Origin of the sequence: Chryseobacterium tongliaonense, assembly GCF_041224435.1 — a bacterium.
Taxonomy (GTDB): Bacteria; Bacteroidota; Bacteroidia; order Flavobacteriales; family Weeksellaceae; genus Chryseobacterium; species Chryseobacterium tongliaoense.
In genome coordinates, this window is sequence record NZ_JBGFFD010000002.1 from 57672 (window position 1) to 115342 (window position 57671).

51 protein-coding genes (1 of these 51 only partly in view) are annotated in these 57671 nt (G+C 35.2%); 26 read left to right on the forward strand and 25 right to left on the reverse strand.

Annotated features, from left to right (window positions below):
- The 8 genes from rsgA to AB8P06_RS04655 form a co-directional block, all read right to left on the reverse strand.
- Positions 1–516 carry the 5' portion of a ribosome small subunit-dependent GTPase A gene (rsgA, locus tag AB8P06_RS04620; protein ID WP_369838535.1) on the reverse strand. Its footprint begins 411 nt before the window's first position, so 516 of the gene's 927 nt are visible here — the first part of the coding sequence; its start codon is at positions 514–516; its stop codon lies beyond the left edge, outside the window.
- A gap of 154 nt (positions 517–670) precedes the next feature.
- Positions 671–1753, reverse strand: coding sequence for a chorismate mutase (locus AB8P06_RS04625; protein ID WP_369838537.1), 1083 nt, complete (start codon positions 1751–1753; stop codon positions 671–673).
- Between the two features lie 399 nt (positions 1754–2152).
- Positions 2153–2488, reverse strand: a complete 336-nt coding sequence (locus AB8P06_RS04630) for a DUF8439 domain-containing protein (RefSeq protein WP_369838539.1) — start codon at positions 2486–2488, stop codon at positions 2153–2155.
- Positions 2489–2772: 284 nt separating this feature from the next.
- Positions 2773–3858 carry a DNA polymerase III subunit gamma/tau gene (dnaX, locus tag AB8P06_RS04635; protein WP_369838542.1) on the reverse strand — a complete coding sequence of 362 codons (1086 nt, stop codon included), beginning with the start codon at positions 3856–3858 and terminating at the stop codon, positions 2773–2775.
- 76 nt (positions 3859–3934) lie between these two features.
- Complete coding sequence (locus AB8P06_RS04640) at positions 3935–4585, reverse strand: TetR/AcrR family transcriptional regulator (RefSeq protein ID WP_369838544.1); 651 nt, start codon at positions 4583–4585, stop codon at positions 3935–3937.
- Positions 4586–4591: 6 nt separating this feature from the next.
- Positions 4592–5848, reverse strand: a complete 1257-nt coding sequence (locus tag AB8P06_RS04645) for an aminotransferase class I/II-fold pyridoxal phosphate-dependent enzyme (RefSeq protein WP_369838547.1) — start codon at positions 5846–5848, stop codon at positions 4592–4594.
- A 264-nt stretch (positions 5849–6112) separates the two neighbouring features.
- Positions 6113–6490: a helix-turn-helix domain-containing protein gene (locus tag AB8P06_RS04650; RefSeq protein WP_369838549.1), complete on the reverse strand. Its 378-nt coding sequence runs from the start codon at positions 6488–6490 to the stop codon at positions 6113–6115.
- Positions 6491–6582: 92 nt separating this feature from the next.
- Complete coding sequence (locus AB8P06_RS04655; protein WP_369838552.1) at positions 6583–7335, reverse strand: response regulator transcription factor; 753 nt, start codon at positions 7333–7335, stop codon at positions 6583–6585.
- 94 nt (positions 7336–7429) lie between these two features.
- Between AB8P06_RS04655 and AB8P06_RS04660 the strand changes: the two genes are divergently transcribed.
- A complete protein-coding gene (locus AB8P06_RS04660) occupies positions 7430–8077 on the forward strand; it encodes a DUF1349 domain-containing protein (RefSeq protein ID WP_369838555.1) in 648 nt (215 codons plus the stop codon).
- A gap of 142 nt (positions 8078–8219) precedes the next feature.
- On the opposite strand, the gene AB8P06_RS04665 is transcribed toward AB8P06_RS04660, so the two are convergent.
- From AB8P06_RS04665 to AB8P06_RS04675, 3 genes are all read right to left on the reverse strand, one after another.
- A complete protein-coding gene (locus AB8P06_RS04665) occupies positions 8220–8429 on the reverse strand; it encodes a hypothetical protein (protein ID WP_369838558.1) in 210 nt (69 codons plus the stop codon).
- A gap of 414 nt (positions 8430–8843) precedes the next feature.
- Positions 8844–9053 (reverse strand): hypothetical protein, encoded by a 210-nt coding sequence (locus AB8P06_RS04670; RefSeq protein WP_369838561.1) that lies wholly within the window; start codon positions 9051–9053, stop codon positions 8844–8846.
- A gap of 474 nt (positions 9054–9527) precedes the next feature.
- On the reverse strand, positions 9528–9737 hold the full coding sequence (locus AB8P06_RS04675) for a hypothetical protein (RefSeq protein ID WP_369838563.1): 210 nt from the start codon (positions 9735–9737) through the stop codon (positions 9528–9530).
- Positions 9738–10226: 489 nt separating this feature from the next.
- On the opposite strand from AB8P06_RS04675, the gene AB8P06_RS04680 reads away from it, so the two are divergent.
- Positions 10227–10562, forward strand: a complete 336-nt coding sequence (locus tag AB8P06_RS04680) for a hypothetical protein (RefSeq protein ID WP_369838565.1) — start codon at positions 10227–10229, stop codon at positions 10560–10562.
- On the opposite strand, the gene AB8P06_RS04685 is transcribed toward AB8P06_RS04680, so the two are convergent.
- Positions 10563–12143: a Na+/H+ antiporter gene (locus tag AB8P06_RS04685; RefSeq protein ID WP_369838568.1), complete on the reverse strand. Its 1581-nt coding sequence runs from the start codon at positions 12141–12143 to the stop codon at positions 10563–10565.
- Positions 12144–12325: 182 nt separating this feature from the next.
- On the opposite strand from AB8P06_RS04685, the gene AB8P06_RS04690 reads away from it, so the two are divergent.
- The 4 genes from AB8P06_RS04690 (at position 12326) to AB8P06_RS04705 (ending at position 18534) form a co-directional block, all read left to right on the forward strand.
- Positions 12326–13555 carry an MFS transporter gene (locus AB8P06_RS04690; RefSeq protein ID WP_369838571.1) on the forward strand — a complete coding sequence of 410 codons (1230 nt, stop codon included), beginning with the start codon at positions 12326–12328 and terminating at the stop codon, positions 13553–13555.
- A gap of 205 nt (positions 13556–13760) precedes the next feature.
- The gene (locus AB8P06_RS04695) at positions 13761–14105 is read left to right on the forward strand and encodes a hypothetical protein (protein WP_369838573.1); all 345 of its coding nucleotides are present in this window, start codon (positions 13761–13763) and stop codon (positions 14103–14105) included.
- 586 nt (positions 14106–14691) lie between these two features.
- Positions 14692–17499, forward strand: coding sequence for a TonB-dependent receptor (locus tag AB8P06_RS04700; protein ID WP_369838576.1), 2808 nt, complete (start codon positions 14692–14694; stop codon positions 17497–17499).
- 12 nt (positions 17500–17511) lie between these two features.
- A complete protein-coding gene (locus tag AB8P06_RS04705) occupies positions 17512–18534 on the forward strand; it encodes a phytase (RefSeq protein ID WP_369838579.1) in 1023 nt (340 codons plus the stop codon).
- Positions 18535–18609: 75 nt separating this feature from the next.
- Here the strand turns inward: AB8P06_RS04705 and AB8P06_RS04710 are convergent, their stop codons facing one another.
- Positions 18610–20418: a hypothetical protein gene (locus AB8P06_RS04710; protein WP_369838582.1), complete on the reverse strand. Its 1809-nt coding sequence runs from the start codon at positions 20416–20418 to the stop codon at positions 18610–18612.
- Between the two features lie 316 nt (positions 20419–20734).
- Between AB8P06_RS04710 and AB8P06_RS04715 the strand changes: the two genes are divergently transcribed.
- The 3 genes from AB8P06_RS04715 (at position 20735) to AB8P06_RS04725 (ending at position 25946) form a co-directional block, all read left to right on the forward strand.
- Positions 20735–23758 (forward strand): sensor histidine kinase, encoded by a 3024-nt coding sequence (locus AB8P06_RS04715; RefSeq protein ID WP_369838584.1) that lies wholly within the window; start codon positions 20735–20737, stop codon positions 23756–23758.
- Positions 23751–24365, forward strand: coding sequence for a response regulator transcription factor (locus tag AB8P06_RS04720; RefSeq protein WP_369838587.1), 615 nt, complete (start codon positions 23751–23753; stop codon positions 24363–24365). The genes AB8P06_RS04715 and AB8P06_RS04720 overlap by 8 nt, the downstream gene beginning before the upstream one ends.
- A gap of 453 nt (positions 24366–24818) precedes the next feature.
- Entirely contained in the window at positions 24819–25946 is a 1128-nt protein-coding gene (locus AB8P06_RS04725) for a hypothetical protein (RefSeq protein ID WP_369838589.1), read from the forward strand.
- Between the two features lie 509 nt (positions 25947–26455).
- On the opposite strand, the gene AB8P06_RS04730 is transcribed toward AB8P06_RS04725, so the two are convergent.
- A complete protein-coding gene (locus AB8P06_RS04730) occupies positions 26456–26830 on the reverse strand; it encodes a VOC family protein (protein ID WP_369838590.1) in 375 nt (124 codons plus the stop codon).
- Between the two features lie 472 nt (positions 26831–27302).
- Between AB8P06_RS04730 and AB8P06_RS04735 the strand changes: the two genes are divergently transcribed.
- Positions 27303–28703, forward strand: a complete 1401-nt coding sequence (locus AB8P06_RS04735; RefSeq protein WP_369838593.1) for an aminotransferase-like domain-containing protein — start codon at positions 27303–27305, stop codon at positions 28701–28703.
- A gap of 78 nt (positions 28704–28781) precedes the next feature.
- On the opposite strand, the gene AB8P06_RS04740 is transcribed toward AB8P06_RS04735, so the two are convergent.
- The gene (locus tag AB8P06_RS04740; protein WP_369838595.1) at positions 28782–29219 is read right to left on the reverse strand and encodes a transposase; all 438 of its coding nucleotides are present in this window, start codon (positions 29217–29219) and stop codon (positions 28782–28784) included.
- Positions 29220–29865: 646 nt separating this feature from the next.
- Between AB8P06_RS04740 and AB8P06_RS04745 the strand changes: the two genes are divergently transcribed.
- The 14 genes from AB8P06_RS04745 (at position 29866) to AB8P06_RS04810 (ending at position 46800) form a co-directional block, all read left to right on the forward strand.
- Complete coding sequence (locus AB8P06_RS04745) at positions 29866–30327, forward strand: MarR family winged helix-turn-helix transcriptional regulator (protein WP_369838597.1); 462 nt, start codon at positions 29866–29868, stop codon at positions 30325–30327.
- 1 nt (position 30328) lies between these two features.
- On the forward strand, positions 30329–30832 hold the full coding sequence (locus AB8P06_RS04750; protein WP_369838598.1) for a transposase: 504 nt from the start codon (positions 30329–30331) through the stop codon (positions 30830–30832).
- Between the two features lie 185 nt (positions 30833–31017).
- Positions 31018–32040, forward strand: coding sequence for a phage tail-like protein (locus AB8P06_RS04755; protein ID WP_369838601.1), 1023 nt, complete (start codon positions 31018–31020; stop codon positions 32038–32040).
- A 91-nt stretch (positions 32041–32131) separates the two neighbouring features.
- Positions 32132–32902, forward strand: a complete 771-nt coding sequence (locus AB8P06_RS04760; RefSeq protein WP_369838604.1) for a phage tail-like protein — start codon at positions 32132–32134, stop codon at positions 32900–32902.
- Between the two features lie 540 nt (positions 32903–33442).
- On the forward strand, positions 33443–34063 hold the full coding sequence (locus AB8P06_RS04765; RefSeq protein WP_369838606.1) for a response regulator transcription factor: 621 nt from the start codon (positions 33443–33445) through the stop codon (positions 34061–34063).
- Between the two features lie 179 nt (positions 34064–34242).
- Positions 34243–37239 carry a sensor histidine kinase gene (locus AB8P06_RS04770; RefSeq protein ID WP_369838609.1) on the forward strand — a complete coding sequence of 999 codons (2997 nt, stop codon included), beginning with the start codon at positions 34243–34245 and terminating at the stop codon, positions 37237–37239.
- A 465-nt stretch (positions 37240–37704) separates the two neighbouring features.
- On the forward strand, positions 37705–39156 hold the full coding sequence (locus tag AB8P06_RS04775; RefSeq protein ID WP_369838611.1) for an alpha-L-fucosidase: 1452 nt from the start codon (positions 37705–37707) through the stop codon (positions 39154–39156).
- Positions 39157–39675: 519 nt separating this feature from the next.
- The gene (locus AB8P06_RS04780; RefSeq protein WP_369838614.1) at positions 39676–41256 is read left to right on the forward strand and encodes a helix-turn-helix domain-containing protein; all 1581 of its coding nucleotides are present in this window, start codon (positions 39676–39678) and stop codon (positions 41254–41256) included.
- A gap of 201 nt (positions 41257–41457) precedes the next feature.
- A complete protein-coding gene (locus tag AB8P06_RS04785) occupies positions 41458–42510 on the forward strand; it encodes a phage tail-like protein (protein WP_369838616.1) in 1053 nt (350 codons plus the stop codon).
- Positions 42511–42838: 328 nt separating this feature from the next.
- Positions 42839–43864 carry a phage tail-like protein gene (locus AB8P06_RS04790; protein WP_369838619.1) on the forward strand — a complete coding sequence of 342 codons (1026 nt, stop codon included), beginning with the start codon at positions 42839–42841 and terminating at the stop codon, positions 43862–43864.
- 343 nt (positions 43865–44207) lie between these two features.
- Positions 44208–45002 (forward strand): GLPGLI family protein, encoded by a 795-nt coding sequence (locus AB8P06_RS04795; protein WP_369838621.1) that lies wholly within the window; start codon positions 44208–44210, stop codon positions 45000–45002.
- A 41-nt stretch (positions 45003–45043) separates the two neighbouring features.
- Positions 45044–45352, forward strand: coding sequence for a hypothetical protein (locus AB8P06_RS04800; protein ID WP_369838623.1), 309 nt, complete (start codon positions 45044–45046; stop codon positions 45350–45352).
- A 202-nt stretch (positions 45353–45554) separates the two neighbouring features.
- Complete coding sequence (locus AB8P06_RS04805) at positions 45555–46388, forward strand: carboxylesterase family protein (protein WP_369838626.1); 834 nt, start codon at positions 45555–45557, stop codon at positions 46386–46388.
- A 64-nt stretch (positions 46389–46452) separates the two neighbouring features.
- On the forward strand, positions 46453–46800 hold the full coding sequence (locus tag AB8P06_RS04810; RefSeq protein WP_369838629.1) for a nuclear transport factor 2 family protein: 348 nt from the start codon (positions 46453–46455) through the stop codon (positions 46798–46800).
- 51 nt (positions 46801–46851) lie between these two features.
- Here the strand turns inward: AB8P06_RS04810 and AB8P06_RS04815 are convergent, their stop codons facing one another.
- The 6 genes from AB8P06_RS04815 to AB8P06_RS04840 all read right to left on the reverse strand — a co-directional run bounded on the left by AB8P06_RS04815 (position 46852) and on the right by AB8P06_RS04840 (position 53049).
- Entirely contained in the window at positions 46852–47358 is a 507-nt protein-coding gene (locus AB8P06_RS04815; RefSeq protein WP_369838632.1) for a hypothetical protein, read from the reverse strand.
- Between the two features lie 223 nt (positions 47359–47581).
- Positions 47582–48436 (reverse strand): helix-turn-helix domain-containing protein, encoded by an 855-nt coding sequence (locus AB8P06_RS04820; RefSeq protein WP_369838635.1) that lies wholly within the window; start codon positions 48434–48436, stop codon positions 47582–47584.
- A 10-nt stretch (positions 48437–48446) separates the two neighbouring features.
- A complete protein-coding gene (arr, locus tag AB8P06_RS04825) occupies positions 48447–48854 on the reverse strand; it encodes an NAD(+)--rifampin ADP-ribosyltransferase (protein ID WP_369840028.1) in 408 nt (135 codons plus the stop codon).
- Positions 48855–49326: 472 nt separating this feature from the next.
- Positions 49327–49920, reverse strand: coding sequence for a dihydrofolate reductase family protein (locus AB8P06_RS04830; RefSeq protein WP_369838638.1), 594 nt, complete (start codon positions 49918–49920; stop codon positions 49327–49329).
- 309 nt (positions 49921–50229) lie between these two features.
- A complete protein-coding gene (locus AB8P06_RS04835) occupies positions 50230–51102 on the reverse strand; it encodes an alpha/beta fold hydrolase (RefSeq protein ID WP_369838641.1) in 873 nt (290 codons plus the stop codon).
- Between the two features lie 528 nt (positions 51103–51630).
- Positions 51631–53049 (reverse strand): tail fiber domain-containing protein, encoded by a 1419-nt coding sequence (locus tag AB8P06_RS04840; protein WP_369838643.1) that lies wholly within the window; start codon positions 53047–53049, stop codon positions 51631–51633.
- 700 nt (positions 53050–53749) lie between these two features.
- On the opposite strand from AB8P06_RS04840, the gene AB8P06_RS04845 reads away from it, so the two are divergent.
- A complete protein-coding gene (locus AB8P06_RS04845; RefSeq protein ID WP_369838646.1) occupies positions 53750–54298 on the forward strand; it encodes an alpha/beta hydrolase in 549 nt (182 codons plus the stop codon).
- Between the two features lie 86 nt (positions 54299–54384).
- Here the strand turns inward: AB8P06_RS04845 and AB8P06_RS04850 are convergent, their stop codons facing one another.
- Positions 54385–54603: a hypothetical protein gene (locus AB8P06_RS04850; RefSeq protein ID WP_369838648.1), complete on the reverse strand. Its 219-nt coding sequence runs from the start codon at positions 54601–54603 to the stop codon at positions 54385–54387.
- A gap of 144 nt (positions 54604–54747) precedes the next feature.
- On the opposite strand from AB8P06_RS04850, the gene AB8P06_RS04855 reads away from it, so the two are divergent.
- A complete protein-coding gene (locus AB8P06_RS04855) occupies positions 54748–55602 on the forward strand; it encodes a GLPGLI family protein (RefSeq protein ID WP_369838650.1) in 855 nt (284 codons plus the stop codon).
- A 31-nt stretch (positions 55603–55633) separates the two neighbouring features.
- Here AB8P06_RS04855 and AB8P06_RS04860 read toward each other — a convergent pair whose 3' ends face one another.
- Genes AB8P06_RS04860 through AB8P06_RS04870 form a run of 3 tightly spaced genes read right to left on the reverse strand, consistent with a single transcriptional unit; the run spans position 55634 to position 57141 of the window.
- Complete coding sequence (locus AB8P06_RS04860) at positions 55634–56155, reverse strand: AAA family ATPase (RefSeq protein WP_369838653.1); 522 nt, start codon at positions 56153–56155, stop codon at positions 55634–55636.
- Positions 56156–56195: 40 nt separating this feature from the next.
- Positions 56196–56561: a bleomycin resistance protein gene (locus tag AB8P06_RS04865; RefSeq protein ID WP_369838656.1), complete on the reverse strand. Its 366-nt coding sequence runs from the start codon at positions 56559–56561 to the stop codon at positions 56196–56198.
- Positions 56562–56613: 52 nt separating this feature from the next.
- Positions 56614–57141, reverse strand: coding sequence for a Crp/Fnr family transcriptional regulator (locus tag AB8P06_RS04870; protein ID WP_369838659.1), 528 nt, complete (start codon positions 57139–57141; stop codon positions 56614–56616).
- Positions 57142–57671: the final 530 nt, after the last annotated feature.

Sequence of the window (57671 nt, forward strand, 5' to 3'; positions counted from 1 at the left end):
CAGCAAATCCTTCAATTCTTCTAAATTAAGCCGGGAATATGATGAAATATCCAGAGTATCATATCCTATTTCCTGATAAAGAAATTCGATGTCTTTTACAAGCTCTACTTCTTCATCATTTAAAACATCCATTTTATTGAAAAGGATTAATGGGGTAATATTGTAAGCTTCACAGCATGCCAAAAACCTGTCAAGAAAACCGAGTGATGTCTCGGGATGTTTAAGTGTGAAGATAAAACAGGCCAGGTCTATATTGGATGCAATAATATGAGCCTCTTTTGAAAGGTTTACGGATTTTCTGATCAGGTAATTTTTACGGGATTCTATTTTCGTAATCCATGCAATATCATCCTGCTCCAACTGAAATTCCACAAAATCTCCTACGGCAAGCGGATTGGTGAGCCTGGTTTTAATGAGCTTGAATTTACCTCGTATCCGGGCTTCGTAAATTGTATTGGTTTCGAGTTCCAAAACCTGATACCAGCTTCCTGTAGATTTAATGATTTTTCCTTTCATACTTATTTAAGGTACAAATATAAGGAATTAGCCGATAGAAATCAGGGCTTAAGATTCAGGATACTGTTTAAATTTTACGTTAAACCTTACCCTGAATCTTAAGCCCTGAATATTTTACTACGGTCTGCAATCTGTTATCTGCAGACTCCTTCTTCTAAATCCTGTCAATCATAATACTATTCTGCACTTCGATAGATTCCTCGTGAATCGCCTTGAAAACTTTTTCAATAAAATCCTGAGACATTCCTGTTTCCTTGGCTTTTTGAATGGCATATTCAGTGATTACTTTCCAACGTTCAGGCTGGAAGATCGCAATATCATTTTCTTTCTTAAGCTTACCGATTTTCTCTGAAACTTTCATTCTCTGGGAAAGAAGCTCGATCAGCTGGAAATCGATATCAGAAATTAAAGTCCTGTGTCTTCCCATTTCCCCATCGAAACCGGCCAATCCCGAATTTCTGATTTTTAAATTCCCTATTAATTCAGCCAGAACTTCCGGTGTAATCTGCTGGGAAGCGTCACTCCATGCTTCATCGGGGTTAGAGTGTGATTCTATGATTGCTCCCTGGTAACCAACGTTCATTGCTTCCTGGGTAACATCTGCCAATCCGGTTCTGTTTCCGCAAATATGAGAAGGGTCGATTAACATTGGGATATTCGGAAACTGGCTTTTGAAATCCAATGCAATTTGCCAGTTCGGATTGTTTCTGTATTTCGTTTTCTGGTAAGTAGAAAATCCTCTGTGGATCACTCCCAAGTTTTTAATATCCTGTCCTAAAAGTCTTTCTAAAGCACCAATCCATAGAGCTAAGTCAGGATTTACAGGGTTTTTTACAAAAACCGGTTTATCAGTTCCTCTTAAAGCCATTGCAATTTCCTGAACGGTAAAAGGGTTTACGGTAGAACGAGCCCCGATCCAAAGAACATCAACATCAGCTTCTAATGCTGCGAAAACATGATGAGCATTGGCAACTTCTGTAGCGGTTTTAAAGCCATATTCTTCTTTTACTTTTTTTAACCAGTTTAAGCCGATCACACCTACTCCTTCAAATCCGTTCGGCTTTGTACGCGGTTTCCAGATTCCTGCACGGAAGATAGGTACCTGCGCATTGGTTTCTTTTATTCTTTTCGCTGTTTCAAGCATCTGAGCTTCACTTTCGGCACTGCATGGTCCCGCAATCATTAATGGCTGTGAAAACTCATTAATCCACTCGTTCTTTAATTCTTTTAAATTCATTTTTGTTAATTTATTTTATATTTTGGGTTATTTTAAAATGATATACAAACAGCTCTTTCCTTATAAAGTTACTTTATAATTCTTTTCAAAAAATGCCGTTTAAAATTTTTAATGGGATCAGGAATCCGGAGAGAGCATCTGTTTATTCCTGTATTTTTTGAGAAAGAAATTTAATTAGCAATACCAATAAAATCGGTAATAGCTTCTAAAATTTCTGTAATAGGTAGCAGAAAAACTAAAATAACCGCTAAAGTAATCAGCGGGTGTGAAATAAGACAGATATGTAATCAATAATTTTTCCACTTTAGGGTGTCAATTGTCTATTTTCAGCTTTTCAATTAATAATTTGTATTGGTCAGAAACTTATTTTCTGTACAAATGTTTGACAAATATATAAAATTATGTCAAATCAAACTTCATTAAATCATCAAGATCTTTCAGTAAAGGATTTTTCTCCATGAACTTTTCGAATATCTTTCTCTTGGTAACCACCTCTATTTTAAGGCTTTGCAGGTCTTTTTCGTACTCAATTTCAATGGCATAATTATGCACTTTTCTTTTGAAATGATTGAAAAATTCACCACTTATTTTATCAAATTCCACTTTTGCAGAGTCTGAAGGATATGAAATTCTGATGAGATTTTCATCTGCTTTGGCCATTTTAAACACCTTAATGGCGTTATAGATAATAGCATCTCTGGATTGGGTTTGTTTCAGGAACAAATTCCATTCCATCTGTAAATCGGTATCGGTAAAATGATGCTGCGGAAGGTTTTCTGTTTTTGTAACAACAGTTTCAGCTACTTCTTCTTTTTCTTCTTTATTCAGGAAGGAATTGATACTGAAACCCGAAGATGCTCCCTGTCTGGATAATGGTTTAGAAGTTTTTTTTATTACAATTTCCTCCGGAATGTCGGCTGGCGTTACCGTCTGTGGTTCCGGCTTTTCTTCCTTGGATTGTTGTTTGGGAGCTTCGGGGAGTTTTACTTCCTGCTTTTCATGAATGAACGGAGCTAATATTATGAACTTTTTTTTTTAGCAACGTCACCATTAGCCGTCAGTGAAGCCAGTTGCATCAACGCAATCTCTACTGTTAATCTGGGATTCTTTGAGTTTTTATAATTAATATCCGCGTGATTGCAAATTTCAATAGCGTCTATCAGCTGTTGGGCATTCCATTTCTGGCTTTGCTCTACAAATTTAATTTTTGTTTTTTCTCCAACTTCAATGAGATCTATGGTCGAAGTATTCTGTGCCATCATCAAATCCCTGAAGTGATTTCCCAGGCCTGCAATAAAAATATGGGGATCGAAGCCTCTTTTTACAATTTCGTTAAATGCAAAAAGTACTTCAGGAATTTTATTTTCCTTGGCCAGATCCACTACATTCAGATATTGGTCATAATCGAGAATATTAAGCACTTCAGCTGCTTTGGCTAATGTAATATTCTTTTGAGAGAATGTGGAAAGCCTGTCAAAAATGGAAAGTGCATCTCTAAGGGCACCATCCGCTTTCTGGGCAATAAGGTATAAAGCATCGTCTTCATATTGAATATTCTCCTTTTGAGCAATGTTTCTCAAATGCCCCTGGATATCTTCAATCACGATTCTTTTAAAATCATAAATCTGGCATCGCGATAAGATCGTCGGAATGATTTTATGCTTTTCTGTGGTTGCCAGAATGAAAATGGCATGCGCGGGTGGTTCTTCAAGTGTTTTAAGGAAAGCATTGAAGGCAGCAGAAGACAGCATATGTACCTCATCGATGATGTACACTTTGTACTGGCCGACCTGAGGGGCAAAACGAACCTGATCAATCAGCTCCCGGATATCATCCACAGAGTTATTTGATGCAGCATCGAGTTCGTAAATGTTATAAGCAAAGCCGTCTTCTGAAACGGAACCATCCTTTTCATTGATCTTTCTTGCCAGAATCCTGGCACAAGTAGTTTTCCCGACACCACGGGGTCCGCAAAACAGTAAAGCCTGGGCTAACTGGTTTTCTTCAATTGCATGTTCTAAAGTATCCGTAATGTGGGATTGCCCAACAACAGTGTCAAACTCTTGCGGGCGGTACTTTCTTGCAGATACGATGAAATTTTCCATTGGTCAAAAATAAGAAATATAGTTTTAATCTGAAAGCCAAAAGCCTTCAAATTATCCACAAACTATTTTTCCGGAATTATGCAGGTTTTGATCCGCCTTTACTATCGTAGGCGAAATCAATAATATCAACGATAGCATTTTCAATTTCATTTCTTCCTTCATCACTTTTCATATCAAGACCACAAAAAGTACTTCCATTAGTAGCAGTATGAATATTTAAATAATAGGCTCCTGAAATGAGAAGGGCAATAATAGCTCTGAATTTCTTTGCTTTTTCTTCTCCAAAATAAGGATCTGTAATATTTTTAAACATTATATCTCCCATTTCTTCACGTTCATCTGCTAACTTTCTAAGAATAGGTTTGTTTTCGGAAAGTTCCCAAAGAATAATTTTTTGAAGTTCTTTATTTCTTTTAAGATTTTCAAACTGATTGATCAATGCTAATTTGGAAAGTGCATGTCCTCCATCCGAAATGTCAATTTCTATTTCACTTCCAGTTAACTTACTCCAATAATCCTGAGATTTGATATATTCGTCAATAAGTTTTTCTGTACTTCCAAAATATTCATAAATCAGTTTCTTATCAAAGCCGGCTACAGCAGCTATTTTACTCACTTTCAATCCCGAATAGCCTTTTACTCTTAAGATTTTTCCGACTGCAGCAAGCAGCTTTTGTTTGGTTTTTTCTTTATCCCTGATGGGACCTTGCACAACTTTTCTAGGCATTTTTTATTATTTTTTCGCAATATGCAATTTATTATTTATATCTTCAAATGCATTGAGTGTTTTGTCAAGATGTTCTCTTTCATGAGTTGCCATTACAGCCATTCTGATACGTGCATCTTTTCTTGCCACTGCCGGATATAATATCGGATTTGTATAAACTCCTCTTTCAATAAGTAGCTTTCCTACGTCGCCTGTTACATTTGGGTCTCCAATTTTTACAGGAACAATAGCAGAACATGTATTTCCGGTATCTAAACCTATATCATTAAGCCCCTTTTTGAAATAATTTATATTTTCCCATAGATTTGTACGCCAATATGGTTCTTCATCCATTAATTCGATAGCCTTGATAATACCCATAGTCGAAGGAGGTGCTGTAGCAGAAAAAATTTGCTGGCGTGATTGAAATCGTATGAATGCTGCCAATTTCTCATTAGTAATTACATAACCACCTACATTACCAAATGTCTTACTGAATGTTCCTGTAATAACATCCACTTTATCCAGCATATCTGCCTCTTCCAGTGCTCCTCTACCCGTCTCTCCTAAAATTCCTACTCCATGCGCATCATCCACCATTAAGAAAGCATTATATTTTTTTACTAAATTATAAATATCTTTTAAAGGTGACACATCTCCATCCTGAGAATATATCCCATCTATGATGACAAGTTTTGTCCGAAATTTATCTTCAGACGTTTTTAAAACATGTTCCAAAGCTACTAAATTATTATGAGGAAATGTCTTTGTATTCGTAAAAGCACATCCTTCATACATACTGGCATGCACCGCCATATCTATAATCGCAATATCTTCTTTTTGTAATAATATCTGTAATGTAGCACTGTTAGCCGTATATCCGGTAGTAAATATTACCGCCTCTTCATGTCTTCTTCCAAAAAATGAAGAAATTTTCTTTTCCAGATCATCATGAAAAATGAAATGCCCTCCGATAAGTGGAGAAGCCCCCGCCCCTGTTCCGTATTTTTGAATTCCTTCTATCGCAGCCTGCTTTACTTTTGGATGCTGAGTAAATCCCAAATAATCGTTAGATACGAAGCTTACATAATCTCTTTGTGTATTTTCAATTTCTACATTCATTACAGAGCTGCATCCGGAATTATTCTTTAGCCTGTAATTCATATGTCCATTAGATTTCATGTAACCTAAAAAATCATAAAAAACTTCTGCCCTCTCAACCATATCAAACTTTGGAATATTTTCAAAATCTTTGAAAGTTGCTGTGGTAAAATCGATATTCATCCTTAATTATTTTAGTTGTTTTGTAGAACAAATATAGGACTATTTAACATTTTTTAGATTTTATTTTATCTATTTTTATTATGCGTATAATATTGGAATATTAGCATTTGAAAATCAATTTATTTCACAATTGTTACTTATTTTTTTCACCAATTACGAATTGCAAATTGCATATTTTTTAACTTAAAAAAATCAATTATCGAGCTGTCATTTTTTCGCTTTCTTTTTCCGGGATTATTTTTCTCGCATATCATTTATGTCTTTTCATTCACACTTTTGGTCTTTCCTGAAGTTCCCGGGCGTCATTCCTGTCCATTTTTTAAAGAATTTAGAAAAGTTTGAAGGATCATAGGTGAAAATCCGGGCTATTTCTGCAACCGGCTTATCTGTTTCAGCCAGCATGATTTGTGCCTGTTCTATGATTTTAGCATCATAAAAATGACAGGGATGGTTTCCTTTTTCTTTTTTTACGGTATCTGTAAGGTGAGTATGGGAAATAGCAAGTTCGTTGGCAATTTCGTTAAGCTCCATAAATTCGGGAACCTTCCCGGAAATTACATCCTGAATATGCTGATCGATAAAAGCAAAATAACTGATTGTAATTTCGGCTCCTCTTTTTAATATCTTCTCATCATTTGGCATATAGATCTTACTAAGCTTTATTAAAAATATAAATTTAAAAAGATTAATCTAACGAACATGGTGAACTTTTCGGAAGGTTTCACATCATATTATTAATTAAAGCTATCATTAAATGCCTGAACAGAGTTTTTTACTTTCAGTTTTTCCAGGATATTCTGCCTGTGCCTGCTTACGGTATTGATGCTTATGGAAAGAAAGTCAGCAATTTCCTTACTGGTAAATCCTTCTCCTACAAACTTCAGGACTTCAAGTTCTCTTTTGGACAAAATATTTTTATAGTTTAATTTATCTTCCACTATAATATTTCCTTTCGTAGAATTGATGATTAAAAATTCTGAAGGCAGGTGTGCGGACTGCTCCGGGGAAATGCTGTACAGACAAAGTGCAAATCTCAATTTCCCGTTATAAGGGGAATACACATAGAACATTCGGTGCTGAACAAACCTGTATTCATCATCTTTATTTTTCATCTGCATTCTTGATACAACATGGTAATCGGCACGTTCTTCAGGCTGCAGGGAATCCAGAAATTTGAAAAACCTTAATTCATGGATGTATTTTTTGAGTTTATCATCAGGATGTATCTTTTTCAGAATATCCTCTTCCCAGATCGAATCTATTTCCAGAGGATTCTCATCCATATTCAAACCCAATTCCAAGGCGGCTTTAGATTTGTAAACATAGCTTTTATCCGCCTGCATATCACTGAGTACAGAAATCGTATTCTCTATTTTGGAATACATCAAAGCAATCTGTTTAGATGCTTCCGTATCCAACAGGCACTCACTGTTTCTGTCCGGATTTTTATTGAGCAATGCTTCATTAAGCGTTTCTACGATCTGCATAAATGGTTATTTATCAGTATTGACGATACAACAGTTAAATTTTACTTTTGCTAAATTAATAATTTACATTCAGTTATAGTTATAACTAAAAAATATGAAGAGAACCATTCTAAGTTTTTGCTTCTTTTTATCAGCCGGAAGCGCTTTCGCCCAGACATTAGAGAAAATGACCTGGTTTAATGAGCCCGAAAAATGGGAAATTAAAAACAACAGCTTATCTATGTTTGTCACTCCACAGAGTGATTATTGGAGGATTTCTCATTATGGTTTTACCGTAGATGATGCTCCTTTTTACTATACTACTTATGGTGGTGAATTTGAAGCTAAAGTAAAAATCACGGGAAATTATAAAGCCCGTTTTGACCAGATGGGACTAATGCTGCGGATTGATAAGGATCATTATATCAAAGCCGGAGTGGAATTTGTAGATGGCAAATACAATCTAAGTACTGTTGTTACTCATACAACAAGCGACTGGAGTGTTATCACTCTGGATAAAACACCTCCCGCCGTATGGATCAAAGCAGTACGAAGGCTTGATGCTGTTGAAGTATTTTATTCATTTGATGATAAAAACTACATTATGATGCGCAATGCCCATCTTCAGGACAATACACCGGTAATGGTAGGCTTAATGGCTGCATGCCCGGATGGAAATGGCTTTAATGCCGTTTTTGAAAATTTTAAAGTGAAACATCTCCCTGATGAACGCCGCTTGAAATGGCTGCAAAACAACAAATAAATTAATTAGTCCTACTGACCATAGCAGTTTAAAATAATTGAATTAAATTCAATATTACAGTCATTTTTTTTAATTAACCTCTCAATTTTTTCGGGAGGTTTTTATATGTTTACCGTTTGGTTATATTTTCCTAAAATAATGTTCAATATTTCCGAAATCTCTTAATAATATTAATTTCTGCTACTTCTTCGTTTTTAAAAACGACGGATAAAAAGATTCTTTTTCCCATCCAGTCTTTTCCTAGCTCATAGGTCCATAGATCACTTCCAAAATAATTAAGACCATAACCCAGCTTATCCTTAACTTCAATACGAGTCCTTCCCAGCAAATAAGTAAACTTTTTCTTTTTCATGATGTGCTTTTGACTTCAAAAGTATCAAAACACAACAGGCAACACAATAAAAACAACACATAATAATCTAAATATCAATCAATTAATGAAAATAATAGAATAAAATATTTCCACGCAACTGTAAAAGAATTTCAATTTTAAGTTTATGTTTTTTAAACAATCACGATCACATATATATTTTATTCATAATGTCGTCTTTAATTTAGTAAAAGCATAAGTTTACCTTGAAATAACAGGGTTTATTAGAAAAGAAAAAAATTCACAAAACAAACATAACAAACCGATCGAAAAAACAGTTTTAAATAAATAATTATTACTGTTATAAGACCTGCACGAAACTTGGATATTGTGAAATACTATCAGAAAGTATATTTTTAAAAATTATAAAAATCTATTATAATTGATTTGAAAGATTCAGTGCTTCCTGAAACTTTTAAACACATTGATTTCTGAAGCTATTCCATTTTTAAAGATAATGGATAAAATAATTCTCCTTCCTATCCAGGTTTTACCCAGTTCATAGGTCCAAATGTCATTTATAAAATAATTAAAACCATCTCCTATTTCATCTTTGATAACCATACGATCTTTACCCAATAAATGGGAGAAATTTTCTTTTTTCATAAAGTGTGTATTTTAATCTCAAAAGTATTAAAACACAACAAACAACACAATCAAAACAAAACATAAAAGACTACATATCAATAAATTAATACAAATAATAGAATAAAATATTTAAAAAAAATGATGAAAAATTTCAATTATAGGTTAATGTTTTTTTTAATATTTAATATTACTTATATATTTTAAACATAAAAAAAGCCTTAGTATAGAAAAAAAATACAATATTTCAACCTAAAACAACCAACATTAAACAAAGAAAAAAATTCACAAAACCTCATAAAATAATGGTTTAAAAATATTTTGAGACAGGTGATTCTTATCCTATACAGCCTTTTTCATCTTCTATAGGCAATATTTTCATGTTAAATAATTGATCTGTGAAAAAATTGTAATCAGTATAATGGGTAAAATAGGATCAGAAAGTATCCTTTTAGAGATTATAAAAGACGGTTACTATTGATAATGAAAAATTGCTCAGTGCTTTCTGAAACTCTTAAAGACATTAATTTCTGCAGCGATTCCGTTTTTAAAAGTAATTGATAGAATAATTCTCCTTCCCGTCCAGGTTTTACCCAGCTCATAGGTCCAGATGTCATCTATAAAATAATTAAAGCCGTCACCCATTTCATTCTTAACGACAATACGATTTTTGCCTAGTAAATGAGAGAAATTTTCTTTTTTCATAAGTGTGTATTTTCGCTTTTAACGTCAAAAAAGGCCAGAATATTGCAAACAATTTTCCAGCCCCACACAAAAACAGGTATTGATTTTTAAATAATTAAAGCTGAAACTTTCATGATGGGAACAAGTCAATTCAGCCTTTATACTTTAAAATACCATCACCATCTAACTTGTAACATCACAAAACTAAAAATATTCGGAGTGTTCGGGAAATATATTTTGTAGAAATAAAGTTACATTCCTGTAGAATTACTACTACAAAACCTACTGTATTACAGGAACAACGCTTAGAAATATAAAATAATTACGTAAAGCATACTATCTTTAAAAATATTCTAAGTTTAAAGATTTATAAAAAATAAATTTTCTAAAAAAATACCATTTTTGGAATTATTTAATTATTTTGGTTAAGTTTTTGAAGTGAAAAAATAAAACAGACCTCAAATTAACTGTTAAAAAATTGGATAAACAATTAAAAACTTATACCGGATTATGATTTTTGAAAATGAAGCCCATTCTGTTTTACAAGACAAACACAACCTGTCGTTTGTTACTCATATCATTAATTTTCACGGAGATAAATCATATATATTAAATTCTTTACAAAAGATAAAGAACAATTCCCTATGCAAGATCAAAAGAAAAAGAATCACTAAATGGATTAAGGAATATACACAGCATCTCAATCAATACATTGAGAATGATGATTTTAATTTAAAACCGGAAAATTATAAGCTCTCCCCGGCTTATGCCAGACAGTCTTACCAGAAAGTTTTAAAGGAAGATGAGTACCTGCAAAAGCTAATTTCCATTTTAGATCTTGAATAATTAACAAATCAAAAGAATTCTTTCTTCTTCAAGATCGATCTGCAGCAAATGTTTTCTGATCAGATCTTCATCAACCTGGTTATTGTTGTGATTCTGATCAATAAGCCACATCCTTTGCTGGTTTAAGATATCCAGATAAACCGATTTTACTTCAGGAGAGATTTTCACATCAACATCTTCATTTGTTTTGTCTTTCCACTTATCATGAATATATTTTAAAAACTGGCTCTCATTGAGCAGATCCCCGTAATTGCTCGTGATATGATCCACCGTATGTTTTGCCAATTGTCTTTTGATATATTCTTCGGCTTCCTCATCCGGAAGATAGTCATTGAATGAAGGCATATTAAGACTTCTGATCAGGGAAGGCAGCGTTAACCCCTGAATAAGCAATGTTGTCAGGATCACAATAAAAGTAATAAATAAAATCAGGTTTCTTTGAGGGAAATCAGCTCCGCCTTCATGGATCTGTGTAGGGATAGATAAAGCTGCAGCTAAAGAAACCACGCCACGCATTCCTGTCCATCCCATCAGAATCGGGGCTTTAAATCCCGGACTTCTTGTATCAGCTACACTGATATAATTCCGTGCAATTAAAGTAACCACTACAGCTCCATAAGCAGATAAAACTCTTACGACAATCAGCACAGCCGTGATCAGTAATCCATAACCGATCGCTGCGGAAAGGCTTACTCCTTCCAGCCCTGATGTGATTTCAGGTAAATCCAGACCAATCAGCAGGAATACTAACCCGTTTAAAACAAAAGAAAGGCTTTGCCATACATTGACACCCCGCAAACGGGATGATGCGCTCATAATACGGTGCCTGTGATTGGATAACAACAGACCACCGCTCACGACGGCCAGAACGCCGGAGCTATGAACTTCTTCAGCAGCAATGTACATCAGGTAAGGGGCAACAATAGTAAGAATGGTATCCATATTGGCATCTGTAGGAAGGTATTTATGCACTTTCATAAAGATCCAGCCGATCAGTACACCTATTCCTACTCCACCGATCAGCATCCATGAGAAGCTTAGTGCCGCTTCATGCCAGATAAACTGTCCTGTAGCCACCGCCACCATTGCAAAACGGAAAATAATCAATGAGGATGCATCATTCAGCAGGCTTTCCCCTTCTAGAATGGAAGACATCCTTTTGGGCACCTTCACAAATTTCAGAATGGCTCCGGCACTTACCGCATCGGGAGGAGAAACTATTCCGCCTAACAAAAACCCGAGGGCAAGAGAAAATCCGGGAATAAAATAATTAGCTACAAAGGCAACGGAAATTGCCGTAAGAAAAACAACCACAAATGCAAAGCTTCCTATAATCCGTCTCCATTTCCACAGTTCTTTCCATGAAATAGACCATGCCGCCTCATACAGTAAAGGGGGAAGAAATATAATAAAAATCAGCTCCGGATCAATCCTTATCATTGGAATCCCGGGAATGAAACTGATTAATAATCCTGCCACGACAAGTAATACAGGGTAAGCCACTTTGATCTTATTGGCCAGCATGACCAATAGAACAATAGCAACAATAAGTGATAAATAGAAAGGGAAATCTGCAATCATCCGGATACGATGTTTTTTATGGTTACAATGATAATAATTTAAAATTTCACATCAAAAAAAATCAATCAGCAGAAATTTTAAATTCAATTAACAGAAATTGGTTTACCGATCAATAAAATCGAAATTAACCATTTTACAAATCGGAAATTTATCCGGAAATTTACCTCATTAAAAAATATTCGGTGACCCACACCAACGGTGACCAAAAAATCATGAATACACCTGAAAAAGCGACTAAAGAAAGTAAACGTTTCGGATATATAAAATTATGCATTTTCTTGTCAGGATTATCTGTCTTTGCCCAGCTGTATCTTTTTCAGCCTTTGCTTCCGATGGTTGCTGAACATTTCCATACGACAGTCGGTGACAGCTCATTACTGGTTTCTTCCTCTACCAGAGGAATGGCAGCAGGATTGTTTTTCTTTGCTTTTAAAGCAGACAGCTACTCAAGAAAAGGATTGATGACATTTTCATTGCTATCTTCTGCAGCACTGACTATTATTTCAACATGGATTCCGAGCCTTACTCTACTTGTTGCAACAGGTATATTAAAAGGTTTTGTGATTTCCGGGGTTTCTGCCGTAGCACTTGCCTATCTTACGGAAGAGGTACAGGTTTCGGTGATTGGCCTGGCCATCAGCATGTATCTGAGCGGAAACACAATTGGTGGAATGAGCGGGAGAATTTTTGCGACCATTCTTTCCGGTGAATTGGGATGGAGAAATGCTGTTCTGATCATTGGCGTAGAAAGTCTCATTCTGGGATTGGTGTTCTGGAAACTGTTTCCCGAATCTAAATTCTTTAATCCTCAAAAGACTGATTATCATTTGAAAATGAAACAGATGAAAAGATTCCTTACCGATCCGTATATGCTTCGTCTGTATTTTATTGCCGCGCTTCTGATGGGCGCTTTTGTAAGTGTGTACAATTATCTTACCTTCCGTCTTGAAGCAGCACCTTTTTCCCTGAGCCATTTTTATATTGCTTTCATATTTCTGATGTATACTTTCGGAGTTTTCGGGACTATGATTACGGCCAGGTTATCAAAAAGATTCGAACAGAAATATATTCTGAAAGGATCTATTGTTTGTATGCTTGGAGGAATCAGTCTTTTGCTCTCCGAGAACCTTTATATTGTTATTTCCGGGTTAGGACTATTTACTCTTTCATTCTTTGCAGCCCATACCATGGCCAGCCAGATGACAGCATTGCGCGCCAGGATTGGTAAATCTTCGGCAACATCGATCTACTGGCTCTTTTATTATTTCGGTTCAAGTATTCTCGGCAGTGGCACGGGATACCTTCTTCATGATACTTCATGGAAGTTTTTTATCCTGTTTCTGATAGGCTCTATACTGATTGCATTTTTTCTAACTTATCAAAAAACTACGGTTCCCGATAAGACTTCTTAAGCCTGATATTATTTAAACTAAAAATTAATAATATCTATGAAAAAATTTTAAAACAGTTCATGTAATATTAAGAAAATCTGTTCTGTAAGGCATAATATTTGCACCCTTACACTTTACCAGATTATTAATAACCTTAACACAAAATACTATGAACGTTGAAGATCTTAAAATCAGAAATTTAGTCGAGTACAAAAATCAAATTTTTATGATTACTGAGATATTTCAGAATAATGAGAAAGATTATTTTGTAAGAATTGAGAATGATATTCACAGTGTTTCTGCTCCTGCAGATTCCATTAAACCTATTCAGATTACAGAGGAATGGCTTGAAAAATTCGGGTTTTCCAGAACCTATACATCTGATCAGACGATTCGTTATGAACGGCCTGAAGAATATATCAAATACGATATTGATTTAAGCCCGAAAAAAATTATTCAGGGTTTAAAAATATATGGCAACTCCATAAAGTGCAGATATATTCATGAGTTTCAAAATATATTCTCATGCTTATTCGGGAAAGAAGCATTAACGCTTGTTAAGATTCATTAAACAGAATTCAAAATATTATACCAAAAATCCACAACATTAAGCTGTGGATTTTTATTTAGGTAACTATATACTATTTTATACTTATTTTTTCTTGCTTCTTTGATCGGTTCTTATCGCAAAGAAAATGATGAATCAGACTTATTAAGATGAACAAAGTTTTTTAATCTTATTAAAATAGATTTTTAGAAGAATGCTTCATGGCAGCTTTACTGCTTTTCTTAAATATAGCAATCGGATTTAAAAAACTTGCATTAATAAAAAATGATGAGTGTAAAATAGTATATACTTACCTTAAATATCTTTTCTATTACACATTGTTTTATTATTCTGTCTTTTTAGTTTTCAATCACTTTTAGGAAATCTTAAATTGAATATTTCGTTTAATAAGACAACTATGACAGGCAGATTGTTACATTAGCTTTTGATATAAATTTAAAGCTGAAATATCACTCAACAGCCGTTTGCCTATGATATTTTTAAGTAAACCAGGAAGGCCGTTCATAATTTTTTAAACAAAGCTTAATTTTCATTTTATCCCTTTTCTTCCCATGAAATCTATATTTACCGTGAAATCAAATATAATAAAGTGAAGAAAATTTTTACAACCGTTTTATTTTGTGCATCAATTTATTTTTATGCCCAAACCGGTACTGTGTCAGGAAATATTAATGATGATTCTAAAATTGCATTACCCGGAGCCAAAATCTCCCTGACTCCCGGGAATATTTATACTACTTCAGACGAGCACGGGAATTTTGTTTTCCTGAATGTTCCTTCCGGAAGCTATACCATGAAAGTTGATTATCTGGGTTATGGAACAAGTGAATACAATGTACTTGTAGAATCTGATAAAAATACAAGACAGAATATTGTCTTCAACAGAAAGGAAACAAAAATAGAAGAAGTAATTGTTGCCGGAGCTACCTTAAAAAACCAGGCAAGAGCGTTGAATAAGCAAAAAAGCAATGCCAATATCACCAACGTGATCTCAGCCGATCAGATCGGGCGTTTTCCTGATGCTAATATCGGAGACGCTTTGAAACGTGTACCCGGTGTCACAATACAAAATGACCAGGGTGAAGCTAGAAATTTAATTATCAGGGGCCTTGCTCCCAACCTGAATTCCGTGACGTTAAACGGTGACAGGATTCCTTCTGCAGAAGGTGATAACCGGAATGTTCAGATGGATTTGATTCCATCCGATATGATCTCAACGATTGAAGTCAATAAAACATTAACCCCGGATATGGATGCCGATGCTATCGGTGGTTCCGTAAACCTGATCACGAGAGCTTCCCCTAACGGACAAAGAATTTCCGCAACTTTGGCCGGAGGCTACAGTCCGATCCGTGAAAAAGGAAATTATACTGCAGGATTTGTTTATGGAAACCGTTTCCTTGACAAAAAGCTCGGTGCGGTTTTCAGTTTTTCATATAACAATAATAATTTTGGTTCCGACAACATCGAACCTACGTGGAGCCTTGCCGATGATGCCGCTCAAACGGCTTATGTAAGCAAAATGGGAATCCGCTATTACAACGAACACCGCATCCGTCATAGTTTTGATTTGAACATGGATTATGAATTCAATTCTAAAAATAAAATCTATGCATCTGCAATGTACAACTTCAGAAATGATAAGGAAAACCGTTATGCTTTAGGTTATAAAATAGATCCGGTTTACAACGCCGACGAAACTGAAATTACCGGTTGGGAAGGCAGTATCACCCGTCAAAATAAAGGTGGGGATGCCAATAATGATAATACCCGGCTGGAAAAGCAGAAGGTACAGAACTATGCATTGAGAGGTGAACATCTTTTAGGTTCAAAAATAGATCTGGACTGGTCGATGAACTACGCTACAGCAAGCGAGAAAAAGCCTCACGAGCGTCATTTAGAATTTGAAAATGAAGACTTAACTTTTTCTTCCAATCTGAGTGATCCGAGAAGGCCGATGCTTACTCCCGTTTCTGATAACCTGGGGAATTACCAGTTAAGTGATCTTTCGGATGCGAATAGCTTTACTCAGGAAAAGGAATTCGGAGCGAAAGTGAATGTCCGTTTCCCGTTTTCCATTATTGAAAACCAGAAAGGAAGAATCCGTGCCGGTGTGCGTTTACGTTTAAAGGAAAAAGAAAGGAATAATGATTATTACTCCTTTGAACCGGTAAATGATATGGGAAGCCTGCTGTCTGTTCCTACCGTTTATTTTGACGGACACAATTTTCAGCCCGGAAATTATATTCCCGGAACTTTTGCAAGCTCAGCTTATATGGGCGGACTGGATTTATTTAATCCGAATTTATTTACAGGAGAGCTTAAACCGGAAGAATACCTTTCCAGCAATTACAGTGCGAAAGAACAAATTTACGCCGGTTATATTCGCTGGGATCAGGATTTCAGCGACAAACTTTCAATGATTGCCGGAGCGCGTATCGAAACCACAAAAATAGATTATACAGGAAATTATATTATGGATGAAGAAGATTTGGTAGGACAAATCAACAATACCAACTCTTACACCAATATTTTACCGAATTTATCTTTCAAATATGTTCCAATACAGGATCTTGTACTTCGTGCAGCATTTACCACTGCTTTGGCAAGACCTAATTATTACGCATTGGTTCCTTACCTTAGCGTGATTTCAGGAGATGAAGAGATCTCAGCGGGAAATCCTAATCTTAAAGCCACTTATGCCTATAATTTCGATTTTATGGCAGAAAAATATTTTAAATCCGTAGGGATTCTTTCGGGAGGAGTATTTTATAAGAACCTGAAAGATTTCATTTATACATCTTCCAGAAAAAATTACTCAGCTGCAGATTTCAGTACAGATTTCCCGGGCCAGTCGAATCCTATTCCTGCCGGAGAAAACAACTGGAGATTTACCCAGCAACGTAATGGTGATAATGTAGATATTTATGGATTTGAAGTTGCTTTGCAGAGACAGCTTGACTTTATTCCCGGAGCATTCTGGAAAGGCCTTGGAGTGTATGTAAACTATACCTACACCAAATCAAAAGCAAAAGGAATCACCAATGAAGACGGTGAGGAAAGAACTGATGTGGGATTACCGGGTGCTGCGCCACATATGTTCAACGGCTCATTATCATGGGAAAACAAACGTTTTTCAGCCAGGGTTTCTATGAATTATGCATCTTATTACATTGATGAGTTAGGTGGAAATTCTTTTGAAGACCGCTATTACGACAAACAGTTGTTCCTTGATGCCAATGCTTCATATAAGATTACCAGTCAGCTGAGAATTTTTGCAGAGGCCAATAATCTTACCAATCAGCCGTTAAGATACTATCAGGGAATCCAGAGCAGAACTGCCCAGGTAGAATATTACAGGCCAAGATTTACCATGGGGGTGAAGTTTGATTTCTAATGAATGCTGAAAATGAAAAATTTAAATAAGATCGTTGCCATTGCGATTTTACCGTTATTGGTGAATTGCATCGGGCAAAATAATTTAGGAAAGAAAATAAAGCCTGCCGTTATCACCGAACAGGTTACTTACGATACGGATGATCCTGCTATCTGGATCAACCCGGCAGATGCCTCAAAAAGTATTATTATCGGAACGGATAAAGATTCAAACGGTGAATTATATGCGTTTGATTTAAACGGAAAAATCATTAATAAAGTTTCACGATTGCAACGCCCGAATAATGTTGATATCGAATATGGTTTCCCGTTAAACGGAAATAAAACAGATATTGCAGCGGTGACAGAAAGGGAAACCAATAAGGTGAAGCTTTATTCTCTTCCCGACCTGAAGGAAGTTGGTGAGTTTACCGTTTTTGATGGAGAAACCGAGCGTGGACCGATGGGAATTTCAATGTATAAAAATCCTGGTTCCGGTGAAATTTTTGTCATTGCAGGAAGAAAATCAGGACCAAGCGACGGTTATCTGTGGCAATACAAACTGTCGGAAAAAGATGGTAAAATCACTGGCGAAGTAGTCCGTAAGTTTGGAAAATACAGCGGTCTGAAAGAAATTGAAAGTATTGCTGTAGATGATGAGCTGGGATACATCTATTATTCTGATGAGCAATTCGGGGTTCATCAGTATTATGCAGATCCGGCAAAAGGAAATGAAGAAATCCTGGTTTTCGGAAAAGGAGATTTCAAATCTGATGTGGAAGGAATTTCGGTCTATCCTACTTCGGCAACTACAGGATATATTCTGGTTTCCAATCAGCAGAAAGATACTTTCAATGTGTATTTAAGAGAAAACCCAGCCAAAGGAAGGATTGCGGAAATTCCTGTTTCTACACGAGAAAGTGACGGCTCGGAAGTCACCAATGTCAACCTTGGGCCTCAATTCCCCAAAGGAATATTCGTCGCCATGAGCAACGGAAAAGTTTTCCATATTTATGACTGGAGAACTATTGAAGACAGAATAAAAGGAAGCAAATAATAAATAGTAACCTTACTCATAAAAAAATAAAACCACTGTAGTTTACTTACAGTGGTTTTGTTTATCAGTTAAATTTTAATTCGTAAGCTGCGGAATTTCCAAATGCAAAAGCATTGATTTATATTTTTCCAGCTGATTAGTAATTGCATTCAAATCTTTTTTAAAGAAACCGGAATTACTGAAAAGTTCTTCATAATAATTAATACCGTCAAACAGGTTTTCTCTAAATGTTTTCCATTTTTTTAATTGCAGATTGGTAATTTTTCCTGAAAAACCGGCAATCTCTTTTTTCAGATGATCAACGTACATTTTTAATTCATTGATAAACATATGAGGACGGTAATGACCCGGAAGAATATTGGCATTCCCATAAATATGCCGCACCATCTCCGAAAGGGAAACTTCCTTATCAAAAAAAGCCAGATTCGGTCCGGGACAAATAACGACACCCTGTTTTTCACCCTTTATTTCTATTCCCTGTTCCAGATAAGCAGAGTTAACTAAACCAACACATAAGCAGGCTTTGTCTGTGATCTCTGTTTTTTTCTGATGAAATTCTTCGGCTGATATTTCTGCTTTCAGCTGTTCCAATTCTTCAAGCTTAATCTCCTGGTATTTTTTTGAAGCTGTACAGATTCCTTTCGGTGAAAATTCTTTACTCAGAGCCAGAAGTTTTTTCGGACAGGAGCTTCCGTAACGGTTCTTCACTTCTTTTGTCTGCTTAATGATTTCATTGGAAGTACCTTTTACTGTATTGAAGGGAACTCCTAAAGGCGAAATATTGCTTAAGTAGAAATCTTTTTCTTTAGAATTCACAAGAAGCGCTCTGGTTTCACGGTCTACTGAAGTGGCTTCCGGAACCAGTAAAAATGGTGAACCCCACCCTACGCTATTGACGTTATACTGTTTCAACAGAAACTCGTGCTCTTCCGATGTACCGACACCGCCCTGAACGGTAATTTTCATTTCCAAAGGTCGGGAAACGGAATATTTCCCTTTCTGTTCCAGGGCAGCAGTCATTAAAGCATGGGCAGAGCCGATCAGTTCGTTCTTTTTCTGCTTGAATTCTTCCATGATAGGTCCGAGCAGCAAGCCTTCCGTTGCAAAGGTGTGGCCACCACAATTTAACCCTGATTCTATCCTGTATTCGGAAACCCAGAGCCCTTTTTTTGCCAGAAAATTTCCCTGGATCATCGCTGACCGGAAATCACTAACTTTCAGAATAATTTTCTTTTTTAATCTTCCTCTTTCATCCGGAAAGAAATCATCAAACTCTTCAATATAGCTGTACAAACGGGGATTCATGCCTGCAGAAAGCACCATTGAAGATGACAGTTTACTATGGGCAAAACCACGTAAAGAAGCATGGGCATCATTATAAGTTACCGGAAGAGGCTTATTGTTTTTAAAGTTGTCTTTATCTACTTTGGTCATGATATTGACATCTATACTTCCGGGAGCAAGATGGGTTTCAATATAATTTTTAACGGCAGAAGTAAATCCGTCTTTTTGATCAAGAAGATTCTGAAGGCTTTTTTTCAGTTCCGAGGTATTGGGAAACATTCCCAGAAAGTTTTTAAGAGAAGCTTTGTTTTTTGTAATTTCCTCTTTGAATGCACTGAATTTTTCATTAACAATATCATCCATCATATCCAGATAAGCCGTAATTCTTTTAGCACGGTAGTCCTCTGCCTTTGTAGAAATACTTTCGTAATCCAGATTGAACTTTTTGTTATAAAAATTCTTCATTTTTTCTATAATTTCATCATCTATTATAGAAACGACGGAAGAAATTCCGTATTGGGCCACACGGACAGGACTGTCTATCGTGTAAGCCAACCCCATCACAGGGATGTGGAAATTGTGTAAAGGTTTATTGATCATTTTAATTAATAATGTTCCTTTCCAATTCCATCAACTATTCACTGAGGTAAAAATATGGGTTTCTTATGAATTATGCATCAAATAATATATAATTTATCTGAAATATGTTCAAAATCATTCCGTACCCCTATAAAAAACAATCTTTTTAATAAAATCATAACAAAACAGGATTTGATATCAAAAAACAATAATGCAATATTTTGTTAAGGATTCGAAAAAATACTACCCTCAATATGAATAAACTATTAAAAATATTCATAAAACCTTTTAAAATTATTGATTCGTTTATATATTTGCTTTATCAAAACAATAAAATTTGTATAAAAATATATTTTCTGTTTTTCTTTTCATTTTTTTTTCATCCGTTCATTGCCAGAAATATAATACTGAATTTTATAATACTGATAATGGGCTTCCACAAAACAGCATAAAGGATATTATCAAAGATAAATACGGATTTATATGGATGACCACCGAAAATGGTATTGTAAGATATGACGGCACCAATTTCCTGGTTTATAAAAATTTCCCGTTAAACAGTCAGCGTTTCACCTATTTTTATGGTAATGTCGAAAAGGACAGTGTCTTTACAGGAGTAGATTATGGAAATAAGGTAATGATACGTGGAAAATATCCCAAAGTAATCAGAAATCTCAAAAAAATTCAAAATATTATCCGCAAAAATAATATCAATTATTTTTTATATTGTTCTAATTACAATTTCGATACGACTCAGGGCGGAAGCTTTTATATGGATTTCAAAGAAGGGAGATATTATATAAAAGAAAATACTCTAACTTATAAGTCTCATAATTCAGGTGTTGAAGAAAATCTGAAAATTAATCAGGCAGCCAACATCATCCCCAAAATATTCATTCTTAATGAACAGATGTTCTATATAGACAGCAAGGCTAAAAAGGTTAGAAAAATAGAAACCAATAAGATTACAGCTTCTTATGAAATCCCTTTACTTACAGATATAAACAGTAAAATATTTTGGAGCAGGGTGAATAATCAGGTTTTCATCCTGAATAAAAATACTTTTTATACCTGCCTTTATGAAAAAGGGCAACTGAAAATAACCCGGCTCGTTCAAGTGGATCAACTTAAGGAAAGTAATCTGAGAAGCATTTATTATGATCCATTGTACAAAAAACTTTATTTGGGAGGCGGTACAAAAGGGCTTCAAATTATTAGTTTTCCAGATTTTGTTCCTTCTAAAAGAGATTCATTAAAATTTTCGTCAGTTTTTTATTCTACATTACCTTATAGTGACGCTTCGGTCATAACGCCGTCCGGAGAAATCTATAACAGAAATGGATTTTTAGAAACCAGAAACTTCAAAAATTACACTCAATATTTTACAGATTATGATGATAAAGGAAACATTATTGTAAGAAGTGAGAAAGAGCTAAGAGTATATCAAAAAAAATCTTCTTATAAAGATTTTGTATTTGTTTCTACGGAAAAAGGTCTGATCAGAGATTTTCTTTATGATGAAGACCGGTACTATATGCTCACTATAAAATCAAAACCCAATGGCAACACAGAGTTTGACGGGATACTCACCCTATACAAAGACAGATCTTTTGGTACTGTAGAAAAGAAATTCTTCTTTAACAATGAGGCTACCAAATTTATGAAGGTAGATCACGACCATATGCTGGTAGGAACCATAAACGGACTCTATAAAGTATCGATCAGAACCAATACAGTATCCAAATTAAAAACAAGTAACAATTTATCCATCCGCAATATCCTAAGAACCGGAGACGGTAATGTATGGATCACCACGCTCGGAAAAGGATTCTATTTATTAAAAAATGATATTCTGATAAAAATGCCATGGGATATTAATCAAAACCTTTCTTCCGCTCATACAATCCTGGAAGATCAGAAAGGTTTTTTCTGGATACCTTCCAACAATGGTTTGTACAGGATACATAAAGATCAGCTTTTAAAGTATTCTGAAGATAAAAACCATAAGGTACACTACTACCGGTTTTCAAAAGAAGCCGGCTTTAATACGAATGAATTCAATGGTGGCAGCAATATAGTGGGAAATAAATTAGCCAACGGGGAATTCGTTTTGCCTTCTCTTGATGGCCTTGTTTTTTTTGATCCTATGAAAATTAAAGCTTATTATCCTCAGAATATATCTCTGGAAAGGGCTCAAATTGATGATAAGGAACTTTATTTTCATAATACATTACACGCAACCCAGAAATCAAACCGTATAGATATATTTATCGATGTCCCGTATTATGCCAATACGGATAATATTATGATTTATGCCAAGCTGGACGGGGTACCCAATGCTAAATGGGAACTGATCGGAAAAAACAGAAAGTTTTCCACCTTCAATCTCGGTTACGGAAATCATCTGCTTACCATTAAGATGCTTGTTTCAGACAGTGGAAAATTCGTTTATAAAAAAGTAAATATTATTATTCCGCCTTATTTCTACCAGACCTTTTGGTTTAAAATCCTTGTCTTTTTGGGACTTTCTTTCTTGGTTTACTTTGTCGTCAGGCTGAGAATAAGCTTTCTGACCAGAAAAAACCATGAATTGGAAAAAATCATTAGTTTACGAACTAAAAATCTTTCCGATACCGTAGAAAATTTAGAAATAACAAAAATAAAACTCAGGAAAGAAATCGAGCTGCAGAAAAAGCTGATCGGCACTATTACCCATGACATCACAACCCCGGTGAAATTTATTGCATTGATTACAGAAGAAATTCTGGAAAAAAAGGAGTTTGACCAGCAACGTACCGAAAAAATATTTTCATCTATCTACAAATCATCTCAACAGTTGTATAATTTTACAATGACCCTGAAAGAATATGCCGATATCTACTACCACCATCGGTCAGATGAGTCACAACTCTATTCTTTACATAAACTCGTTGAGGAAAAGAAGGTTCTTTTTAACGCCATCGCTGAAAATAATGATACCATAATTGTCAATAATGTTGATAAGAGCATTTATACATGGATCAGTAAAAACATCCTGGCCGCTATTATTCATAACCTTCTGGATAATGCTGTAAAATTTACAAAAAACGGAACCATAATCATTAACAGTGATCGTGAAGAAGGGAATATCATACTGACATTACAGGACACCGGAATAGGAATGAACGAACAGAAAATAGAATATTATACCCAGCTTCAGGACAATATTGAAAATGAGAAGTTGCTATTGCAAAAATATGGCATGGGGCTTCACCTTGTCCTGCAGTTATTACAAATGATAGAAAGCAAAATTATCATCAAAAAAAATCAATTGAGAGGAACCTCTTTTACGCTAATTTTGAAAAATAAGAAAGATGATTAAACATATACTGATAGCCGATGACCATGATGTGGTTTTAGCAGGCACTACCATGATTTTAGAATCCAGAATACCTGATATTATGATCGATCAGGCCCAAGATTATCCGGAGGCCCTGGATAAAATTTCCAGACAGAAATATGATCTGGTGATTCTGGATATCAATATGCCTGAAAGTAAAAATAAGAAAATGATTTCCGAGATCAAAGAAGCCGATCCCGATATAAAAATACTGGTTTTTTCGGCCTATGAAGAGGAAATAGCCATACAGTATATCAAAGAAGGAGCTAACGGGTATATCAATAAGCTGAGTAAAGTTGATGAAATTTCAGAGGCTGTAAAGAAGATGTTTTCTGAAGGCTATTATTATCCTTCCAATATTGCCATCAAGCTGTTGCAGCGCTCTCCCCTGGATTCTATTAAAAGTTTATCCGAGCGGGAATATGAAATTTTCACCCTTATTGCCAAAGGACTCGGAAACCTTGAAATTTCAAATACCCTGAATATCCAGATGCCTACCATCAGCACTTATAAAAAAAGGATTCATAAAAAACTGAAAACAACCAATGTAGCAGACCTTATCAGGCTTTATCAAAACTATATCTCTTAAATTACTAAAATACTATATCTTAAAAAACTGCTTTAAAGAGTACTATTAAAGCAATAGAATTCCAGGACTGAATTTTCAGTCCTGGAATTTTCAATTTATTAATATTTACGAAATATTAATATTAAAAAAATAATTACATACCCTGTTGTTTTTATTCAAAAAACAAATTTTCAGCCCATTTATTTTGTAGAAAATTTTCTACGATCAGCCTTATTTTTTTCTACACATAGTGATATCTTATTGCCTGTTTTTTTTATCTAATTTTACATTATTCCAAAAACATGAGCAAACAAAACAATTACATTGTTTAAAAATTTCTTTAAAAAACTAATAACAAATTTCTAACTCTTATAACCCCACTTTATTTTCATGAAAATCAATCCTGAACAATTTAAATTTTTAAAAATTTCATTCAAAAAAAACAGATTACAATATCACCAAAAATAATATCAAATGCTTAAAAATTTAACAAAACTATGTGCTACAACAGGATTGCTGGTTTCCGGCATTGTCTTTTCGCAGACAGGATCTGTTGGTATTAACACTCCTAACCCCGGTTCTTCATTAGATATTAACGGTTCCCTGGCCGCTAAATATACCCCGGTAAGTACCACTCCCTATGCTTTATCCGAAACTGATTTTCATGTATCCTATAACGGTGCATCCAATGCTGTTTTTAATCTTCCTGCTGCTATAAGCGGTGCTGGAAATTTTAAAGGCCGTATGTATACTATTAAAAACAACACCGGTTTTATCATCACAGTAAATCCTGCCGGGTCAGAAACCATCAACGGGAATACAAGTGTTTCAGTGCCGGCAAATCAGAGTGTACAATTGATCAATACTGGGCTCACCGGAACGGCCAACACATGGGAAGTCATGGCAGCCAATAATAACACTATAAATTCCGTGACAGCAAGCAATGGACTTACCATGGCAGGTACTGATGTAAAACTAGGCGGTACCCTTTCTCAGGCCACCAATATTGCCACAGCCGGAAATAACCTGAGTCTCAATGGAACCGGGAAACTTTTGATAGGTACCAATACTGTTCCTGCAGGAGCAGCCAATTCCAAAATTGTTATTGATAATGGTACAACTAACGGGGCACTGCAGATTAAAGACGGTACCCAACAGCTGGGGTATGTACTGACCAGTGATGCCAATGGTTTAGCTACCTGGTCATCCACTGTTACCACTGCTTTCGCTAATAACTGGACGTCTTATTCGGGTACTTTGGTGAATCCTTTTACCGGAGCTACCGGTGGCGGAAACCTGCCTACAGGAATTTCAGTGACAATCCCGGCAAGAGGCTGGTATTTTTTCCGTAGTGGTATTGCAATTGCCTCTGACTGTAATGATTACACATTTTATATCGCCGGTATCGGGGATGTCTGGAAAAGTTACTGTACTGCCAATACTACCGTTTACATGGCTCCAAGAGATCAAAACCGGGTATTATACTTTGCCACACCGGGAACCTATAACATCCTGGCAATCAAAACAAACTTAGTAGTTCCTTCCAGTTTTAATGCCGGAAATCCTAGTTTTTATTTAGATTTTGTAAAATTCCAGAACTAATATGATATCCGTTTCCTCAAAAAACACGATTCTAAATACATAAAGTTGAAAACTGAACTGCTGCAAACTCCCTCAATCCGGCGGCAGTTCATTGGAATCAGAAATGAATCCTCATTTGATATGCAGCAGCATTTATCCGGTAATTATAAGCTCTTTATATTGAGCATAAAATCGAAAACTAATTTCCATTTTAGTATTATAAATTTCCTTCAGGCAATTTCCGTTATGGAAATTGCCTTTTTTATAAATCGGATATATATTGAAATTCCTTAAAATAATAAAACGCCCAATCATTAATTCAGATCTGGCGTTTTTGTTATTTAAATCAGATAACTCTATATTATTTTACACGTACTGTTTCCGGTTTCTTTTAATGATCGGTTTTTCAAAAGAATGCTTCATAGAAGTTTTACTGCTTTTATACCAATCAGATTTTAAAAGCTTTGCGTTAATAAAAAATGATTGAATGTAAAAATAGTACAGTTAAATTATTGTTTTACTCCGCGGGGTTATTTAGGTTCCCACAGCTCAATCTTATTCCCTTCCATATCGATAATGTGAACAAATTTCCCATAATCATAGGTTTCAATCTCATCCACAATCGTCACCCCTTCTTTTTTAAGCTCTTCTACCAATGCTTCCAAATCTGCAACCCTGTAGTTGATCATAAACTCTTTTGCAGAAGGTTCAAAATACTTTGTGGTTTCAGGAAACGGGCTCCATTGGGTAGCTCCTTCTTTAGCAGGATCATCAGCCTCCCGCCATTCAAAAGTGGCTCCATAATCATTAGTATCTAATCCAAGATGTGTTTTATACCACTCTCTCATTTTGTTCGGGTCTTTGCATTTAAAAAAAACGCCACCGATTCCTGTTACTTTTTTCATTTCCTTTTATTTGTTTAGTTAAATTGAATATAAGATCAGAATCAAAAAGATCTCACAGGGTTAAAATTATAATATTTTTCTATTATTAATCTTCTTTGTATAAAAAATTTCTCAAACTTATTTAAATTATTCATTATATTGTAATTATCTTAATTAACATAAAAAATATCATTAAATACAACAAACACATAAAAAATATTCATAAAAATCCACTGTATTCATAAAAAAAACAAAACTGGACTACTTTGATCATTCGGGAAGAGCTTTTCTTTGCAAAAAGTAATGATTACAGCTTAAATAATATAGACAGAAGTTATTAAAACAATATAAACCAGAGTTTTATTGACCTTTGTACAATATTTTCCACAATGAAACGATTTAGAAAATGAAAACGTTCTTATTTTGGAAATAGGCATGTAAAAAATTCATTAAAAACTAATCTTTAATTTTAAAATATCAATTTATTTCATTAATGCTAAGACCCTGGAAATTAGATTTAAAGATTAATGAGAAATTTTCTCATCTTCCTGTTTATAAACAAATTGCAGAAACGATCATAGAAGCCATCGAATCCGGTGTATTGAAAACCGGAGATGTACTTCCCGGAACAAGAAAACTGGCATCTCTTTTCAATGTTAACAGAAATACGATCATTGAAGCTTACAGCTATCTGGAGAGAGAAAGATGGCTGATATCCAGGCAAAGGGCCGGTACATTTGTCGCCGGCAGACTGGCAAAATCTGAAATAGAAAAATATCCGGTAATTCATTCAAATTCTGAAACCAATAAAATTATTTTTGATCAGGGGCTTCCGGACAGCAGCCACTCACCTATTCTTGACATCATCAGAGAATACAGGCTCATTGCCAAAAAAATCCAGAAACGAAAGCTTCACCTGGATAATGATCCCATGGGATACAAAAAGCTAAGAATCATATTATCCCAGATGCTTAACCAGGAGAGAAGGATGAAAGTAGATGAAGATAATATCTGTATCACCCGTGGCAGCCAGATAGGAATCTTTTTAATCGCGCAATGCCTGCTGAGAGATGATGACTGTATTATTGTTGAACATCCGGGATACAGACCAGCTTGGGATGCGTTCAAATATGCGGAAGCATCTGTTTTATTGGCTGAAGTAGACAAAGACGGAGTTCTTATCTCTGATATAAAAGGATATATTGATATGGGGAAAAAGATAAAAGCAGTTTATATTTCCCCGAATTCACAATTTCCAACGACAACAATCTTAAGTGACTCTAGACGCAGAGAGCTCATCGACCTATCCAATCAGCATGATTTTTTTGTTATTGAAGATGATTACTGCATAGACCTTAATTACAGCGATAAACATCTTTTACCTTTATGCAGTGAAAATAACCTTAGGAATTATATTTATATCGGAACATTCAGCAGATCGATAAGTCCGCTTTTAAAAATAAGCTATCTGGTAAGCAATCATGACCTGGTCAAAAAAATTGTTGCCCTCCGCAAAATCGTTGATATCAGTGGGGATTCTGTGATGGAAATAGCTTTTTACCATTTGATACAAGACGGAACTTTCAGCAGGCATATCAAAAAATATGCTGCCTTTTATAAAGAAAAAAGGGATTTCGTAGATACTCTTTTGGTGAAATATTTTAAAGATAAGATCATCTATACAAAGCCAGAATTAGGCCTCGGTTACTGGATTATCCCTCAAAAACCTATTGATAATTATGATTTGTTTACTAAGGAACTGGATGCAAAAAATATAAAAATAATCAATTTTAATTACTACAAACTGGAAGGCCCCGGCTTTTTTTTAAGTTTCGGGTCTGCCACAGAGAAAAAATTAGAACAGGGAATCAAAATCCTGGCAGATTATTTATAAAAAGAAAAAAATAATTTCCTTATAAACACTGACGGTTATTAATTCTATTTTAAATTGAGCCTAAACTTGCCACCCGATTCATGAATATTTGGTGTATTTCCTCAGCCAACCATAAATGACAGGTTTGGAAATATTATATTCTTTTACAATCTGTACAATACTTTTCTGTCCTGTTATAATTAAATTAATGAGAAGGTCTTTGGTTTCATTTGTATAAAGTTTCTGCCGGACAGAAGTGATTCTTTTCTTCCGTCTGATCACGGTATATTTTGAAACGGCAGATTTAGTTGAATATAATCTAAAACTTTCTGAATAGACTTTAAAAAAATCATATTCCAATAACCGGCACCATTTCAAAAGCACTTTCGTATCAAGAGACCTGCTGCTGTACATTCTATAGATTTCCTGTTCATCAGATGAAAAAAAATGACAGATATAATGAAGATCAACATTTGATTGTATAACCTGCTGTTTTATTAAAAACCCTATATGAACATTTCTGATTTCGGAAATCATTATAAAATACTGGTGCTTTTTTGATGGTGAATAAATACTTACAAATAAAAAAACTTTTATTTCTCCGGACCTATTCCAGTTTTAATTTTTTTTACAAACCAGTTCAGCTTTAAACACTGCCGGTGAAAAAACTTAAAAACTGGATGAGATTAAAACACAAACTGTTTGTTATTTTTGAATCAACATTCATATTAAACGGTATAATTATTATGTTTCTTCATCTTTAATCATGTAAAAAAGACTCAGTTCTATGCAGTCTTTACCCCCATGAAATTTTATAAATAGTTTGGTTATTAGTTTGAATTAATTTATGATGATGAAGAATGTTTCGAGAAGAGGCTGTCTCAAATGGGACAGCCTCTATTTTTTTGTGCTATCCTAATCATTCCCGTTCATAAAAAATTAAGAATGGACCTATGTAAGATGAGCAAAGCTTTTTTTAATCTATACAATAAATTTTCAAAAGAATGCTTCATAACAGCTTTACTGCCTTCCTTTGCTTTATATCAAAGCTTTGCGTTAATAAAAAATGGGTGAGTGTAAAATAGCATATAGCTACCAAAATTAAATTTTCAATAAAAGCTTGCAGATTTCAAACAGAAATAAATATCTTTGCAACTAAGATAATTAGTTAATAATTAATTCAATGACTGAAAATAAAATCCAACAATTCAGAACGGCAAGCAGACAATATTCTGATGCATCAATCTTCATGCACGAAGCCATTGCCCGAAAAGCAGGATTATCAGGGGCAGATCACAAGTATTTGGGACTTATCCTGCAACACGAATCTATAACGGCAGGTGAAATCTCAAAGTTAACGGGACTAACCACCGGTGCCGTGACAGGATTAATTGACCGTTTAGAGAAAAAGGAACTTCTTAAGAGACAGTTCATCAAAGAAGACCGGAGGAAAGTAATCATTATCCCCAACGTTGAAAACAGCATGAAACTTTTGAAACCTTTTTTTGATGAATTACAGGAAAAAACTTTGGAATTAATTTCAACTTTTTCAGAAAAAGAACTTGTAGCCATTGAACGGTATTTCGTAGAAGCAACTGCGATCATGAAGGAAACATCCGATAACCTGAACAAAAAAAATAAATAACATGGAAAGTTTAACGGCAAGCTATTTAACCAGGGCAGAAATATCGCTTTGCATCACAACACTGGTCTATTTTTTAATGAACGGAGCACAGATTTTTGAAACTTTTGTTTTTGTTCCGAAATGGGTATCATCACCTCCGGATCATTTTAAACTATTATTGGACGGTAAAGGTATAAGCCTTAAAATCTTCTGGATTGTATTTCATTCGCTTCACGAAATTACTTTCATTCTTGCCATTATATTCTGCTGGAAAATTGATCCCGTAAGAAACTGGCTTTTAATCCTTGTGGCGGTTCACATCGCAGTCAGAGTCTGGACTCTCGCTTTTTTCGCACCGAACATAATAGATTTCCAGAAAATAGCTGAGACACAGATACCTTCAAAAGATTTGATCGCAAGGACTTCCCTTTGGCAAACGCTCAATTATATCAGGGTGGCTGTTTTTATTGCAGTTTCTTTAGGATTTATTCCATTGTGCATTAAATTATTCAGCATGCGTCAGTAAAATACAGATCATAAAGACCTCAATCCAACAAAAGAGATGATACCTTTATGCTTTTAATAATATAGCAAGCCGGCATCAGTTTCTATAGTGTTTATAGTACATTGATGTCAAATAAATACTACAGTAAATATTTTGCTTTACTAATTAATGAAGATAATTTTGAGAAAACTTTGATGCTTAAAATTATGAAGAAAATTTTAGTAATTTCGTGTATGTTGGGGATGAAAATTCTACTATCCCAAGTAGGTATTAATACTTCTATCCCGAATGCAACATTAGATGTAACGGCAAAAACGACTGACGGAAGCAAGCCAGAAGGAATCCTTACCCCGAGACTTACAGGAGACCAGATTAAATCCGCCGACAGCCAATATACCAATTTACAGAGAGGAACATTGATATATGCCACTGCGGCAGTCACTGTTTCCAGTACAAAAACAGCCAATATCACCTCTGCAGGGTATTATTATTTCGATGGAAATATCTGGCAAAGGATCATGAATCAAAATTTAAACATGTATAATTCTGACGGTACACTTGAAGCCAACCGTACGGTAACAATGTCTGATAAAACACTGGCCTTCACCTCTACCGCGACTACCGGAACGAGCCAGTTTCAGGTGGATGGAAATACTTTAAATATTGATGCCGTAAATAACAGAATCGGAGTTGGTGTCGATGCACCTACAACAAAACTACATATTGACAACGGAACGACTCCCGGAGCTATAAGAATTGTGGATGGCACAGAAGGAGACGGAAAAATTCTGGTGTCAGATATGAATGGTGTCGGAACCTGGCGTGAAAGCAGCGGCGCAGCAACAGTTATCACGTCCAATGCAGGTCCCGTTACAAGCCTGCTGCCTGCGGGTACTATGAAATATACGGGCGCCAATGCAACCGTTAGCGTACCGGGATATTACATTATTTCTTCCCGCCTTATAACAGATAAGGTTCCCACAGGATGCGGAGGATTTCTTGCCTACAATTTAAGTCAGAGCCCTACTGCAGCCCTGAATAATGCCTTTCCGGTACAGGATGTGCATGTAACGGGATCTTTTGCCAACGATTTCATTTATACTTCCAATATTGCTTTCTTACAGGCCGGAACTTATTATATGCGGGTACGTACTGCAGCAGGCTGTACCACCAATAACACCAGAGGAGATCTGGCGCAGAACAGCTTTACGCTTACTTTATTAAAATAATCACCCCTTGTATATGCTTAACATTTTATTTCCATTCAGGATGTTCTGAAATGGAATGCAATATGTCATGTACCCAATACCATTTAAGATCATGCAAAAATTAATTTTATTAGTAAGTCTGTTAAGTTTCTCTGGTCTTTTTTCACAAACAGGCTTTAATACTGCCTCTCCAAATTCCACATTGGAAATAGCCTCAAAAACAACTGATGGCAGCAGACCTGAGGGGTTAAATGTTCCACGGCTTACCGGAGATCAGATAAAATCTGCAGACGCACAGTATACCGCAGCTCAGACCGGAATATTATTGTATGCTACTGCAGCTCCAACTACTCCAAGTACAAAAACCATCAATATCACCTCAGAAGGGTATTATTATTTTGATGGAAATATCTGGCAAAAAATAATCAACTGGAATGTAAATATTTATAATTCTGACGGAACCCTTCAGACTAACCGTACGGTAACCATGGCAGACAAAACCCTGAACTTCGTATCTGGTGCGTCTACCGGAACAAGCCACTTTCAAATCGATGGAAACACTTTAAACATTGATGCGGTTAACAACAAAATCGGATTGGGAACTGCAGGTCCCACAACGAGATTAGATATTAACAATGGTACTACTCCCGGGGCAGTCAGAATTGTTGACGGCACCCAGGCTGAAGGAAGAATTATGGTTTCTGACGCCAATGGAACGGGAACCTGGCGTGAAAGTACAGGAGCAGGAGCAAGTGTAGTCATTGATTCAGGTATCGGTGCTGTTACAAGCCTTTTACCGGCCGGTCCTATGAAATACCGGAGCCAGTGCCACTGTAACGATACCGGGATATTATATCATTACAACGCGTCTGATTACAGATAAAAGCCCTGCAGATTGCGGTGGATTTATTGCTTTTAATTTAAGCCAGAGCCCTACAACAGGATTAAATAATGCATTTCCCAATCAGGACAGTCATCTGGCAAGCGGGTATATTGGTTTTGATTTTATTTTCACATCAAATATCGCTTATTTACAGCCTGGAATTTATTATTTGCGGGTACGTATTGCGGGAGGCTGTACAGCCAACACCACCAGGTCTAATTTTGGAGAAAACAGTTTTACCCTGACCCTGTTAAAATAATATCGTCCTTTTCTCTTAAAATGCAAAATAAACACCGCAGGATTTTCTTGCTGTGTTTTATTTTCCGATATTATCATTATTTTAAATTTAATCAACTCATAAAGAAGAAACTTCAGCAAAAAACGAAATAGAAATTGGTATATTTGATGTTGAAAAAGAATACTCCAATACAAACAAAATTCAGGAGTAATAAGCGGAAAACTCAACGCCGAGACAGCTTTCTCAAAAATAAAAAACATCAAAGAAATAAGAGTAAAAATTACCTTATAAACGATCCGGATATGAATAAAAAAATACTGATTGCAGATGATCATTATGTAGTTAGATTGGGAACAGCAATGATTTTAGAAAATCAATTTCCCGATATTTCAATCGATTACGCAGAAAATTATGAGGAGGTAAAAACAAAACTATATACTGATAAATTTGACCTTATCATGCTTGATATCGATATGGAAGGAAGTACTTTTAAGCATATGATTAAAGAATTGAAAATGATTCAGGAAAATATCCGGATTATCATTTTTACTTCTTATAAAGAAAGTGCTGCTGTAGAATACATTCAGGAAGGCGCAGAAGGATATATCAATAAGCTGAGCAGTGAAAAAAATGTGATAAAAGCAGTACAGTCCGTTTTTGAAGACGGGTATTATTATTCTCCTAAACTGGTTAAAGAGCTTACATCCCGGCCACAGAAAAAAGATATTGCAAGTTTATTATCAGAGAGAGAACTCCAGGTCTTCAAGCTGTTGATAGAAGGGAATGGAAATTTAGAAATCTCCAATATTCTCGAAATTCACATGACCACGGCAAGCACCTACAAAAGAAGGGTTTATGCAAAATTAGGTGTGAATAACCTTGTTGATCTTCTGAAAGTTTCCAATAGCGGAAATTATCATTAAAACTTCACAAAACCACACCATCAGTTCCTAAATTATAGCCCATCAGATTTTAGCATCATGAATTCTGAAGATTGATTACCTATGTTTTTCATTAAATGTAATATAAATTTGACATCATCAAGAAAAATCACTATAAACTTGTAATATATTTGCTACATAAAATCCGTTAGCTGCCATTAATGAAATTATATTACATTATTTTCATATTATCTTCAATGTTCCTCCATGCTCAACGTTATACCTCACGATGGTACAGTATGGATGAAGGTCTCCCGCAAAACAGCATAAAAGATATTATAAAAGATAAATACGGGTTTATCTGGCTGTCAACAGATGGCGGCATTCTGAGATATGACGGAGCCGGTTTTTCGCTTCACAACAATTTTAAAATAAGCAATTCCAGTTTTGGAAATTTTCTGGGTACGGAGAATGGAGATATCATTTGTTTTAATAATAATGATGAAAACTGTGTTCTGATATCAGACAGAACGGTAAAAATGTTGCCCTATGGAAAAGTATCCAGAACAGTTTCAATAACCAATAATAAACAATATAAAAGGTATTATAAAAGCAGCTTTTTAAGCCGGTTTTTTCCGGAAACCAACTGTTATTATATAAAAACAAGTTCAGAAACCTATTTTTTTGACAATCATCACGTTATTTATAAAAACGCGAATGGATCAGAAAAAAAAATTCTGTCAGATTTCCCTTCGAAAAGCCTGATGTATGCTTTTGAGCAGAAAAATATTATTTATATCCCCGACCCACGAAACCGGAGAACGATCATATTGAAAAACGGTACTGTATCGTACGACAATAAGCCTTCTCTTTATAATGATCCTGAATCTAAAATATATTGGCATCAAGGGACTAAACAGGTTTTTGTAATCAACGACGGTGATATCTACATCAGTAAAATCAATGCCGGTAAGCCTGCCCTCACCTTCCTGATGCAATATAAAAAAATAGAAAAAGAACTTTTATACTGCATGTTTTATGATGAAGAATCTGATAAGTTTTATTTTGGAAACGTTGTGAAAGGGCTCAATATTGTTAATCTTTCTCAATTCTATATCCCACAAAAAAACATTCCGTTTTCCGGTGAGGTTGTGTATGAAGCTTTGCCTTTTACCTCAAATTCAATTATTTCAAAACAGGGCTTTGAATATTCCAAAGACAAAGTCAGTAAAATATATTCTGCTGATTTTAATTATGATAAACGGTATCTTCTCTACGACAATTCAAATAACCTTTTATACGTTGAGTTTAACAAGCTGCACAGAAGATACAGGGCTTCACACTATCAGAAGCATGATTCTATAAGTTTCCCGAACAGAAACGTTGAAGGATTATTTAAAATTAACAATCGCATTGTCATCAACATGGCAGACCGAAAATATGAATATTATAATCTGTATTGGTTTACCAGTGATGCCTTCAGAGAAGCAAGAAATATTTTCAGGTGTAAGGATAACATCAACTTTATAAAAGAATATAATCATGATTTGATATATATCGGAACGAGCAACGGGATCTATCTCCTGTCTCTTTCCCGGAATAAAATTCTGAAGCACCTGGCCAAAGACCTGCCGATAAAGGAAATTCAGCGGACAAAAGATGGAAATTACTGGTTTACCACTCACAATAAAGGATTTTATCTCCTGAAAAATGATAAAATAATCAGGATGCCGGATGATAAGGATGGCTATATTTCCGGCGCACACCATATACTGGAGGACCGCAACGGAGTTTTCTGGATCTCTTCCAATAACGGTTTATTCAAGGTTCCTGAAAAAATGCTTTTGAATTATGCCCGGAATAAAAACGCCAAAGTGATCTATTACAGGTATACCAAAGAAGACGGCTTCTTGAATAACGAATTCAACGGCAGCTCCAATCCAAGCGGTACCATTCTGGAAAACGGAGAATTTGTATTTCCTTCAATGGAAGGTTTTGTGTTTTTTAAACCAGATGGCATTAAAACCCATTATCCTGAAGGCAATCAATTACACATTGAAAAGGCCAGGATTGGAAAAAAAATGATCTATTTCAAAGATAACCTTAAGCTGGAAAGTGATTATAAAACTGCTGAGATTTTCATTGATATCCCCTACTTTCATAATATCGAGAATATTTACATCGAAAGCCTGTTGGAAAATAGCAGCAATAATAAATGGGAAGAAGTAAAAAAGGACAGAAAATATATTTTAAGCAATATTGCTCCCGGAAAATATAACCTGATCATCAGATTTCTGACATCTGAAAACGGAAAGTTTGCCTATAAAAAAATCCGGATAGAGATAAAGCCGTTTTTTTATCAGACCATGTGGTTTAAAATTCTGATCGGGCTGTCAGGAATAATTCTGGTTGTCATCATTGTACAGATCCGGACAAACTTCATCAGAATTATCAATAAAAAATTAAAACACAACCTTTACAGCAGGAATCAGGAGCTTAAAGAGACGACAGATACACTCGAAATGACAAGAAATAAGCTGAAAAATGAATCTGAATACCAGCAGAAAATAATGGAAAGCATCAGCCACGATATCACAACTCCGGTGAAATTTATTGCCCTGCTTTCCCAGAAACTCAGCGAAGCAGACGATCCCCTGGCCCAGAAAAAATATTTTGACGGTATTTATAAGACATCTGAACAGTTATTTAAGTTTACATTAGGACTGAAAGAATATACCGAATTGTATAAAGAGGAAAATACTTCAGAAGAAAAAGAATATTCATTATTTGAGGTAATAGAAGATAAAAAACTTCTTTTTGAAGAAATGGCATCTGAAAATAATACCACAATAGCCAACCTCTGTGACCCCGGCTTAAAAATAAAAACCAATAAAAATATACTTTCCACCATTCTGCATAATCTGATCGACAATGCCGTAAAAAATACCACAAAGGGGGAAATATCGATAGAAGCCACCACTAAAAATGAAATGTTGGAAATCACCATATCCGATACCGGAAAAGGAATGTCTCAAACCCAGATAGCCTATTATTCGCAGGTTTTTGAAAGAATGGAATCTGAAAATTTTGTATATAAAAATTATGGTCTGGGATTACATATGGTGATCCAGCTGAGTAAAAAACTCAATGCAAAAATAAGCTTCCATGAAAATACATTAAAAGGAACCGTCGTAAAAATTATTCTAAAGGTCGATTAATCATGAAGAAAAATCAGGGTTATAAGATCCGGTTATACAAGCAAAAAACATCAGACCTGGGATCTGATGTGAAATGATGGGAGTAATGGGGAACATACGCACCATCGTGTTTTTAGAATCGCGCATATTGATCTTTTTTTAAGCTTCAGAAATAGTCTTCTGTATTCAAACAGATCAATCAAAAAACAATAGTCATGATGAGGTTGCTACTGTTTTCCGGAATGATAATTCCTCTGAATAAAAGTCCCAATACACACTTGGGCAAAAGTATTTAATAATCTTAAATTTCCCATAATCAGGTCTGTACTAAAAAAATGATACGCATGTCATAATTTTCGTACAATAAGGTCATTATTTTTCAGTACAGGGTTTATTTTTCAGGCAGGATATGACCAATAAAAATAAGGGACAGAGAAGGCTTTCTAATGGTTATTATTTGTAATTTGGTACGATCTAAGCCAGACTATGAAACCATTTTTGATTCTTTTTCTCACATTATCAATAGCCATTTATGCCCAGACACCTCCTGAACCATATGGTCCGCTCCCTTCAAAAAGACAGCTCGCTTGGCATGATCTTGAAGTCTATGGCTTAATTCATTTTACACCTACAACATTTGAGAACAAGGAATGGGGTTTTGGTGATGCTGATCCGAAAACATTCAATCCTACAGATTTTAATGCAGACCAGATTATCAAAGCAGCAAAAGCTGGTGGTTTAAAAGGAATTATCCTCGTTGCCAAGCACCACGATGGTTTTGCGTTGTGGCCGACAAAAACAACAGAATACAATATCAGTAAAAGTCCGTTCAGGGCAGGAAAAGGAGATCTGGTAAAAGAAATCGAACAGGCTGCACACAAAAACGGTTTAAAATTTGGCGTTTACTGTTCTCCCTGGGACAGAAACAATGCCCTTTATGGAACCGATCAATATCTGGCTGTTTACCAGGCTCAGCTAAAAGAACTGTATACTGATTATGGTGAACTGTTTATGAGCTGGCATGACGGGGCCAATGGTGGTGATGGCTATTATGGAGGAGCAAAAGAAAAACGTTCGATAGATAACACAACCTATTACGACTGGAATAATACCTGGGCCATTACCCGCAAAATGCAGCCAATGGCGAATATCTTCAGTGATATTGGCCCGGATATACGCTGGGTTGGCAATGAAGACGGGCATGCAGCACCAACTTCATGGGCAACTTTTACCCCTATGGCTCCGGATGGAAAAAACGCAGCAGTTCCCGGTCAGGCAAATTACCCGCAAAGTCCCGAAGGAATCAGGAACGGTAAATTCTGGATGCCTGCCGAATGTGATGTCCCTTTAAGAAACGGATGGTTTTATCATGCCAATGAAAAGCCCAAAACTCCGGAAGCATTATTCGACCTGTATCTAAAAAGTGTTGGCCGGGGCGCAGGTTTAGACCTTGGCTTAGCGCCTGATACCCGTGGCCTGCTTCATGAAGATGATATAGCTGCACTGAAACGTTTCGGTGATATGGTTAAACATACGTTCCAAAATAACCTGGCCCAAAAAGCAAAAATTACCGCAAGCAACAGTCGGGGCAAAAAATATGATGTTTCAAGGTTGGTTGACAGCAATAAAGAGAGCTACTGGGCTACAGCAGACGATATTCATCAGGCAAGCTTAGAAATCGATTTAAAAACAGCTGAAACTTTCGATATCATCAGTTTACAGGAATACATTGCTTTGGGTCAGCGAATAGAAGCTTATTCCGTTGAGGTATTTGAAAACAATGCATGGAAAAAAGTTTACGACGGTACCAGCATCGGTGCCAAACGGTTAATTAAACTGGAAAGCCCGGTTACTTCAGATAAAATAAAGATAAACATCACGAAATCTCCTGTTTGCATTACTTTGAGTGAGATCGGGATTTACAGAACGGCGAATTGATGATCATAACATCAGCATTTTACATCTAAAACCGTTTAATATCTGAATCGGGATATTTTATTTATAGCCCTTTACATCACTTTCTGATGAGCGTTCGTCTTTAATTTTGCCCAGTGCCGAATTCCCCATCTTGTCATAAGATAGGATAATTAATTCATAGCCGGGACCGATTCCTCTTTTTCATAATTCCTGCAAATTATTTCATTTCAAACTCTGGCAAAAATTAATGATTATTAATGTAGAAACCCGATTTTATGACCATTTAAACTTAAAAAAAGTATAATTTTGCAGAAATATGAAAAATTACTTTAAATAATGGTACAACTCCCTTAAATCTATATTCTTTAAAGCCATAATTTGAACATCATCTTTTAGTTTAATAACAACGTCATCTGAGAGACTCAAGTATTCTCAGATCAATTTTAATTGCTTAACCATAACTAACCATTTAAAGAGCTACAATCTTTAAAAGGCCCTGCTATATTATAATAACTGAAAATATTTCTAAAATACAATCATATGAAAAAACTCTTTTTTATTTTAACTCTTTTATCCTGCCTGTTGGTATATGCCCAGGATTTAACTGCTTATAATAAATTATATAACAAGACCTATTTAGAAACAGCCAATAAAGATTTCAAAAAAGCACTGTATATTGCTGATTCTTTATATAAGGTTTCTGAAACGCCGACCCTTCAGGCAAAAAGTTTAATGCTTTCTGCTAACCTTTACAGAGATGCGAAAGATTTTAAGAAAGCATTATTGTACGCCGAAAAAGCGGAAACAATTATTGAGAAAACGGATAATTTAAACTGGCAGGCACGGATCTCTCTCTTTTTAGCCGGCCAGTATCGTGGTGTTGAACTCTACAGCCAGTCAAAAAAATATGCGCAAAAAACACTCGAAACAGGTAAAATGATTAAGGATACGTTAATAGCACATAAAATCCAGGGATTAATTCTGCAAGAAATGGCTTATTACGAAATGGATCAAAAAAATTACAAGAAATCCAATCAGTATATTCAACAATCTCAGCTTCATTTCAATAATATTACAAAAGAAAAAGATTTTTTTACTGCTGATAACGAACAGATGCTTGGTTCCAATTATTACAATCTGAAAAATATTAAAGCTTCTTTATTTCATTATAAGAAGGCTTTAAATTTAGTTAAAAATGTTCCCGAAAATGAAACTACAGGATATATTTACAATGGCCTGGCTGATGTATACTTAGAAAAAAATGACGCGTTAAAAGCCAAAGAATATCTGGACCTCGCCAAGAAAGTATCTGAAAAAACAGAGAACCTGGAACTTAAGAAGGAAGTTTATGATACAGAAAAGAAATATTATTTACAGACTGAAAATATTGAAAAATTAAAAGTCATAGACCAGAGAAAAGATACATTAGAGAAAAAAATAGCATCAAAGACCCGCCAGTTTATCGATGAATCCTATACCAATCTTGATAAGAAAATAGTAAAGACAGAGAACAAAAGCATTCAGAAAAACTATCTTATTGTATTTGTCCTGGTTCTTCTCATTATTATACTGATCCTTTATATACGTTCTAAAATACAACAAAAAGAGAATATTGAGAAGTTCAGGCAGATATTAGAAAAAGCCAATGAAAAGCCTAAAACTGAAAATATCATTAGCTTAAGCGCAGATATCGTACCGGTACCTCAGATAGAAAGCAGCGCTCCGCTCGTAATGATGACCTCTGAGACCGAACAAAAACTTCTTGCAAGGCTGAAAAAGTTTGAAAAATCCAATCTTTTCAATAATAAGAATATCTCTCTCCCCTATCTTGCCGGCCATTTTGAAACCAATACCAAATACCTTTCCTATGTAATCAATACTCATAAAAAGAAAGATTTCAACAATTACATCAATGAATTGAGGATTAATTACATCATAGAAAAGCTTAAAAATGATTCTCAGTACAGAAACTATAAAATGGCATCTCTCGCTGATGAAGTAGGGTTTTCTTCACACAGCAAATTCACCAAAGTATTTAAAAAAGAAACCTCTTTATCTCCTTCTTTATTTATAAAATACCTGCAGGAAGAAATTGCAGAAACAAAAAGAATAAGAGTCTAAAAAGCAATCGATTACACACCTTATATACCTTGTTTTTTTCCCGAAAAAGACAAGGTATTATCTTTTTATCCGGCAATAGGAGCGCTACTTTTGTCAGGCTTTTAGCAATCAACGCTCAGGAAATTTTTAACCCATGAATACATGTTATTGCTAACCGAATCCTCCAAACATTTTACAATAAAACGTTTAGAATATTACAAAATGAAAAAAATTCTATTGCCTTTATTAATTCCTTATGGGATTTTCGCCCAAGTTGGTATTAATACTTCTACTCCTTCAGCAACCTTTGATATAACGGCAAAAAATTCTACAGGAACAAGCACGGCAACAGACGGTATATTGATTCCGAGAATTGACCGGCAAAGAGCCCAAAGCATGACCGGAGTTACCGCTTCTACACTTATTTATGTTGATAGCGTAGCCACCGGAACACCAACAGGAACTGCAGTCAATATCGATAACACCGGCTTTTATTTTTTTGACGGAACCGCATGGGTGAAACTGAATTCCAATATTTATAATTCCGACGGAATCCTTACAGAAAACAGAACGGTCACACAGGCTGGTAATACACTGACCTTCAACGGAACATCTCCTAATTCTTTTTCAGTAGCCGGATCTACATTTTCCGTAGATGCAGCCAATAACAGAGTGGGAATAGGAACCAGCACTCCTACAGCAAAAATAGAAGTAGCATCGGGAGTAGCGGGAAGTTCGGGATTAAAATTTACCGATATCAATAATAATACTGCTCCTACATCCAATACTTCACCCCTTGGGATTGATGCCAATGGAAATGTTGTGGTACAAAGCTCGGTAACTACATCATTCAGGTCATTTAACATCAATGCGACTACCCCTGCCAGTTCTGCTGTTGCCATAGGCTCTTTAGAGTTCAGATACCCTGCTACCACCTGCACAAATGTAGCTTCTTATATCCAGGTAAGAACAACGACAGGAACTAATAATACAGGTATTATTCATGGAATTTACAGGACGGCACAGAATGGTTCTGCATTCATCGATAGCGTTCCTTTAACGATAACTCCTACGTTTGCCAATATAGGAGCAGGCATTCCGGGTAATCCCAATCCTGCCATGATTCCCGTTAACTGTACACAAGACGGCCACGCACAGTTTACTTTCTTTTCTTATGTAGATAAAACTTTCTATAGGGTAAGTTTTCACATAGCAGACGGAGACGGACTTGGCTTTGGGGCATTGGGGTATATTTTTATAGAACTTCAAAGATAATTCCCATCTCATTTATCTGATAACACAACTGTCTATTATAATTGCCGGTAAAACCAAAACTTTCATTTATGCCCGAAAATGGTTTATCCTCATTAAACTTTTTAATGAATTTACGATTCCGGAAACACAATGATTTTTAACCATGCAGAAATTCCCTCGATTCTGTCTGCAGGTTATTCCACATGGCTGGAGCATTCCGGCCATGTTTATAAGAAGCTTAACAAACACAAAAATGACCAAAATCAGTAAGCGGACTCAGTGAAAACCCTATCACAATTTCTTCCCGTTTCCATTTGTTTTAAGAATGAATCTTTAAAAATATAAAACAATGAACAGAATTAATTTATTATCATGCCTTTTGTTGGCTCAATTGTTTTTTTCCCAGGTAGGCATTAATACAAGTTCTTCAAAAGCAACTCTGGATGTAACAGCAAAAACTACTGATGGAAGCAGGCCGGAAGGGCTTATTGCACCCAGGCTTACAGGAGATCAGATCAAAGCCGGTGATGCGCAGTATATGGCAGACCAGAAAGGAAGTATTATCTACGCTACTTCTGCAGTAGGAACAGCATCCGCAAAAACAATCAACATTACAACGGAAGGGTATTATTTTTTTGACGGAAATGTCTGGCAAAAAATAAACAACGGAACACCGGACATCAATATTTATAAAGATGACGGAACACTTACATCGGACAGAACAGTAACAATGGCTGACAAAAATCTTTCTTTTACCTCTTCTGCCACTACCGGAACCAGCCATTTTCAGATCGATAACACCACACTGAATGTAGATGCTGTGAATAACAGAGTGGGTTTAGGTACCGCAGCTCCCGCTACAAGATTAGATATCAACAACGGAACAACTCCGGGGGCAATTAAAATTGCAGATGGAACTCAGGCTGAAGGAAGGGTTTTAGTTTCTGATGCCAATGGTACAGGTACTTGGCGTGACACTACCGGTTCTGCCCTTATCGTTAACTCAACAACGGGTACTAATGTTAATATTTTGGGTACGATGACCTATACGGGGGCAAATGCTGTTGTTACGGTTCCCGGATATTATATTGTTTCACCACGCCTCATCACCAACAAAAGCCCGGTGGGTTGCGGAGCTTTTATTGCCTACAATCTAAGCAAAAGTGCAACAGCCTATGTAAGCCCTGCATTTCCTTCACAGGACATCCACATGGCTACAGGAACCGGAAGCTTTGACTTTATTTATACTTCAAATATAGCCTACCTGACAGCCGGAACTTATTATATGCAGGTAAGATGCGCTGCCGGCTGTACTACTAATACATCAAGGAATACTTTTGCAGAAAATAGTTTCACCCTGACTTTATTAAAATAACAGATAATTTTTATCTTAAACAAGGTTCGTATAATTTTTCTTAGTAGGGTATCTCCTGTGTTTGCAAAGTCAAATGCAGGAGATTTTATTAATGACTTTTATTTGTAAAAGGTCATCTGTTTAAATTACAATATAACAATCCGGGTTTATAAACCTGTATTACAAACTGTCATAAAGGTTTATGAACAGGAGACTGATTGCATAAAAAATAAATGAAAATTTTTCATAAAAGTTTTGAAATTTTAGAATAAAAATTTAGATTTGCAATACACGGGTAAGGGATTTAATCTTATAAATTATAGATATATTTTAATTAATTACTCCGAATCCTATTTATCAGAAAATGAAACACAAATTACTATCAGTCTTACTTATTTTAAGCTTTTTCTTTTCATCTGCACAGAATAATCTGGCCAAATTAGAAGTCAGGTATAATATGAAATTCATTCCGGATAGTACAAATAAAAATAATGCCTCCTATGCAGAAGTTACATTATTATGTAATGAAAATGAGTCACTTTATTTTAGCCGTGATGCTAAAAAATATTATGATTATCTCTATCAGAAATCAAAAGAAATGGTTGGCGGGAAAATTAACTTAGGAACTCTTCCGGCCTATCCAAAAGTGAGAGGTAACGTCTATAAAAGCGGGAATATTATTACTTCTACCCTACCCGTAAGTAAATACAATTATTCATTTGAAGAGCCGCAGCTTAAATGGGAATTATTAAATGAAACCAAGACCATTGACGGAATGAAATGTAATCTGGCCAAAACTGTAACTGATACAGGAGATACATTCTTTGCATGGTATACTCAACAATATTTATTTTCGGAAGGTCCATTCAGGTTTAAAGGCCTTCCCGGCTTAATAATAAAGCTTTACAACAAAAATAATACGGTAACAATTGATGCTGTAGAAATTAAAAAATCTTCAGAAATAATAGAGCCTCTTTCTTTAGGCAGCGTTATCAAATTAAAATCTAAAGATGAATTTCTAAAAGCCCGAAAAACATATTACGAGAATCCTAATATTAATACTTTCGGCGACAACATCATCATTACAGATGATCGGGGTACTGATTATACCAAAAGAAGAAAAGAACAGCTGTCTTCGCAAAACGTATTTCTTGATTAGTCTTCATTAATAAAAACTTTTAATTATATAAATTTTTAACTATGAAAAAATTATTTCTATTAGGAGCATTGACATTTGCTTCACTGGCATTCGCAGGCACAACTGAAACAAAAACAGAATCTTATGCTAAATTTGAGCAATCTATGAACGTTCAGAATTTATCTGTAAAAATGCTGTTAAAAAACTGGTATGTTGTTGAGTTTGATTTACCTTGTGGTGGTGGTCATATGACTGTTACTTTCTCAAGTGAATATGCTGATGGAAGCCAGGCTTTTATTGATGACTTAGCAAATGCTGTTAACAGTGGTGCTTCTCAAGGTTGCCAATATAAAGATCAATTTGGCTTATAAAAAACGAAAAAACGTCCTCAATTGAGGACGTTTTTGTTGTTGATGACAGATTAAATTAAAGGGAATTCAATTGGATTCTCTTTTTAGTTTATATTTAACTATTGATATATTATTATCTATAGAAAATCAGATAAATTATAATGTGATACATCAAAGAAATAAATGCTCCTATTTTTGTTGACAAAAAATTTTATATAACCATATGAACAGATATTTAAAAACTGTATGTGTATTTTCTTTTATTCTGATGATTTCAAATTATTTAAATGCACAGAATAAAAGCTCAGACAATTTGAAAGTCGACAGTGTGACCTTTTTTGAAACAAGAGCTATACTCAATCAAATACCAACCCATGATTTTCAGAAATTGATTTATAAACACAACGGAAAAGAATTACCCTACAGGCTTCTGCTTCCCAAAAAGTATAATGCAGCAGAAAAATATCCTGTGGTTATTACTTTTCATAATTCCACAAGGATAGGAAATGATAATGAAAAACAGCTGGAACCTTTATCAAGAATCTGGCTCAGAGAAGAAATTTACAGCCAATACAATTGTTTTGTCATTGCCCCGCAATTTAATGAACGCTCTTCAAATTATTTTAAAAATGAAAATGGAGTTTTGGAATCAAAACCCGGCAATGATGTCCAATTAGTCCTGGAATTACTTAAAGAGATCGAAACTCAATATAATATTGACCAGTCAAGGATCTATTTAGTCGGGTATTCAATGGGGGCATCTACAGCTCAAAACCTTATGGCTTTAGCTCCGCAAAAATTTGCAGCAATGGTTTCTATCGCCGCAGTACCCGATTTTTCAAATCTGTCAGCATGGAAAAACAAAAGCATATTACTAATTCACGGACAAAACGATACTGAAAACCCCTATACCGGAAGCTCAGAATTATATGCAAAGCTGTCGGGTAATAAGAAGTTAACTTTTAAAACCTACACTCAACTTGATCACAATAATATCACCATCCCACTCCTTCTAAATGGTGAAATCCCCAAATGGCTTTTTAAGCAGCACCAATAAAGCCTTAACCAGGAAAAATATATGCCCGTTAATATCATTATCTAAATTAAATACAATTTGTCTTATGGATGCTAAAAAATTTGCTGAACTCTGGATCAATTCATGGAACTCTCATAATCTCGACGATATATTAAACCATTATGCCGATGATATAGAAATCACGACGCCTATGATAAAAATCGCTTTAGGTTCCGGAGAAGGCTCTCTTAAAGGGAAAGAAGCTGTTGGCGATTATTGGAGGAAGGCTCTCGATAAAATCCCCGATCTGCATTTTGAGCTTTATGAAGTTACGCAAGGTATCCATTCAGTTGTCCTGTATTATAAATCTGTGATGGATAAAAATGCCATTGAAGTCATGTTTTTTAATGCGGAAGGGAAAGTTCAAAGGATGTATGCATATTATACAGAGTAAACATCAATCCTGTTCAGGAACCTGCATCATTACCATTATTAATGGAGCCCGTTAAGGCTCCATGTAAACCGATGTCGGCTTATTAATTTTCTTTTGTCTGATAAACTGATAAACAGAACCTCCGATAAAAAGAACAAAAAGAATCAGAAGTGTTTTACCGATGACCGGATCACTGATATCTTTAGCCAAAGAATGCCCTATCGGAACACGTGTAAACGTTTCATTGACAGTCGGTACCAGTGACAGAAAAAAGCTGAAAGACAGTAAAAAATTCTCAAAATACCGTGCTTTTATGTTTCCTTTCTTCCTTGAATAAAGAAAATAAGCCACGGATACCAAAAGAATGATAAACAGGGAAAAAATATGCCCCGGATTAAAACCTCCGTGTTTTGAAATGCCCAATGCTGTTACCGAAGTAACCATCGTTCCGTAAAAATATACTTTTCCCGATAATACGCTCAAATTGATTTTACCGTATTTGATAAATCCTGTTAATGCACCTGCAAGTGCAGCAATGCCGATAAGGGTGTGAAAAATTCCTAAAACTGATAGTCCCATCTTTATGATATTTTTAATTAAATTATTCTGTTACAAAAAATATTGATGCCCGAGAGCCTATGAACCTTATTAAGATTTGAATCTTCTGAAGGAACAGTGCAAAATTGCAACAGAAAGAAGGGAATAACTTTGTGAATCAGTTCAATTATTTGGTATTTTGGTCCATAAAGAAGACCTTAAAATTAAGGTCAGTAATTTTTAAAATATGGGAATAAAGAACCTGTTATTTCTTTTTCAGGCTCTGACGATAGTCTCTGGGCGTAAGATGGTATTTGTCGCTGAAGCTCCTGGTAAAATTCGCAAGATCGTTGAATCCGCAATTAAATGCAATTTCAGTAATACGCTGGTCAGAAACCAGGAGCAGTTCGGCCGCTTTTTCAAGCTTTTTATTTTTAATATAATTGGCAGGTGTATCATTATATAGCTTTGCAAACTCTCTTTTGAATGAAGACAGACTTAAATTATTTTGCTCTGCCAGCTGCTCAATCGTTAGTTGTGAAAAAAGATTGGCTTCAATAATCTGCTTAAAAGTATAAGTCACCGGAGAAAAAAGCTGCGACAATATGAGCTGCACCGCTTCCGCATTTTGTGTCTGGGACAGCAACAGGATAATTTCCTTGAGTTTAAGGACCAGGATATCTTCATTGACCAGTGACGGATTTTCAAAGTAAAACAATAATCCTTCAATGTATTTCTGAATCAGAAAATCGTTGTTTATTTTTTCATTTGATTTATTTGAAATTACATTCCTGGGTGTCTGAAGCAATAATGGCAATTCCCTGTCATAAATTTTCTTCAGTATATCCGGATAGAAGGTAACAATTACGATCTCACATTTACTTTCCGGATCTGAATTGTGTATATGTTTTCCGGAACTGATACAATTCAGCAATAAAGAATAATCCGCAGGGATATTGATCTCCTTATGATCTCCTTTATATTGGAACTCACCTTGTAAAACGTATAGAAAACAGGCCTGCTCAGTAACAGGAAAATCAAACCTGAATGGTGGCGCTAATGCAATCTTTTGCATGAATGTCTTCCCAAACAGGTCGTATTTTTTATAATCGTTTACCATGATCCCGGGACTAATTGATGATTTTGCCTTCGTTGTTCTCTAATTTTTCACGGAATTTCTGGAGCTCTTCGGGGCTTGGTTTAACCCAATCTTCTGCTTCTCCAATGATTTTTAATGGTGCTTCCGAGCGATAGGAACGGGTTGGATTCCCCGGAAATTTTTTATCTGTCAGGTTCGGGTCATTTTCATAATTCCCTGTCGGCTCAACAATATATACGCGCTCACGTCCGTCCCCTTTTGCCAATGCAGCGGCAAGCCCTGCCCCGTTAACCAGGGCTGTGAAATAAATATGATTCATTTTGAATTCATCCTTATAATTAGAATGACCGCCTGCCATCAGTAAATCACCAACCTTCAAATCTGCTTTCGTGCCATGATAAAAAGGGCCTTTGTCTGAAGGGTTTCCTTTAAACAGCATCGCCAGTTCAGAATTTTCTTTTGACTTTTCTGTGTCACCTAAATCTTCATAGCATCTGGCAATATTTGAATAAAGGGAAGGCAGGGCACTTTTAACGGTATCATCATTTATTTTTAAAGCGTATTCTAAAGCTGTTTCCAGCCATCTTAACTGGTCAGAGACTGTTTTCTGATGCCGGGATATGTAATGAGCCGAAAGAAATTTTTCGAGATCATTGGCTGCCTCGTTCCAGCCTTGCATAAATAGCTTGATTGCTTCGTCAGGTTTGCCGTTTTCTTCCATGCCCATACCTTGAAGACAGAGTTTAACAACATTGTTGAATGGTGAAAATTCCATGTTCTGATTATTTTTCTGAATAAATTTGTTCTTTGATGATTAGAGTTACAATATATGTTAACCCGTTTTATGTATTGCAATTTACATAAATACTCCAAAATTACAGAGATTCTTCAGAACCTGAACAATCTAAGAATTAAATTTCCACATCACCCATTACAACCTCTCCTTCACGCTTGTAAGTGGCTATAATAACTCCTTTGGATGTCACCTGGTTCTCTGTTAATTTAAATGCTGCCGGAATTACATTATTATCAAACAGTTTTTTTCCTTCACCTAAAATCAGCGGGTAAATTTTGAGCTTAAGCTCGTCTACCAGATCATGTTTAAGTAACATCTGAATAAGCTTACTGCTTCCCCAAACCTGAATATCTGCACCTTCGGAATTCTTAAGTTTTACAATATCTTCAGGATTTTTCAGGAAAACGGTATTTTTCCAGTCTGACTGTTCCAGGGTTTGTGACAGGACGTATTTGGTGCCGTCATTGATACCCGGCCAGAAATCAGCATGGTGAGGCCAGTAGGATGAAAAAATATCAAAGGTTTTTCTACCCAAAAGATAATCTGCCGGTTTCATCTCTTCCTGCATGATCTGCCCAAAAAGCTCATCACCGTAAGATGCAGTCCAGCCTCCATATTTAAAATCTCCGGATGTGTCTTCTTCAGGTCCGCCGGGTGCCTGCATAACCCCATCCAAGGTAATCATTGATAAAACAGTTATTTTTCTCATTTTATTTATTTTTTGAAATTAAAAGTTATCATTCGTTCAATTTTGGTGACTATATAATTCATTATTTTTCATTAACGCAAAGCTTTTAAAATTCAACTCCTATATTTTAAGAAAAACAAAGAAAAGCAGCAAAGCTGCTGTGAAGGATTCTTTTTGAAAATTTATTTATAGATATTAAAACTTTGCTCATCTCAAATAGATCGGACTATCATTTTCTTTGCATATATAAGCCGATCATTGAAAGAACCAAAAACAAATAAGTGTAAAATAGTATATAGTCAACTTAATTTTAATATGTATCGGATAAAATTACTTTAAAAAACCGTTCAAGTAGCCTAAAATTGTTGAGGTTTGCATCATCAGGCTGACATGTCCTTGTCCGGGAACAATAGCCAGTTGAGATTTCGGCATAGCACCCAAATCGGCAGAAACGCCACCGCCCAATAATTTATATGTTTTCATCAGCTCAACTTTATCCAGTCCGTCATTGTCACCGGAAATGATTAATACGGGCGCAGATATTTTAGCAATATTAGAATCACCCAGATCATACGGCACTCCGGCGGAAGCTATCATCTGCTCCAGGAATTTGGCCCATTTTGTTTTATCAGGAGCTACTGCATCGTACGCGGTTTTCAGGGGAGTATTTGTGAAAAATTCCGGTTTCATTCCTTTAAAACCATTATTGACTTCAGGTATCCAGCCACTGCTTTTATAGGTTGCAGAGATGATCACTAAATTCTTTAATCTTTTTGGGCTTTGTATCGCAAACTGGTAAGCTATGGCACCACCAAAACTATATCCTACTACATCAGCACTTTCAATTTTCAGGTAATCCATTACTTTTTCTACATCACTTGCTAAAGTTGCCTGTGATAATTTTCTGTCAGAAAACGGTGTATGGCCATGTCCCTGTAATTCAACAGCAATTACTTTTCTTGTTTTTGACAACTCAGGAATTAACTGTCCCCAGTTCATATCAATGGTCATAAAAGCACCATGCAGCAAAACGATAGGCCTTCCTTCGCCGTATACTTCATAATAAACTTTGATGCCATTTACAGGTGCATAGCCACTCTCTGTGGGTTTAACTTGCTGCCCGCTTAATGGTAATGCTGTCAACATAATAAAGCCAACCATCAGTAATGGTTTAACAAGATTATAGAATCTGAAATTTTTCATAATGTATTTAGGTTTTAGTTTAAATTTTCATAGTTATAAAAAGCCGGAATACTTCAGAAAAAGTTAATATTAAATTTTTGATTCAGCTTTATTTAACCGTAAAAACTTTTAACCAAAATTACCAAGCCATCACGAAAGTCTACTTGTCATAAGGCAAGATTTAATTTTTATGATGAAAAATCCGGTAATTATTTTAGATCTGTATTTGACCGGTTACTGTTAAAGCAGCACAAAATAAGTCCAAAACCCCTGCACTGCAAATCATAATAAAATAATAACATACCTTAATGGACCATTCAAATCTTTCCAATTATATAGTTAAGAATCTGAAATAAATGATGTCTAATAAAATATTTGATTTTAATAAACATCTGGTACATTAATGCATGTTATTATCTTGATTTTAATGAAAACTGAGGGATGTCTCATTAAAATAATGTTTTCATGTTTTTAGAATCTCATGGATGGTTGTGATTTGATTTTCAGGTTATAGGGACAGATTTATTATTTCTTACCCATTCTATGATTTCACAGGCCTAATTTCTTTTTGATAGCCTGCATTTCGAATTCCAGTTTTTTAATTTTTGTTTTTTGCTGTTCTATTTCTGCCTGCTGTTCCTGGATTGCCTTCGTTAATGCAGGAACAAGTACGGTATAATCAACGGTCCAGATTTCTTTGCTGTCGTCCTTCGGCTTATGGACTGCTTCGGGAATCATTTTATAAAGATCCTGTGCCAAGAAACCAACTTTATGCTGTGTTTTCAACCCCGGATCAACGACCGGCTTACCGTCTTTAATTTCAATATTGTTTGAAATTTCATATTGTTTGGGCTGTAGAGCCATAATTGTATTGAGGCCATATCCGATTTCTTTAATCTGGGTTTTCAAACGCATATCTGAAGCGATATTATAACTTGCTGAATAGATATTTCCGGAACCGTCAATTGTCGTTACCGTAGCTCCGCTATAACTGTATTTGAATCCCTGAGCTCCCAGGTAGATCTGGGTACTACTCCCATTCAGAGTATTATATCCACTTAAGTCAAGGTGCCCCTGTGTGGCAGATACTTTATTTCCGCCAACACCCGACACCTCAGGCCTGTTCATAGATATATCACCATTGCCATCAACACTAAGCATATTGCCTGCGTTATAATAATACTGAAGCCCATTGAAGCCTACCCTAAACTGCGCAATTGAATTACTCCCTTTTAAAGTAATCGGACCACCCAGATTGCTTATTGTTGCGGCATTGGCACCTCCGTCTGTGGTTTTCGTTGAAGAATTAAGAAACATATCCAGAGAGCTTCCTGCATTATTTGTAAACTGCAAAAGTGCAGCTGCGTTTGTACCGGCGTTAATGTTGCTGATTGCGGTAAGCCCATAACCATCTACATTACTTCTAAAATATAAGGCTTTATCTCCATAATCAATTGCTGTATTTTGCAAAAGTGTACCGCCCAGCCTCACATCATTAGCCACAGCTGTAAGCCCGTTGCTGGCTGTCATTAACGAATTATTTCCTGATACTTCCCAGGTAGAAGCAGCTCCCGTAAGACCTGTACTGATCAGTTGCAGGCTTTGGTTAGGTGCCACCGTAATGCTTGCGTTTCCATTAATGGTTTCCGATGTTGCAGGATTTACCGTAATGGTAAAAGCGGTATTATTCTTAATGTGATACATACGACCTTTAAAATTACCCGCTCCCGATATGGCTGCCGGTAAGGTGAAAGTAGCATTTGCTGTTCCATTGTACGAGATATGAAAATCTGAAGAAGTCATTGCGTAAGTTGCAGAAGTGACTGCAGTATATTTCGCAGCCAGAGATCCGTTAATATCCAGTGTTGAGCCTGGTTTATCCGTGTTGACTCCGACACTTTGTGCAGAAGCAATGCTGTAAGAAAGCAACGCAGCTACCACTGATAATACAGTAAAATTTTTAAGCATTTTTATATATTTTAGTTAGTATATTTTTTCTGTGTACTTTCAATCTGAAAAGATAAAAACCTGAAAACCTGCATCCGGTAATGGATATAGGACCTGTGTTTTTAATTATAATGTTAAATTCATTACAGGTTTTTCAAAGAAACAATTGGAATATAAATTCGGTGTTATATGTTTCTCCTTGTACTTTGAGATGACGATTCAGTTTTCAGTTATAAAAGCTTGTATTGAAAGATTCGGAAACCAATAGCAACCTGTGCTCTTGAATTTAAGAAAGAAGAAAAGGGATAATCGTTTTTTTTCATGGGGAGAAGTTTTATTACCACAAAACTAAATTTTCCCTGAGTTTTGAAAGAAAAAAACTTGTAGAAAAAATTACTACTGCTTGTAGAAAAAAACATCACTCTTTGTAGAAAAAGTTATCACTTTTTGTAATAAGCAGAGAAAAAATTAATTCTCATGTCAAGTAAAGCTTTATACAGAATGCTTTGATCACTGAATCAATATTATTCTGCATAAGATTTAAACCTCTTCTCCAAATGCTTATCCTCATTTTTAGCAAGCTCCGATACTAATTATTTTAGTTTATCCCGTTGTAGAATTGGCAGTACCGCTTATTTCCGCATATGTAGTTCTTTAATATTTGTATCTTTATATTTTTAACTTTTTAAGACAGGTTTTACTTTGTTTAAAATCTCAAAAAATGAAACAGATATTATTTATTCATGGCGGCGGAGATGATGGTTATGGATCGGATAGTAAAATGTTACCATCTCTGGAACAGGCTTTGGGAGCTGATTTTAAAATACATTATCCTAAAATGCCAGAGGTTGAAACCAACGCTCTGGCTACATTATGGCTTGAACAGATAGATATTGAGGTCTCCGGGTTTTATGCAGATCTTATATTGGTCGGGCATTCTCTTGGGGCTTCCATGTTATTGAAATATTTATCGGAATTCAAAATTCCCGGCTATATTAAAGGAGTATTTCTGATTGCTCCCCCATTCTGGAATGGCACGCAAGATTGGATTCAACCTCTTAAACTAAAAGACAATTTTGCAGAGAAGCTCCCCAAAGATTTACCTGTTTTCTTCTATCAGACCAGGGATGATACTATTGTTCCTTATGAACAATTCGCACGCTATAAAATTGAGGTTCCCCGGGCAACTTTCCGGGAAATACCGTCCGGTGGGCATCAATTTAATAATGACTTATCAATTGTAGCAATGGATATTATTGCAATGAAATAATTAAATGGCATTAGATAGTTGTTGCATCTATCACATATCTGTAACGTGCTTCCTTATTTACAACTTTATCCCAGGCATCATTCAATTCATTGGCTTTGATAATTTGTATTTGAGGATAAAATTTTATTTTCGGCACGGTAATCTATCACTTCCTGAGTTTCCGGAATGCCACCTGTCAGGGAGCCATTGAAATTTACCCGGTTGAAGATCATGTTGAAATTGTTTATGGTCAATTCACCGCTTATCGGCTGCCCAACCTGTGTGAAATAGCCATGAGGTTTTACACAGGAAATATAACCGGACATATCAATACTTCATTCTTGTTTTTTAACTGTATATTTTTTATACAGGTTTACGGATACACCATCAGTCGACTGTGAGAAACATTCCTTATCTTTGAATGATATGAGTAACCATTTGTAATTCCAAAAAAGCTATTTCTAATAAAAATGAAAATCATCATCGCTCTTTTCCTATTAATCTCAGGAATCCTGTTTTCTCAAAATCAAAGATTTACATATGAATATTCATTCAAACTGGATTCATTAAATAAAGAAAATGTTGAAAAGGAAATTATGAATCTTGATATCACAAAAGACGGTTCTTATTTTTACAGTGCTTTGCTTATTACGCGAGATTCTCTTTTCAAAGCTGAAGTTGAAAAAGGAAAGGTTTCAAATTCCATCAACATTGATTTTAGAAAAATTAAGCATCCGAAAGCCAATTTTAGAGTTTCCAAAACATATCCGAGCCTGGAAACAGTTTATCATACCTCACTTAATTCCAGTAACGTTGCGGTAAAAGAATCGAAGAAAATGAATTGGACTATTCTTCCGGAAACAAAAAGTATAGAAGGCTTCAAAGCTCAGAAAGCAACTACTCAATTTGGCGGAAGAAACTGGATTGCATGGTTTACCAATGACATTCAAATCCAAGACGGACCTTATAAATTTTGTGGTTTGCCAGGATTAATCTTAAATATCGAAGACGAAGGGAAAACTCATATTTTTAATTTAGTGGGCAGTCAGAAGCTCAGCGATACACCTTCGCTTATAGATTCAAAAGTGAAAGAGATTTTCGTCACAAAGGAAAAATTCAACCAACTTTGGAATGAATATATGAAAGACCCTGCAAAAAATATTAAATTAATGCACAGCTCTTCTGAAATGTCGGAAACACTATTTTTTGATTCGAATACCGGAAATCCAATGACGAAACAGGACTTAATCAGAAATAAAGAAAATGGGGCAAAAGAGTTCTTGAAACATTTTAATAATTTTATAGAAAAAGACCTTTACAAATAAAGAGATTTTATCAATAAAAAAACTGTGTTTTCTATTTTTCCATACTAGTTATCTTATCCAATACTTGTTTTTTCCTGTTTTCTAAAGTTCCGGTTACTTCTAAAATTTCATTCCTGAAATCTCCAATCCAGTCTTGTAAAATATCATTTACTTCGTGTCTTAAATTGGGTAAATCCGAATCTTGACATATAATTACATCGACTTTTTCTACAGGAACAAAAACCAGGAGGTCAATTTCAGCAATTGCTGTGGACATTTCTTCGTAAAGAGCGGCTATATTTTTCTTTTTGCTTATCGCATAAATGTATGCCAACAGGTCTAATGGACAACGGTCAAAAATCACGTCGTCATCACTATTTCCTGTTTGTTCTACCGAAAGATTGAATTGCTCAATATAATCATTCAATGTTGGTATTTCTGAAAACAAATATCCCTCCTCCTCAAGCTGTAAGTAAGGCTCATTTATTAATTCATAATCAGGTAAACTTTCCGCAATCTCTTCTGTCAAAGTTGTTTTTCCGACTCTATGTGCACCTGTAAAAGCTATTTGCATAATTATTTAATGTTGTACAAATGTTTAAAACCAACCAATATTACAGGCATTTTTTAATCAATGTTTCCCCAAAAGTTATCAAATTACTATCAGGGTCAAGAATAGAAAACTCTTTTTGTCCCCAAATTTTTTCCGCTAAATTTCCATTAGGATGTATTTGGATTTTATTTTCGATAAATGAGTTATACAAATTTTCAATGGATGTTGTACGGATATAAATCTGTCCGTAATTTTCGGCTGGAACAAGGTTTTTGAATTCGAAAAAGTGCAATTGTAAATTATCTCTTTGTAACATTAAGTAATTATCAAATTCATTTCCGAAAACTGTAAAGCCTAATTTTTTATAAAAATTTAAAGTAAGCTCTTTTTGCCTCATTGGCAATTTTGCAATAATATCAGTAATCATTTTTTTTCTTTCAAATTTCTATAATTAATTTTAAAACAACACTTGATCGAAATCAAAAAAACACATTAGCTCTTACCCGGCTCAAAGTTTCCTGGCGCATTTTCAAATAAGAAGCAATCATATTTAAAGGAAAAATTTTAATAATTTGAGGTTTATTTTTAAGAAGATAATTATATTTTTCAGTCGGATTTAAATTGCTGTCATAAATATGAATTTTAGTAGACAGCGAATTAAAAATCTTATTGAGTTGCAAAAAATTTTGTGAAATCGAAATCAGTTTGTGTAAGCTTTCCAGTTTTAACTCTACAACTTCTGACTTGATAAATGACTTTATAATTGTACTGGAAGGAATTTGATTAGTCAAACTGTCAAAATTGTAAACCCAATCATTCTGAATATTTAAATCAATAATTTTTTCTTCATCATCAATCTTTTGGAGTTGATAAAGAGCTCCGGTTTTAATAAAAAAAATCGATTTTGAAATTTCACCTTCAGAAAGTAGAACTTCATTTTTTTCAACGATTTTAAATTCAATATTCTGATTAAATAATTGCAATTCAAAATCTGAAAAAACTCCCAAGCTTCTTAACATATTCTAATAATTTTTCTAATACCTTGATGATTAAGTATCAAATTTACACAATAATCAGTTCTCTTCATTTTCCTTCAATCTATTCTTTATAAATTCCATCAGCCTTATTCCGTTAATTTTGAGAAAATGGATTGAGAATAACTGCCATTTATTGTGATTCGTAAATAAATGGGATGTACAATGGTTACACTTTCTATTGGTCAGGTTTTCCTGCATTTTTAGTGATCTATTTCAAATTTTCACGATAGGTCACTAAAAGGTCATTTGATTTTTTGATACTCGCGCTAAAACAAAAAACGCTGTAAACATTAATGTTTACAGCGTTTTAGCTTATTTTGGTTTCTAACCTGGCGGAGAGTGAGGGATTCGAACCACCAAGTCTAAAACAATGATAATTAATCAATTAAAAACAATTATTTTAAAAGTGCCACGAATTTGCCACATCTCTTTATATTTTTGAATAATCTGCAAAATCTCAACAACATAGACCCAAAATACTTTGGCTCTTGTACTACAAA

Coding starts and splice junctions, on each gene's coding strand:
- AB8P06_RS04625 (WP_369838537.1), bottom strand. CDS start 1,753: ATGAATTTAAAAGAATTAAAGAACGAGTGGATTAATGAGTTTTCACAG.
- AB8P06_RS04630 (WP_369838539.1), bottom strand. CDS start 2,488: ATGGAATGGAATTTGTTCCTGAAACAAACCCAATCCAGAGATGCTATT.
- dnaX (WP_369838542.1), bottom strand. CDS start 3,858: ATGGAAAATTTCATCGTATCTGCAAGAAAGTACCGCCCGCAAGAGTTT.
- AB8P06_RS04640 (WP_369838544.1), bottom strand. CDS start 4,585: ATGCCTAGAAAAGTTGTGCAAGGTCCCATCAGGGATAAAGAAAAAACC.
- AB8P06_RS04645 (WP_369838547.1), bottom strand. CDS start 5,848: ATGAATATCGATTTTACCACAGCAACTTTCAAAGATTTTGAAAATATT.
- AB8P06_RS04650 (WP_369838549.1), bottom strand. CDS start 6,490: ATGCCAAATGATGAGAAGATATTAAAAAGAGGAGCCGAAATTACAATC.
- AB8P06_RS04655 (WP_369838552.1), bottom strand. CDS start 7,335: ATGCAGATCGTAGAAACGCTTAATGAAGCATTGCTCAATAAAAATCCG.
- AB8P06_RS04660 (WP_369838555.1), top strand. CDS start 7,430: ATGAAGAGAACCATTCTAAGTTTTTGCTTCTTTTTATCAGCCGGAAGC.
- AB8P06_RS04665 (WP_369838558.1), bottom strand. CDS start 8,429: ATGAAAAAGAAAAAGTTTACTTATTTGCTGGGAAGGACTCGTATTGAA.
- AB8P06_RS04670 (WP_369838561.1), bottom strand. CDS start 9,053: ATGAAAAAAGAAAATTTCTCCCATTTATTGGGTAAAGATCGTATGGTT.
- AB8P06_RS04675 (WP_369838563.1), bottom strand. CDS start 9,737: ATGAAAAAAGAAAATTTCTCTCATTTACTAGGCAAAAATCGTATTGTC.
- AB8P06_RS04680 (WP_369838565.1), top strand. CDS start 10,227: ATGATTTTTGAAAATGAAGCCCATTCTGTTTTACAAGACAAACACAAC.
- AB8P06_RS04685 (WP_369838568.1), bottom strand. CDS start 12,143: ATGATTGCAGATTTCCCTTTCTATTTATCACTTATTGTTGCTATTGTT.
- AB8P06_RS04695 (WP_369838573.1), top strand. CDS start 13,761: ATGATTACTGAGATATTTCAGAATAATGAGAAAGATTATTTTGTAAGA.
- AB8P06_RS04705 (WP_369838579.1), top strand. CDS start 17,512: ATGAAAAATTTAAATAAGATCGTTGCCATTGCGATTTTACCGTTATTG.
- AB8P06_RS04710 (WP_369838582.1), bottom strand. CDS start 20,418: ATGATCAATAAACCTTTACACAATTTCCACATCCCTGTGATGGGGTTG.
- AB8P06_RS04720 (WP_369838587.1), top strand. CDS start 23,751: ATGATTAAACATATACTGATAGCCGATGACCATGATGTGGTTTTAGCA.
- AB8P06_RS04725 (WP_369838589.1), top strand. CDS start 24,819: ATGCTTAAAAATTTAACAAAACTATGTGCTACAACAGGATTGCTGGTT.
- AB8P06_RS04730 (WP_369838590.1), bottom strand. CDS start 26,830: ATGAAAAAAGTAACAGGAATCGGTGGCGTTTTTTTTAAATGCAAAGAC.
- AB8P06_RS04735 (WP_369838593.1), top strand. CDS start 27,303: ATGCTAAGACCCTGGAAATTAGATTTAAAGATTAATGAGAAATTTTCT.
- AB8P06_RS04740 (WP_369838595.1), bottom strand. CDS start 29,219: ATGATTTCCGAAATCAGAAATGTTCATATAGGGTTTTTAATAAAACAG.
- AB8P06_RS04745 (WP_369838597.1), top strand. CDS start 29,866: ATGACTGAAAATAAAATCCAACAATTCAGAACGGCAAGCAGACAATAT.
- AB8P06_RS04750 (WP_369838598.1), top strand. CDS start 30,329: ATGGAAAGTTTAACGGCAAGCTATTTAACCAGGGCAGAAATATCGCTT.
- AB8P06_RS04755 (WP_369838601.1), top strand. CDS start 31,018: ATGAAGAAAATTTTAGTAATTTCGTGTATGTTGGGGATGAAAATTCTA.
- AB8P06_RS04760 (WP_369838604.1), top strand. CDS start 32,132: ATGCAAAAATTAATTTTATTAGTAAGTCTGTTAAGTTTCTCTGGTCTT.
- AB8P06_RS04765 (WP_369838606.1), top strand. CDS start 33,443: ATGAATAAAAAAATACTGATTGCAGATGATCATTATGTAGTTAGATTG.
- AB8P06_RS04770 (WP_369838609.1), top strand. CDS start 34,243: ATGAAATTATATTACATTATTTTCATATTATCTTCAATGTTCCTCCAT.
- AB8P06_RS04775 (WP_369838611.1), top strand. CDS start 37,705: ATGAAACCATTTTTGATTCTTTTTCTCACATTATCAATAGCCATTTAT.
- AB8P06_RS04780 (WP_369838614.1), top strand. CDS start 39,676: ATGAAAAAACTCTTTTTTATTTTAACTCTTTTATCCTGCCTGTTGGTA.
- AB8P06_RS04785 (WP_369838616.1), top strand. CDS start 41,458: ATGAAAAAAATTCTATTGCCTTTATTAATTCCTTATGGGATTTTCGCC.
- AB8P06_RS04790 (WP_369838619.1), top strand. CDS start 42,839: ATGAACAGAATTAATTTATTATCATGCCTTTTGTTGGCTCAATTGTTT.
- AB8P06_RS04795 (WP_369838621.1), top strand. CDS start 44,208: ATGAAACACAAATTACTATCAGTCTTACTTATTTTAAGCTTTTTCTTT.
- AB8P06_RS04800 (WP_369838623.1), top strand. CDS start 45,044: ATGAAAAAATTATTTCTATTAGGAGCATTGACATTTGCTTCACTGGCA.
- AB8P06_RS04805 (WP_369838626.1), top strand. CDS start 45,555: ATGAACAGATATTTAAAAACTGTATGTGTATTTTCTTTTATTCTGATG.
- AB8P06_RS04810 (WP_369838629.1), top strand. CDS start 46,453: ATGGATGCTAAAAAATTTGCTGAACTCTGGATCAATTCATGGAACTCT.
- AB8P06_RS04815 (WP_369838632.1), bottom strand. CDS start 47,358: ATGGGACTATCAGTTTTAGGAATTTTTCACACCCTTATCGGCATTGCT.
- AB8P06_RS04820 (WP_369838635.1), bottom strand. CDS start 48,436: ATGGTAAACGATTATAAAAAATACGACCTGTTTGGGAAGACATTCATG.
- arr (WP_369840028.1), bottom strand. CDS start 48,854: ATGCTGTTTAAAGGAAACCCTTCAGACAAAGGCCCTTTTTATCATGGC.
- AB8P06_RS04830 (WP_369838638.1), bottom strand. CDS start 49,920: ATGAGAAAAATAACTGTTTTATCAATGATTACCTTGGATGGGGTTATG.
- AB8P06_RS04835 (WP_369838641.1), bottom strand. CDS start 51,102: ATGAAAAATTTCAGATTCTATAATCTTGTTAAACCATTACTGATGGTT.
- AB8P06_RS04840 (WP_369838643.1), bottom strand. CDS start 53,049: ATGCTTAAAAATTTTACTGTATTATCAGTGGTAGCTGCGTTGCTTTCT.
- AB8P06_RS04845 (WP_369838646.1), top strand. CDS start 53,750: ATGAAACAGATATTATTTATTCATGGCGGCGGAGATGATGGTTATGGA.
- AB8P06_RS04850 (WP_369838648.1), bottom strand. CDS start 54,603: ATGTCCGGTTATATTTCCTGTGTAAAACCTCATGGCTATTTCACACAG.
- AB8P06_RS04855 (WP_369838650.1), top strand. CDS start 54,748: ATGAAAATCATCATCGCTCTTTTCCTATTAATCTCAGGAATCCTGTTT.
- AB8P06_RS04860 (WP_369838653.1), bottom strand. CDS start 56,155: ATGCAAATAGCTTTTACAGGTGCACATAGAGTCGGAAAAACAACTTTG.
- AB8P06_RS04865 (WP_369838656.1), bottom strand. CDS start 56,561: ATGATTACTGATATTATTGCAAAATTGCCAATGAGGCAAAAAGAGCTT.